Annotated in this window: 45 protein-coding genes, 1 rRNA gene and 1 riboswitch (2 of these 47 cut by a window edge); of the genes, 8 read left to right on the top strand and 38 right to left on the bottom strand. The window is 45.6% G+C overall.

Translation table 11 applies throughout. The annotated features are described in order from the left end of the window. A 16S ribosomal RNA gene (locus tag KCTCHS21_RS27195) occupies nt 1–916 on the bottom strand; it reaches 638 nt to the left of the window's first position. A 649-nt stretch (nt 917–1,565) separates the two neighbouring features. Here KCTCHS21_RS27195 and KCTCHS21_RS27200 point away from each other — a divergent pair. Both KCTCHS21_RS27200 and KCTCHS21_RS27205 read left to right on the top strand, forming a co-directional pair. Then, nucleotides 1,566–1,967: a DUF4395 domain-containing protein gene (locus tag KCTCHS21_RS27200; RefSeq protein WP_232057977.1), complete on the top strand. Its 402-nt coding sequence runs from the start codon at nt 1,566–1,568 to the stop codon at nt 1,965–1,967. Between the two features lie 236 nt (nt 1,968–2,203). After that, entirely contained in the window at nt 2,204–2,623 is a 420-nt protein-coding gene (locus KCTCHS21_RS27205; protein ID WP_130615287.1) for a hypothetical protein, read from the top strand. 902 nt (nt 2,624–3,525) lie between these two features. Here the strand turns inward: KCTCHS21_RS27205 and ligA are convergent. After that, nucleotides 3,526–5,550 (bottom strand): NAD-dependent DNA ligase LigA, encoded by a 2,025-nt coding sequence (gene ligA / locus KCTCHS21_RS27210; RefSeq protein WP_130615289.1) that lies wholly within the window; start codon nt 5,548–5,550, stop codon nt 3,526–3,528. Between the two features lie 267 nt (nt 5,551–5,817). On the opposite strand from ligA, the gene KCTCHS21_RS27215 reads away from it, so the two are divergent. Continuing rightward, entirely contained in the window at nt 5,818–6,189 is a 372-nt protein-coding gene (locus tag KCTCHS21_RS27215) for a hypothetical protein (RefSeq protein ID WP_130615292.1), read from the top strand. Nucleotides 6,190–6,248: 59 nt separating this feature from the next. On the opposite strand, the gene pcrA is transcribed toward KCTCHS21_RS27215, so the two are convergent. The 9 genes from pcrA to KCTCHS21_RS27260 all read right to left on the bottom strand — a co-directional run bounded on the left by pcrA (nt 6,249) and on the right by KCTCHS21_RS27260 (nt 18,439). Then, nucleotides 6,249–8,600, bottom strand: a complete 2,352-nt coding sequence (gene pcrA / locus KCTCHS21_RS27220) for a DNA helicase PcrA (RefSeq protein ID WP_130615294.1) — start codon at nt 8,598–8,600, stop codon at nt 6,249–6,251. After that, nucleotides 8,590–9,309: a heptaprenylglyceryl phosphate synthase gene (gene pcrB / locus KCTCHS21_RS27225; RefSeq protein WP_130615296.1), complete on the bottom strand. Its 720-nt coding sequence runs from the start codon at nt 9,307–9,309 to the stop codon at nt 8,590–8,592. The genes pcrA and pcrB overlap by 11 nt, the downstream gene beginning before the upstream one ends. Before the next feature lie 18 nt (nt 9,310–9,327). Beyond that, on the bottom strand, nt 9,328–9,621 hold the full coding sequence (locus KCTCHS21_RS27230; RefSeq protein ID WP_162309392.1) for a hypothetical protein: 294 nt from the start codon (nt 9,619–9,621) through the stop codon (nt 9,328–9,330). A gap of 99 nt (nt 9,622–9,720) precedes the next feature. Beyond that, complete coding sequence (gene galU / locus KCTCHS21_RS27235) at nt 9,721–10,605, bottom strand: UTP--glucose-1-phosphate uridylyltransferase GalU (protein ID WP_130615300.1); 885 nt, start codon at nt 10,603–10,605, stop codon at nt 9,721–9,723. A gap of 32 nt (nt 10,606–10,637) precedes the next feature. Beyond that, nucleotides 10,638–11,984: a UDP-glucose dehydrogenase family protein gene (locus tag KCTCHS21_RS27240; RefSeq protein ID WP_130615302.1), complete on the bottom strand. Its 1,347-nt coding sequence runs from the start codon at nt 11,982–11,984 to the stop codon at nt 10,638–10,640. Nucleotides 11,985–12,199: 215 nt separating this feature from the next. Continuing rightward, on the bottom strand, nt 12,200–14,722 hold the full coding sequence (locus tag KCTCHS21_RS27245; protein ID WP_130616727.1) for a U32 family peptidase: 2,523 nt from the start codon (nt 14,720–14,722) through the stop codon (nt 12,200–12,202). Between the two features lie 217 nt (nt 14,723–14,939). Continuing rightward, complete coding sequence (locus KCTCHS21_RS27250) at nt 14,940–16,850, bottom strand: copper amine oxidase N-terminal domain-containing protein (RefSeq protein WP_130615304.1); 1,911 nt, start codon at nt 16,848–16,850, stop codon at nt 14,940–14,942. A 40-nt stretch (nt 16,851–16,890) separates the two neighbouring features. Then, complete coding sequence (locus tag KCTCHS21_RS27255; protein WP_232057978.1) at nt 16,891–18,018, bottom strand: S1C family serine protease; 1,128 nt, start codon at nt 18,016–18,018, stop codon at nt 16,891–16,893. Nucleotides 18,019–18,232: 214 nt separating this feature from the next. Beyond that, nucleotides 18,233–18,439, bottom strand: coding sequence for a hypothetical protein (locus KCTCHS21_RS27260; RefSeq protein ID WP_130615308.1), 207 nt, complete (start codon nt 18,437–18,439; stop codon nt 18,233–18,235). A gap of 305 nt (nt 18,440–18,744) precedes the next feature. Here KCTCHS21_RS27260 and KCTCHS21_RS30980 point away from each other — a divergent pair, with 305 nt between their 5' ends. Next, nucleotides 18,745–18,894 (top strand): hypothetical protein, encoded by a 150-nt coding sequence (locus tag KCTCHS21_RS30980; protein ID WP_157994133.1) that lies wholly within the window; start codon nt 18,745–18,747, stop codon nt 18,892–18,894. Nucleotides 18,895–18,967: 73 nt separating this feature from the next. Beyond that, nucleotides 18,968–19,504 carry a hypothetical protein gene (locus KCTCHS21_RS27265; RefSeq protein ID WP_130615310.1) on the top strand — a complete coding sequence of 179 codons (537 nt, stop codon included), beginning with the start codon at nt 18,968–18,970 and terminating at the stop codon, nt 19,502–19,504. Between the two features lie 162 nt (nt 19,505–19,666). Here the strand turns inward: KCTCHS21_RS27265 and uvrA are convergent, their stop codons facing one another. The 3 genes from uvrA to uvrB all read right to left on the bottom strand — a co-directional run bounded on the left by uvrA (nt 19,667) and on the right by uvrB (nt 25,894). Further along, nucleotides 19,667–22,525, bottom strand: coding sequence for an excinuclease ABC subunit UvrA (uvrA, locus tag KCTCHS21_RS27270; RefSeq protein ID WP_130615312.1), 2,859 nt, complete (start codon nt 22,523–22,525; stop codon nt 19,667–19,669). A 138-nt stretch (nt 22,526–22,663) separates the two neighbouring features. Beyond that, on the bottom strand, nt 22,664–23,647 hold the full coding sequence (locus KCTCHS21_RS27275; RefSeq protein WP_130615314.1) for a diaminopimelate dehydrogenase: 984 nt from the start codon (nt 23,645–23,647) through the stop codon (nt 22,664–22,666). A 246-nt stretch (nt 23,648–23,893) separates the two neighbouring features. Beyond that, complete coding sequence (gene uvrB, locus KCTCHS21_RS27280) at nt 23,894–25,894, bottom strand: excinuclease ABC subunit UvrB (protein ID WP_130615316.1); 2,001 nt, start codon at nt 25,892–25,894, stop codon at nt 23,894–23,896. Nucleotides 25,895–26,219: 325 nt separating this feature from the next. Here uvrB and KCTCHS21_RS27285 point away from each other — a divergent pair, with 325 nt between their 5' ends. Continuing rightward, complete coding sequence (locus KCTCHS21_RS27285; protein WP_130615318.1) at nt 26,220–27,227, top strand: SPFH domain-containing protein; 1,008 nt, start codon at nt 26,220–26,222, stop codon at nt 27,225–27,227. 11 nt (nt 27,228–27,238) lie between these two features. Beyond that, nucleotides 27,239–28,351, top strand: a complete 1,113-nt coding sequence (locus KCTCHS21_RS27290; protein WP_130615320.1) for a TFIIB-type zinc ribbon-containing protein — start codon at nt 27,239–27,241, stop codon at nt 28,349–28,351. A 526-nt stretch (nt 28,352–28,877) separates the two neighbouring features. Here KCTCHS21_RS27290 and KCTCHS21_RS27295 read toward each other — a convergent pair. The 8 genes from KCTCHS21_RS27295 to ftsE all read right to left on the bottom strand — a co-directional run bounded on the left by KCTCHS21_RS27295 (nt 28,878) and on the right by ftsE (nt 37,048). After that, nucleotides 28,878–29,195 (bottom strand): DMT family transporter, encoded by a 318-nt coding sequence (locus KCTCHS21_RS27295; RefSeq protein ID WP_130615322.1) that lies wholly within the window; start codon nt 29,193–29,195, stop codon nt 28,878–28,880. Next, nucleotides 29,195–29,533, bottom strand: coding sequence for a DMT family transporter (locus tag KCTCHS21_RS27300; protein ID WP_130615324.1), 339 nt, complete (start codon nt 29,531–29,533; stop codon nt 29,195–29,197). Before KCTCHS21_RS27300 ends, KCTCHS21_RS27295 begins: the two co-directional genes overlap by 1 nt. 145 nt (nt 29,534–29,678) lie before the next feature. Next, nucleotides 29,679–29,791: riboswitch (guanidine-I (ykkC/yxkD leader) on the bottom strand. A 43-nt stretch (nt 29,792–29,834) separates the two neighbouring features. Beyond that, nucleotides 29,835–31,250, bottom strand: coding sequence for a PDZ domain-containing protein (locus tag KCTCHS21_RS27305; RefSeq protein WP_130615326.1), 1,416 nt, complete (start codon nt 31,248–31,250; stop codon nt 29,835–29,837). A 93-nt stretch (nt 31,251–31,343) separates the two neighbouring features. Beyond that, nucleotides 31,344–32,819, bottom strand: coding sequence for a S41 family peptidase (locus KCTCHS21_RS27310; RefSeq protein ID WP_130615328.1), 1,476 nt, complete (start codon nt 32,817–32,819; stop codon nt 31,344–31,346). Nucleotides 32,820–32,921: 102 nt separating this feature from the next. Then, nucleotides 32,922–34,091 carry a murein hydrolase activator EnvC family protein gene (locus tag KCTCHS21_RS27315; protein ID WP_130615330.1) on the bottom strand — a complete coding sequence of 390 codons (1,170 nt, stop codon included), beginning with the start codon at nt 34,089–34,091 and terminating at the stop codon, nt 32,922–32,924. A 132-nt stretch (nt 34,092–34,223) separates the two neighbouring features. Beyond that, entirely contained in the window at nt 34,224–35,393 is a 1,170-nt protein-coding gene (locus KCTCHS21_RS27320) for a murein hydrolase activator EnvC family protein (RefSeq protein WP_130615332.1), read from the bottom strand. Between the two features lie 61 nt (nt 35,394–35,454). Continuing rightward, nucleotides 35,455–36,372 (bottom strand): permease-like cell division protein FtsX, encoded by a 918-nt coding sequence (ftsX, locus tag KCTCHS21_RS27325; protein ID WP_130615334.1) that lies wholly within the window; start codon nt 36,370–36,372, stop codon nt 35,455–35,457. Continuing rightward, nucleotides 36,362–37,048, bottom strand: coding sequence for a cell division ATP-binding protein FtsE (ftsE, locus tag KCTCHS21_RS27330; RefSeq protein ID WP_130615336.1), 687 nt, complete (start codon nt 37,046–37,048; stop codon nt 36,362–36,364). Before ftsE ends, ftsX begins: the two co-directional genes overlap by 11 nt. A 245-nt stretch (nt 37,049–37,293) precedes the next feature. On the opposite strand from ftsE, the gene KCTCHS21_RS27335 reads away from it, so the two are divergent. Beyond that, a complete protein-coding gene (locus KCTCHS21_RS27335) occupies nt 37,294–38,769 on the top strand; it encodes a VanW family protein (protein WP_130615338.1) in 1,476 nt (491 codons plus the stop codon). Between the two features lie 1,207 nt (nt 38,770–39,976). Here KCTCHS21_RS27335 and argH read toward each other — a convergent pair. From argH to KCTCHS21_RS27415, 16 genes are all read right to left on the bottom strand, one after another. Beyond that, nucleotides 39,977–41,404, bottom strand: a complete 1,428-nt coding sequence (gene argH / locus KCTCHS21_RS27340) for an argininosuccinate lyase (RefSeq protein WP_130615340.1) — start codon at nt 41,402–41,404, stop codon at nt 39,977–39,979. 136 nt (nt 41,405–41,540) lie between these two features. After that, nucleotides 41,541–42,782 (bottom strand): argininosuccinate synthase, encoded by a 1,242-nt coding sequence (locus tag KCTCHS21_RS27345; protein WP_130615342.1) that lies wholly within the window; start codon nt 42,780–42,782, stop codon nt 41,541–41,543. 121 nt (nt 42,783–42,903) lie between these two features. Continuing rightward, on the bottom strand, nt 42,904–43,866 hold the full coding sequence (gene argF / locus KCTCHS21_RS27350) for an ornithine carbamoyltransferase (RefSeq protein WP_130615344.1): 963 nt from the start codon (nt 43,864–43,866) through the stop codon (nt 42,904–42,906). Between the two features lie 18 nt (nt 43,867–43,884). Further along, nucleotides 43,885–45,075: an acetylornithine transaminase gene (locus KCTCHS21_RS27355; protein WP_130615346.1), complete on the bottom strand. Its 1,191-nt coding sequence runs from the start codon at nt 45,073–45,075 to the stop codon at nt 43,885–43,887. A gap of 27 nt (nt 45,076–45,102) precedes the next feature. Next, entirely contained in the window at nt 45,103–45,894 is a 792-nt protein-coding gene (gene argB / locus KCTCHS21_RS27360; protein ID WP_130615348.1) for an acetylglutamate kinase, read from the bottom strand. A gap of 15 nt (nt 45,895–45,909) precedes the next feature. After that, entirely contained in the window at nt 45,910–47,139 is a 1,230-nt protein-coding gene (argJ, locus tag KCTCHS21_RS27365; RefSeq protein WP_130615350.1) for a bifunctional glutamate N-acetyltransferase/amino-acid acetyltransferase ArgJ, read from the bottom strand. A gap of 30 nt (nt 47,140–47,169) precedes the next feature. Then, nucleotides 47,170–48,222 carry an N-acetyl-gamma-glutamyl-phosphate reductase gene (gene argC / locus KCTCHS21_RS27370; RefSeq protein WP_130615352.1) on the bottom strand — a complete coding sequence of 351 codons (1,053 nt, stop codon included), beginning with the start codon at nt 48,220–48,222 and terminating at the stop codon, nt 47,170–47,172. A gap of 228 nt (nt 48,223–48,450) precedes the next feature. Further along, nucleotides 48,451–49,374, bottom strand: coding sequence for a YitT family protein (locus KCTCHS21_RS27375; RefSeq protein ID WP_232057979.1), 924 nt, complete (start codon nt 49,372–49,374; stop codon nt 48,451–48,453). A 193-nt stretch (nt 49,375–49,567) separates the two neighbouring features. Then, a protein-coding gene (prfB, locus tag KCTCHS21_RS27380) for a peptide chain release factor 2 (RefSeq protein ID WP_232057980.1) occupies nt 49,568–50,690 on the bottom strand; the annotation gives its coding sequence in 2 pieces (ribosomal slippage) (nt 49,568–50,611 and nt 50,613–50,690; 1,122 coding nt in all). A 69-nt stretch (nt 50,691–50,759) separates the two neighbouring features. Continuing rightward, nucleotides 50,760–53,273 carry a preprotein translocase subunit SecA gene (gene secA, locus KCTCHS21_RS27385; protein WP_130615354.1) on the bottom strand — a complete coding sequence of 838 codons (2,514 nt, stop codon included), beginning with the start codon at nt 53,271–53,273 and terminating at the stop codon, nt 50,760–50,762. 238 nt (nt 53,274–53,511) lie between these two features. Then, nucleotides 53,512–54,075, bottom strand: a complete 564-nt coding sequence (gene hpf, locus KCTCHS21_RS27390) for a ribosome hibernation-promoting factor, HPF/YfiA family (protein ID WP_130615356.1) — start codon at nt 54,073–54,075, stop codon at nt 53,512–53,514. A 221-nt stretch (nt 54,076–54,296) separates the two neighbouring features. Then, the gene (locus KCTCHS21_RS27395) at nt 54,297–54,494 is read right to left on the bottom strand and encodes a cold-shock protein (RefSeq protein WP_130615358.1); all 198 of its coding nucleotides are present in this window, start codon (nt 54,492–54,494) and stop codon (nt 54,297–54,299) included. A 144-nt stretch (nt 54,495–54,638) separates the two neighbouring features. Further along, complete coding sequence (fliB, locus tag KCTCHS21_RS27400; RefSeq protein WP_179952646.1) at nt 54,639–55,868, bottom strand: flagellin lysine-N-methylase; 1,230 nt, start codon at nt 55,866–55,868, stop codon at nt 54,639–54,641. After that, nucleotides 55,865–56,623, bottom strand: coding sequence for a TylF/MycF/NovP-related O-methyltransferase (locus KCTCHS21_RS27405; RefSeq protein ID WP_130615362.1), 759 nt, complete (start codon nt 56,621–56,623; stop codon nt 55,865–55,867). Before KCTCHS21_RS27405 ends, fliB begins: the two co-directional genes overlap by 4 nt. 22 nt (nt 56,624–56,645) lie before the next feature. Then, the gene (locus tag KCTCHS21_RS27410) at nt 56,646–57,566 is read right to left on the bottom strand and encodes a transketolase family protein (RefSeq protein ID WP_130615364.1); all 921 of its coding nucleotides are present in this window, start codon (nt 57,564–57,566) and stop codon (nt 56,646–56,648) included. Continuing rightward, a protein-coding gene (locus tag KCTCHS21_RS27415; RefSeq protein ID WP_130615367.1) for a transketolase crosses the window boundary here: on the bottom strand, nt 57,563–57,671 show its final stretch. The gene runs 683 nt beyond the window's last position; the window shows 109 of its 792 coding nt (coding positions 684–792); the start codon falls outside the window, past its right edge — the gene reads right to left on this strand; it ends in the stop codon at nt 57,563–57,565. Before KCTCHS21_RS27415 ends, KCTCHS21_RS27410 begins: the two co-directional genes overlap by 4 nt.

Here is a 57,671-nt window from a genome sequence, read left to right on the forward strand (position 1 = left end):
TCAGTCTTGCGACCGTACTCCCCAGGCGGAGTGCTTAATGTGTTAACTTCGGCACCGAGGGCATGATACCCCCAACACCTAGCACTCATCGTTTACAGCGTGGACTACCAGGGTATCTAATCCTGTTTGCTCCCCACGCTTTCGCGCCTCAGCGTCAGTTACAGTCCAGAGAGCCGCCTTCGCCACTGGTGTTCCTCCACATCTCTACGCATTTCACCGCTACACGTGGAATTCCGCTCTCCTCTTCTGCACTCAAGTTCCCCAGTTTCCAGTGCATCACGGGTTGAGCCCCGCACTTAGACACCAGACTTAAAGAACCGCCTGCGCGCGCTTTACGCCCAATAAATCCGGACAACGCTTGCCCCTACGTATTACCGCGGCTGCTGGCACGTAGTTAGCCGGGGCTTTCTTCTCAGGTACCGTCATCGGATGAGCAGTTACTCTCACCCTTATTCTTCCCTGGCAACAGAGCTTTACGACCCGAAAGCCTTCCTCACTCACGCGGCGTTGCTCCATCAGGCTTTCGCCCATTGTGGAAGATTCCCTACTGCTGCCTCCCGTAGGAGTCTGGGCCGTGTCTCAGTCCCAGTGTGGCCGTTCACCCTCTCAGGTCGGCTACGCATCGTCGCCTTGGTGAGCCATTACCCCACCAACTAGCTAATGCGCCGCAGGCCCATCCACAAGCCGCAGATTGCTCCGCGTTTCCCAATTCGACCATGCGATCAAATTGTTTATCCGGTCTTAGCATTCGTTTCCGAATGTTATCCCGATCTTGTGGGCAGGTTGCCTACGTGTTACTCACCCGTCCGCCACTAACCAAGTTCAGGAGCAAGCCCCTAAACAAGATCCGTTCGACTTGCATGTATTAGGCACGCCGCCAGCGTTCGTCCTGAGCCAGGATCAAACTCTCCATAATAGTGAGACCGAAGTCTCGTATTAAAGAGCCTTTGAGGCTCAATCTTTACAACTGGTTTGTCTTCCGATAACCGAAGTTATCTTCCGACGATTTGTTCGTTTTCTTACGCTCAATGTTCAGTTTTCAAAGAACAATTCGTGTTACTGTTTTGCTTGTTTGTGCTGCGCCCTCTTGAAGCGGCTTAAATAATATATCACAGCCTACAACACGATTGCAACCCTTTTTATTCTGGGAATATAATACAATGCTTTCTTTGCCCATAACCTCTATAAAATCCTTACTAGATGCTACGTCTTACATAGTAATAATAACCCACTATTAGCCCGCGCGAATCATTCTTCCTTCATATAATGTTCTAATAATTCATCACCGACTTATGATCTACTTTCGCTTTGACGTTCTCCTGTAATACTGTCTATAGAAACTTATCCCCGCGCCAGATCAAGAGTATCTCATAACATTAATCGTTATTGATTAGTTAATTAGATACTCTATAACGAAGATCATTCATATATAGAAAGTAAGATTCAGTGGGCCAAGCACTATCAAAAATACATACTGTACCTATTGCCTTCCCTTTCCATTTGAATTACATTTAATTCAAGTAAGCTCATCGACATTGAGGTGATTATATATGCGCGAAGTTCCCATGCGTTACGTAAAAGCTAATCAGATAGGAATCGCTGTTTCAGTCGTTCTTTCCTTCCTCTTACATGAACCTTGGATACTCCTAGCTTTGTGGGTCATTCAAGTAGCCGGGTTAATAACTGAAGGACGCTTTAACCTTTTCGTAATTGTTGCCAAGCAAGTACTTAAAGATAAAGGTGAAGAAACCCAAGCGATAGAGCTTCAGCGGTTTAACAATTTATTGGCCATCCTATTTCTAAGTCTAGCCCTAATTTCTTTCGCCTTCGGTTGGCAAATTGCCGGATACGCTTTCTCTGCTATGCTTTTACTTGCTTCAAGCGCAGCTTTACTCGGGTTCTGCATAGGCTGTACAGTCTACTTCTGGATCAAGCAAATACGCGCAGGACGTCTGAGAAGAAATTAGACTATATAACCCAACCGCAAAAGGGACGTTTCCATCGGAGGCGTCCTTTTTCATATTTATTCTTTTAAGTCTCACGTGAGTCCGGTCCTAAATAACCTCCTAAATAATCGCCTTTCATTAACCCAAAGGAGGATAGCAAGAGCTGTTTAATGTTTGTGAGTGAGCAACCTAATGACTGATAAATACGTCTTTCTACATATAACGAAGAAATCCTATAGTTAAGGGAGAGAGGGTAAATGAGATCTTTGCGCACATTAATACTTATAATGATAATCGCTCTACTAACTGTTGGTTGCTCCACATCAACAAAGAAAGCTGACCTCGATAATTTTCTTCTCCTTGAAGTTAGCAAACCAGACACCGACGGAAAAACATACATTGAGTATAAAACGATTAAAGATGCCGCCACCGTAACGGAGATTAAACAAATTTTCATTCAAGCCGATGAAAGCAATGCAATGGCTTCGATGTCCCGCAATGCCGATCGTAAAATCATCCTAAAGAATACTAATCCTGTAGCCTCATCAGAGCCCCAAACCTACGGGATTTGGTATTCCCCAGACTCTAAATATGTAGAAGTTGTAAGCGAGACGTTTGGTGGAGGATATATTAAGCTTAATCTTAAGGAAAGTAAGATTGTTCTCGAAGTGCTTTAGCTTGCGATCGTCTTACGAATATAACTTCTTAATAAAGTGCTATTTGATGATCGGAAGTAGTTATAGGCTTGTGAATAATAGATAGATTCAAGCAAGGACGATCCATAGCGGATCATCCTTGCTTGTGAAATTATATAATTATATATTTATGCTCGAATGAAAGGAATGTCGAATATTGCAGATTTACTAACTGGGAGTAAGAAGGATGGATTGTGTGCAGCACTTATAATCTTGAGATTATCTCACCGGCGTCTTTAGCGTGTGGGTGAGGGAGCATAAGTGGACGTTCAAAAGCAGAGAAGTTTTGAGCAATAAGGCTGAAAAGAAAAACGCATTAAGACAGATGTAAAATTAACTGAGCTAGGGAGGTGTAAGGTCTGAAGGAGTTGTATGAAGTTTTCGAACAACTGGACCAGGAAGAGACTCATTTGATGGGTGGTGTAAGAAATTTCCGAGCAACTGGGCTAGGAAGAGGCACGTTTGATGGGTGGTGTACGATATTTTCGAGCATCTGGGTTAGGAAGAGGCACGTTTGATGAGTGGTGTACGATATTTTCGAGCAACTGGGCTAGGAAGAGGCATGTTTGATGGGTGGTGTACGATATTTTCGAGCAACTGGGCTAGGAAGAGGCATGTTTGATGGGTGGTGTACGATATTTTCGAGCAACTGAGCTAGGAAGAGGCACGTTTGATGGGGAGTGTACGATATTTTTGAACAACGAGGCTTCAGAGAGGCACGTTTGATGAGTGGTGTATGATATTTTCGAGCAACTGGGCTGAGAAGAGACACATTGCTCAAAAGGCGTTGATTCAGGTAGTTCAATACCTGCATCAACGCCTTTTGAATTTTGGTGACAAACCCGATATCGTTAACATGCTAAAGCTTTCTTACTGGTTGCCTGTTATTGGCCTCCGAGAAGTCGTAGCAATTCTTCTTGATCCTCTAGTACAGGAACGCCTAGATCACGTGCCTTTGTTAGCTTACTTCCAGCACTTTCTCCTGCAATAACTAGATCTGTTTTCTTTGATACACTACCTGACACTTTAGCTCCAAGCGCTTCTAGCTTCTGGGCAGCTTCATCTCGTGTCATAACCGACAGTGTTCCAGTCAGTACGACCGTTTTACCAAACAGAGGATGATTCGCATCTGCTGAAGCAGCCGCTGGACGAGATGCCTCAGCTTTCATGCCAAGCTCGCGCATGCGGGCGATGCTTGCTAATGCAATTGGATCGCGGAAATAGTTGAAGATACTCTCCGCAACAATGCCACCGACGTCCGGTAATCCAACAAGCTCATCAACCTCTGAAGCCATTAACCTATCCAAATCGCCAAAATGCTCTGCTAGCATTTTAGTCGTAGCTTTTCCCGTATTGGGAATACCCAAGGCATTTAGAAAAGAAGATAGCTCCCGCGATTTCGATTTCTCCAGCGCTGCCAGCAGGTTAGTCGCCTTCTTTTCTCCAAAGCGTTGGAGCTTAACCAAATCATCATAATTTAAGCTGTACAAATCAGCCGGCTCGCGAACATTTAGTTCCTCGTACAATTGCTCCGCAGTCTTCCCGCTGAATGTCTCAATGTCCATGCAATCGCGAGATGCGAAATGAGTGATCCGTCCAATGATCTGTGGCTTGCATCCTAAACGATTGTTACAGAACAGATGCGCCCCCCTCATTTCCAAAGGAGATCCACAACCGGGACAAACGATTGGAATCTCGATTGTTTGGCCTTCTTCATCATCCGCTTTACCCAGAATCTCAGGAATAACGTCGTTGGAGCGCCGAATAAATACTCTTGTCCCCAATGCATGAGAAAGATTTTTGCGTTCAATATCACCGACATTGTTGAGTGTGCAATTCTGTACGGTAACACCAGCGAGCTCAACTGCTTCTACACGAGCAAGTGGAGTTACCTTACCCGTTCTCCCTAATTCCCAGGATACAGATTCTAGTACCGTCGTCGTTTCCTCTGCCTCAAATTTAAAGGCGACAGCCCAACGAGGGAATTTGTCCGTATAACCCAAAGCATCCCTTGTTCTCATATCAGTCAGCTTAATAACCGCTCCATCAATTAAGTAATCCAAGTGTCCACGTCGCTCGACAACTGCCTCTAGCTCAACAATTACTTCTTCCATTGTCGTAAAATAGGCATTATACGGATTAACGGGGAACTTATTTTCTCGCAAGAAGCTCATCATTTCACGATGGTTGGCAAAAGAAACATTTTCAGAAAACCCGACATTATAGAAGAAAGCATCCAATTTGCGAGACGCCGTAATTCGAGGATCTAGATTCCGCAAAGCACCTGCAGCTCCATTACGAGCGTTCTTAAGGGGTTCAGCAGCTGTTTTGTTATATTCCTCAAGCACAGACAAACGCATAAAGCCTTCTCCCTGCACCTCAATCGTTCCTTCTCCAAAGCCGATTGTAAGTGGTACTGTGCGAATCGTGCGAGCTTGGGCAAGAATGCCTTCCCCTATCTCACCATTACCTCTCGTTGCGGCTTGGGCTAACTCACCGTTCTCATAGGTTAGGTTTAAGGATAGCCCATCGAACTTTAATTCCACTACGTATTCGGGAGCAGGAAGTGGATCATCCGTGTTCTTGGAATTGTAGTCCGTAATTAGTCGATTGACTCTCGCAGCCCAAGCAACTAAATCCTCAGTATTCTGCGCCTTGTCCAAGCTCCAAAGTCGGGAAAGATGGCGATGCGGTTCGAATCCCTTAAGGATATCACCACCAACTCTTCGAGTCGGAGAGTCCGGCAAAATCGATCCACTGACTGCCTCTAGCTGCGAAAGCTCATCATAAAGGACATCATATTCTTTATCGCTGATCGTTGGATTGTCTTCTGTATAGTATCGATGGCTATGCGCGTTAAGCTCAGCGACGAGCTCCTGCATCCGCTCTAGAAATCCGGTTTGTGCCATTGATTCTTGACCTCACTTTTAATAAATAATCGGGGCTTTCCCCCTAGTCTATTTCGCTCAAGAAGCATTGTCAAATTAGTCAAGCATAAACGGCTGAAGCCGTCCTTTCGCGGCGTTCAATGTTTATGTCGGAGACATATCAGAAAAGTATCAAAAATTCTATACTTGCTGATATGTTGTAATAACCTTGATCTTCGCCCTTCGTGTTTCACCCTCCCGCCCCAAGGTTTAATGATTGTTAGTCACAATTTCTAGGAGGTGAGGGAGATGGCAAAACAACGCTATTACGTCTCCGTCTCGGCAAGCATGGTAGGAACGGAGCCTTCGTTGACAGACCAGCTTACCGTTCTGGCAACGGAAGAGGAAAGGAACCATTTGCTCGCTTTATTAAATCAAGAACAGAAAAATATAGAAAAAACCTACTTAAGAGCGCAAATCCCTTATAAATCCGCTGACCATGACAAAGCTACTAATCGATATAACGACAATATGGTTGAAATCTACCGTTACCTTTATAAGATCGGTACTCTAGAAACCAAGCGTCATATCGCGTACATGGACATTTTACAGGAGCTACGAACGCCAGATTATCACCATCATGGCTACGATAATTTAGGCCACAACAATTCAAGGTCTTAAGATTGGAAAACGGGCTCATAAGAGCCCGCATTGGATCGCCGAGAAAGCTCGGCGGTTTTTTATATTTTAGTAACTGGAGCGAACGCAGCTAATAGTCTCTTAACACCTGTAGGTGCTGGAAACGCAATTTGCAGCTCTGCATCATTACCTGTACCTTTTACAGCTACAACAGTACCAATACCCCACTTCGCATGCTGAACCTTATCTCCTGCAGCTATTGCCATTCCATCTCCAACAGGCTTAGCAGCTGAAGGTGTCTGCGGTCGGGTAACTGAAGCGTTTGTCGTTGGACTAACGGTAGGGCGAGCACCGAATCCTACACTTGGAGATGATGGGGAACGTGTGCCGTACCCACTGTTTCCTCCACCACTTACCCGAGAACCATATCCTCCATACGAGCCAGAGCGGCCTCCACCTGCAGATTCTACCGCTTCCTTCAATTCAAGTGGAATTTCTCCCAAAAACCGTGAAGGAGCATTTGTACTTGTTTTACCATAGAGCAACCGCATCCGGGCACAGGTTAAATATAGCTTCTTCTCTGCCCTTGTGATTCCAACGTATGCCAATCTTCGTTCTTCTTCCATTTCCGCGTTATCCATGAAGGAACGACTGCTTGGGAACAAGCCTTCTTCCATCCCTACAATGAACACGACTGGGAATTCCAAGCCTTTGGCGCTATGCATGGTCATCAGGATTACGGCATCACCGTCACCTTCTTCATCATCCATCGAATCAATATCCGCAACAAGTGCCAGCTCTGTCAAAAATGAGATCAGTGACTTATCATCATTGCGCTTCTCGAATTCTTGCGTAACCGACAAGAACTCTTCTATATTTTCAAGACGTGACTTGGATTCAAGTGTATTCTCCCGCTGCAGCTCAAGCCGATATTCAGTGAGCTCGAGCAGCTTCTCCGTCAATTCCGTTACGGATAAATATTCGACCATCGCAGATAAATTATTAATAAGATCACGGAAGCCAGACAAAGCTACCTTTGCTCTAGATTGAATATCCAGATGATACAGCCCGTCTCCGAGCAACCCATCCCCTTCATTAAGCAGCTGCAAAATAGAGATACCCTTACGAGTCGCCTCTTCCCGCACCTTCGTCATCGTCGTATCGCCTAAGCCCCGCTTCGGCTCATTAACGACCCGATTCAAGCTATTATCATCATCCGGATTGGACACCAACCGTAAATAGGAAAGAATGTCCTTAATCTCTTTACGATCGTAGAACTTAATTCCGCCAACGATTTGGTAAGGAATTTCAGATTTAATAAGGATTTCCTCGACGACCCGTGACTGCGCATTCGTCCGGTACAGAATCGCATGATCACCGTAGCGACGGGCATTTTGACGGTTTTTGCGAATCTCACCTGCTATAAAATAACCTTCCTCGTGCTCGGAATCACCCTGGTACACCGTGATTTTGTCGCCGCCATCTTGATCTGTCCATAGGTTTTTCGCTTTGCGACCCATATTGTTCTTAATGACTGCGTTCGCCGCATCTAGAATGTTCGAGGTAGAACGATAGTTCTGCTCCAGCAAAATACTTTGCGCTTCAGGATAATCCGCCTCAAAGTTAAGGATGTTCGTAATGTCCGCTCCACGCCAACGGTAAATCGACTGATCACTATCTCCAACAACGCAGATGTTATGATGCTTTTGTGCGAGCATTTTACACAGGGTGTATTGCGCTTTATTGGTATCCTGGTATTCATCGACATGAATGTATTTGAATTTATTCTGATAAGATTCTAGAACCTCAGGAACATCTTTAAAAAGCTGGATCGTTTGGAGCAAAAGATCATCGAAGTCGAGCGAGTTGTTAGCTTTGAGTCTCCGTTGATATTGCGTGTACACCTTAGCTACGATGGATTCAAAATAATCCCCTTGCTTCTGCTCGTATTGAGCCGGAGACATGAGCTCATTCTTCGCCGCACTAATGGAGCCTTGAACTGCCTTAGGCTCGATTTTCTTCGTATCGATGTTGTTATCCTTCATGACGTTACGGATGACAGAAAGCTGATCCGTGGAATCGAGAATGCTGAAATTAGAACCGAATCCAATACGTTCGATATCTCTACGGAGAATACGCACGCACATGGAGTGGAAGGTGCTTACCCAAATATCTTTGCCGGACGGACCAATGAGCTTAGCTACCCTGTCCTGCATTTCACGAGCTGCTTTGTTTGTAAAAGTAATCGCCAAAATACTCCATGGTGCAGCTAGACGTTTGGAAATGAGATAAGCTATACGATGAGTCAGCACTCGCGTCTTACCGCTTCCTGCGCCAGCCATAATAAGGAGGGGTCCGTTAGTCGCTATGGCCGCTTCCTTCTGCTTTGGATTCAGCTTATTAATTGAGGCATCGATATCAATGGAACTTGTATTATCCCGTTCAAAAAACATGATCTTGCTCCTTTATCGCAAGGTTTACCGCGTTTACAGTTGCAAGTGCGGCATCCAGGTTTTCGTAAATGATGTTGCCAACGACAACTGTATCTGCCGAGGCAGCGGCTTGAGCCGCAAGCTCAGGACTGCTGATTCCTCCACCGTAGAAGAGATGCGCCTGTTTTAGTCCACTTTTTATACTCTTCAGTAAAGCCATATCACCGAAAACTCCGCTATATTCCACATAGAGAACCGGCACATTCCAGAGCCTGTCCGCTACTTGGCTGTAGGCTATCGCCTCTTCGTTGCTAATGTTCGTCTCTGCTCGACTTACTTTGGCAACTGTTGATTCCGGATTGAGCACCAAATAGGCTTCACCTGTGATTAAATCCCATGGAAGTAAATGTCCAAAATCACGAAGCGCCTCGACGTGGTGGCCTATCAACCATTCGGTATGTTTCGTGTTGATAACGCTAGGAATGAAATAACCATCAAATCCAGGAACTCCACAAGCCGGGTCGGATAACTCAAACGCACATGGAACCTCGTACCGACGTATCCGCGCCATGAGATCGACTGTATTATCGAACGTTACTCCGCTAGATCCACCGACAAGAATGGCATCTGTACCAGATGTACATATCGCATCCAATGTCGCATCATCTATTGGCCGCTCAGGGTCTAGCTTAAACACGTGTTTCCAATTGTCATAAAAGGAAGGGAGCATATAGCCTCCATAGCTGATCTAGTATTTACTTACTAGTCTACAGGAATTCGATGCTTCTTCCAAGAAGGAATGAGAGGGAATAGCTGAAATGTTCCGGAGGAGGTTGTGGTTATGATTGATTGGGCCTGTCAGACTAATCAACTCATATTCCATCTCAAGACCGTCAGTCGAACCAAATACCGGCCATAACACCTCCTTCAACAGCTTAATCTCTGCAGTCAAATTTCGGTTCAGCATCTCCAGTCTTCGTGGGTCAGCGCTACGCTTCTGCTCATGAAAGTACGCTTTGAATTGCTCCTCTAACATTCCCATTCCTCCCATTTAGCATCATTAACATAAAAAAGCCGCCAACTCCATATAGGAGGTAGCGGCGTGTGCTTCACGCTTTGTAATATTATCTTTGTTCCCAACCTAATACTTCCCAAGCTTCTCTTCCAAGTAGGCGCGAACTTCGTCCTTCAAGTCTGGACGCTCCAACGCGAAGTCGATAATGGTTTTGAGATAGCCGAGCTTCTCACCGGTATCGTAGCGGGTACCGTCAAATTTGTAGGCGTACACAGATTCATCCCGCATTAACCGGTAAATTGCGTCGGTTAATTGAATTTCTCCGCCCGCGCCGACATCCTGATTTTCTAATAGATTAAAGATAGCAGGTGTTAATATATAACGTCCGATAATAGCAATGTTAGAAGGAGCATGACCTGGGGAAGGCTTCTCCACAACGCCGCGCACCTTAAGAATACGATCGCCATCGCCGCCACCAGAAGGATCAGGATCCACGATTCCGTATCGGGACACCTCAGCATCAGGCACCTTTTTCACCGCTAGCACTGAGCCTTGTACCTGATCGTAGACATCCATCATTTGCTTTAAGCAAGGCACATCGTCGGATTGGACGATATCATCCCCTAATAACACTGCAAATGGTTCATCGCCAATGAACTTGCGAGCGCACCATATCGCATGACCAAGCCCACGAGGCTCCTTCTGGCGAATGTAGTGGATATCGATCAGATCGGACGGCTTCTGAACCTCTGATAGCAAATCCAGCTTCCCCTTCGATAGCAAGCTTTGCTCCAGCTCATAGGAGCTGTCGAAGTGATCCTCAATTGCCCGTTTTCCTTTACCTGTTACGATAAGAATATCTTCAATTCCAGATGCTACGGCTTCTTCGACAATATATTGAATTCCAGGCTTATCTATGATGGGAAGCATTTCCTTAGGCATTGCTTTCGTAGCCGGAAGGAACCGAGTTCCCATTCCCGCAGCGGGAATGATGGCTTTACGAATTCTCATAACTGGCATCCTCTCTAGACTTTCGGTACGAGTTAGCCGGGATTCCGAATAGGCTCCTTCGGAACGACTGGCAATCGTCCGACACCAATGCATACGACACCCTGTGCATTCAGCGCAGTGGAGTCCAGTGCATTTCTTCCATCCATAATTATAGGACGATTCATCCAGTTTTTAAAGTCTTCTGCCATGATCTGCCGAAACTCGCGCCACTCAGTCAATAAAATAGCCGCATCCGCCCCCTTCAAAGCTTCTTCAGCCGAATCACAGATTGTCACACCAGTCGGCATTAGCTTACGTGCAGCTTGATTAGCTTCAGGGTCATATGCTGTTAAAGTAATACCTGGGTGCCGGCGATTTAATTCGGCTATAACCCGCAAGGAAGGAGCTTCCCGCAAATCATCAGTCCCAGGTTTAAACGCTAGCCCCAATAATGCCACCTTACGCCGCGCAGGATCAGAAAGCGCCGCTTCTAGCTTGCGCACCATCCGGAGTGGTAGCATCGCATTCGTACGGACTGCAGCTTCCACTAATGTTTGAGGCGCGCCTGCTTCATCCCCCATCTTTACAAGTGTCCTTGCATCTTTGGGCAGGTTGGAACCACCAAATCCAAGGCCAGCACTAATAAAGTGGGGACCGATCCGCGGATCTAAGCCCATAGAATGAGCAACGGCAGGATAGTCAGCGCCTGTTTGTTCTGCTAAGGCAGCCATATCATTGGCAAAGGATATTTTAACAGCGAGGAAAGCGTTGGCAGCAAGCTTAGCTAACTCTGCACTTCGGGGATCTGTCGACATAATGGGACCGGGGAGCCTCTGATGAAGCTCTGTCAATCGTTCGGCAACATGAGTCGATGAGCTTCCAATGACTATACGGGAAGGCTCGAAAAAATCCCGAACAGAGCTGCCCTCCCGCAAAAATTGCGGTATCGAGACAACCTCAACTTGGCAATGTGCGGGTAGACGACCTCTTAATCTATTTTCTGCCCGTTCTGTCGTGCCGACAGGCACAGTGCTTCTAATCGCGATCATTTTTCTTCTATCATCAGTTGGTGACCATGCCTCCAGTTGATCAATGATCGCCCAAAGAGCGGCTAGTGACATTTCACCGTCCTCCCCCGTTGGGGTTTCTACTGCGAGAAAGACCAGTTCTGCTTCATTTAGCACTATGCTAGGATCATGACCGAAGCTTAGCCTTCCGGCAGCAGTATTACGTAACACTAGCGCTTCAAGTCCCGGCTCATAATTAGGAATAATTCCTCGCGCAAGCTGCGCAATCTTCCGTGTATCATTGTCGACGCAATGAACCGTATGCCCTAAATCAGCAAACCCTGCGCCCGTTGTAAGACCAACAATCCCAGCACCGATAACGGCCATTTTCATGGTCTGCGCCCTCCTCTATATTAAATGTTTCTAGTTGTGAATTTGCTTTGCTCTGATTGTAGCATCAGTTTGAAAACAAACCTCCATGTTTGTGTTAATGGAACGTAAATTATGGAGTTAGATATCACTTCTGGTCGTAAAAAAAGATACCCTCCTGGAATATGACCAGAAAGGTATCCTTCAGCTACATTTTCGCTATGTCATTAATCATTTACTCACCTAACCAATTGCCCGCGGGTAACTCCAAGCTGGTTAGTCGCCTTCAGCTTCCTCCAAACCTCAGGTCCGCCAATCCGTCCATCAATAGCGGCACGATAAAGGGATAGCACCTCGAGCACCTTATCGCCAGTTTCTTCAAGAAACTCGACACGGTAAGAGCGTACACCAAGCTCCATGAACAGACTCAAGTATTCGGCACCCGATTGCTCTATTGCATTGTATACCGTATTCCGGCAGCCTTCATCAACGCGTACAGGGTGAGACATGCCGATACGATCCTGCAGCGATGCCCGCTTCTCTTCACATGGCCGTCCGCAATTAGTGAAATCCGTCCCTTCACTCATGAAGGTGCAGTATACACAATGCTCAGTATGGAACATCGGCATATGCTGATGAATAACCATCTCCAGCCGTGAGGTATCGGAGCGACGAAGCATATCAACCATCTGTTGAATATTCAAATCGTAGGAAGGAGTCACCCAGTCGCAGCCCGCTTCGCGGAAAAGGTTGACGGTTTTATGGTTCGCTACGTTTAATGAAAAATCTCCTATGAGGAGAGGATGATCCGCTTCAGGCTTCTCCATCCGTTCCTTCAAATAGTAGTAAAGCGCACCTGTATTGCGAACAAGCACAGCATCAGGCTTCAAATTCAGGATGTTACGGTGGTACCCATTCTCGCCAGGCATATGAATGCGCGGAGTAACGAGTGCAATTCTCTTGCCCGCTTCACGGCAAACAGCAATGGCTTCTGGGAACTGCTTAATAAATTCAAAATCCGCGTAAATAAGCGATACATCTGTCTTAACGACAGCTTTAACCTGCTCAAGCGTACGGCAAAGCGCAGTCAATTCAACCTCGCTAGGCTGCACCGAGACGTCACGATCGGTCATATAAGAATCTGCCAGCTCATCTACGCTATTTTTAATATACTTAGGCGGTTGCTCCCTAAGTTGCTCTAGCTGTTCAGCAGCTTCCCGGCGCATCCGGTTCAATTCGCGCATCGGTACGATTACTTCGCCTTTAAGCGCAACCTCTAACTGATCCAAGTAATACAGCGTTCCACCAAGTCGTCCAAGCTGTTCCTGTAGAACCTCTTGCCCAAGCGGACGCTTCTCAGCACGCTCTAACGGAATTTCTGATTCGATGGCTACGGTCGTACCCTTGCCGATATCCGTCCAGATAGTTCTCATAGGAGCGCCTTCTTGTCCGAACACGGATACCGCTAGTGGAAATGTCCGGTATGGCTTCTCTGTCTCAAAGCTGCTACGAAGACGCCTGTCCAATGCAGGATCGCTTGTTTTCCATATCCGATCACCTTCATGCACTCGGTTTAAGTCCACGTCATTGCGGCCAGGTACGATTTCAATCAAGTCACCCTCAGGAGCCTCGCCTTCCAGCTTTAGGCCGGAGCTACGCACATCATATACACGTCCGCCTTCTTCTTTCTTCGTCGGATCTCCAGCATCGAAGACGATCCCATCGCCCCGCTTAAGAGGAGCTTCAAGCCTACAAATAACGGCATCTCGAAGAATCTTCTCCACTTTGCCTAGATACACGCCGCGGCTCTTAGGGAAAGTACCCTCTACGAGCTGCTTGTTGTTCGTGCCATCTAAGAAGCCATGTGTAAAGCCCCGTGAGAAGCTTTGCTGTAGCTCGCGAACCTCTTCCTTGGAAGGCCCAGTTTCATCCCCGCCGAAATATTTATCAATCTCCATGCCATACTTGCTCACAACATTCGCAACATACTCTGGGCTCTTTAAGCGGCCTTCTATCTTAAAGGAAGTTACTCCCGCATTGATTAATTCAGGCACGATATCAATAGCAGCTAAATCCTTCGGTGAAAGCAGGTAGGCGATATCGCCCATAGGCTGTTGTACGCCATCCACCATCAAATCATATGGCAAACGGCAAGCTTGCGCGCATTCACCACGATTAGCCGAACGGCCTCCCCATACTTCAGAGGTCAAGCACTGCCCAGAGTAGGAAACGCAAAGCGCACCATGCACGAATACTTCCATTGGAAGCTTTGCTTGATCTCCGATTTTCTGAATCTGCTTAAGATTATTTTCCCGTCCGAGAACTACCCTCTCTAATGCAAACGGCTTTGTAAATTCAACGGCTTCCGGAGAAGTAATCGTCATCTGCGTTGAACCGTGGATCGGGAAGTCAGGTGAAATCTCCCGAATCATCTTCACAAGTCCCAAATCCTGAACGATCACCGCATCTACACCAGCATCAATACATGCCTCTATGAGCTTACGAGCTTCTGCCAGCTCATCTTCAAAAACAAGAATATTAAAGGTTAGAAAACCTTTAACTCCATACTTATGCAGAAACGCCATAATTTCAGAGAGCTCATTCGTCTGAAAATTATGTGCACGAGCGCGAGCATTAAACTTCTCTACCCCGAAGAAAACCGCGTTCGCTCCATTCGCTACAGCAGCCCGCATACATTCCCAATCACCTGCAGGTGCTAACAACTCAATATCTTCACGCCGCATAACGGCCTTTTCTTTCATCTTCATATTCCCTCCAAGCCGTGTCCTACACGGCATTCGCTGTTCTCATTATTACGTTTACAGCAAGAGAGGTCAACTATTTTTGTCCGACAGGCCATTGATACAAGCATAAACAACTTTCACTCGTCCCTCTTGTAGTAAAATAAACAGAGGCTATCCCTTAGATCTTTTCAGATCGTTTAGGAAGCCTCCGTTAATTAATAGCTGTAAATATATATTATTTAGTTAATTGAAATGAATTCAGGGCCTCATCTAGCCTCTTCAGGTTTGATTCGGTTGCGTAAGTGATATTCATCGTTCCTTGAACAGCATACAAATTCCCATTACTTTCAAAGATGTAAACCGTTAGCTTAAGACCATATTGTGCTAAATTATTAGTTGAGAATTCATATTTAACAGCATTTACACCAGCAAAGGTTACATTTGTTTTAGAGTCCATATTAAATATGCCACTATTCTGATTAGCTTTCTCAAAATAATCTTGATATTCTTTCAATCCACTACCCTGATTGACCGCAATGGCTAGATCTGTGGCTAAATGACTGAAGTTAACACTATTTTTATCCATATCTATTGTTCCGCTAATCCAGTACTTCGGCACTGTAACACTATAATTAAACTTTTTACTCTTCTTAGTTGTAGTTGATGTGAGATCTAAGGAATCCATAGGATCCGGTACTTCACCGAATGATTTCTCCACTTTGGCAAAATCAATTTTCATTCCATTTAATACCTCATTAATTACATCCTCTACTCCATCCCTGCTTCCTTCTTTATAGGTGAAGTTTACAGCGTATTTATACTGTCCCTTTATTGCATAAATCTGATACTCATTTAGCCACTGCTTTGTATTATCCGAATAGGAAAGCTTAACTACTGTTGCAGGGATACCATTCCATGTAACAGAGCTTATCTCAGGCTCTTTGCGATAAGCCTCTGCTTTTAACTCTTTGAAAAACTGCGTATAACTTCCTACCCATTTACTCAGATTATCATCCGAATTAAGAGAATAAACATCTAGAGATAGACTCGAATCATCCGGACCATAATAATAGGGATTGGCACTTCGTGAATCCTCACTCCATTGCTTAGACAATTGAAGCTTGAGCCCATAATCGCTATTCTCAAAGGAAATTTTACCGTCTTTAATTCGCGCTAAATCTTTAAGTGACTTGTTGGCAGCATTGTATACTGGCTGGAAGCTGTCTAGCAATGCCGCATTAGCATCTAACTCGGACGCTTTGCTAGCTTTTTTACCGAAGATCAGAGTGTAAAAGTAACCATTTGCCTGAATTCCCCGGTATTCGTAGTAAAAACCGCCTTGATCCTTCGTTACTATTCTTTCGAATTTGCCTGTTGGTCTAGTAATGGTCTTTACGTCCACTACGGTTTCATCCTCAATATTTTCCTTTATCCAATCCCGTTTTTCATTCGAATCAAGAGCTTCCTCAGCTTCTTCAATGGATATGGCTAAATAATAATTGCCCTTAACATCGCTAAAGGATAAAAAATTACCATTAGACCACTGCTTCTGTTGAACGAGCCCTGTCGGATAATTCATTGACCAAGTATAATAGCTATCACCAATCTTGGACTTGCCAGAATCGGTATCAATACCCGGTCCTTTGCTACCAGAGCCTGCTGAGGTTATCGTCGCTTTAAGGACGATTTCTTTAGTTGCAGCATCATTAGATTGGGTTGCACCGAAGGTTTTGGCGATAATTGCAAGTGGAACCATAGTTACACCTGACTTATTAACAGGAGCCTCTGACAAGGTTACTTTCTTGCCATCAATTGTAGCGGCCTTACTGCCAATGGTCATAACAATAACATGCTTAAGGTAAGTTAACGTAATGATCTTGTTGTCTTTTAATTGTACTTTTGCTGCGAAGCTTTTGGCATTCGTGAATACACTTAGAGGCACCATAACCTCATTAGAGGATTTATATGGAGGTTGGATTTTGGTCGCTTCCCCATTGATTTTCATTTGGTTACTTGCGAGCTTCAAACGAATTTCTAGCTTAGTGCTGCTATCCGCTGCATAAACTGGAAGCGCGGCAGTTAGGACGAACATGACGAGGGCCAGCATCATTACAAGCCGGCTTTTGGAACGATTAATGAATAACATGAATTAGTATACCCCTCTCAACAGCTAAAAAATGACTTTCTTAATGAGCAAGACTTTCTGACAATTTTATTTTCCGATTAACCAAATCTCCATTAGACAACAGAGTTACACTAACCGTCTGGCCTGGTAAATACCCCTTCAACAGCTCATTAAGCTCCACTGAGGTGGATACCTGCTTGCCATTGACAGAATATAATTGGTCGCCCACCTTAACCCCTGCTGTGTCCGCGTTATCTGAGGAAATTGCGATTACCGTCATTGGCTCTTCAGTAGGTAGACCCACGATTGCTGACCAGCTCTCCTCTAGATCCAGACCAAGGGAAGGACGCTTTACTTTGCCATATTTATTGAAATGATCTAATACGTATTGTACGGTGTCAGAAGGTATGGCAAATCCCATGCTATCAATATCAACATCTACGAATTTCATAGAGTTGATGCCAACAACCTCCCCTTGGAGATTGACCAGCGGACCACCACTGTTACCTGGATTAATCGCTGCATCTGTTTGCAACAAATTGTAATCAGAGGATACGGAACGATTCATTCCGCTGATGACTCCTACCGTTGCAGTATTACGTAAAGAAAAGGAAACCGGCGTACCTATAGCAATGACCGTCTCCCCTACTTGCACTTTCAGAGGAGATGGAGCGAATGTCGCTTTCTTTAGCCCTGTTGCATTAATCTTCACTAAAGCCAGATCGCTAGTCACATCGATTTGCTTGCGGGTGCCCGAATATTCCTTGCCATCCGCTGTTACAACAACGATTCGGTCCATGCCTTTAACAACGTGAGCATTCGTAACAATCCAGCCGTCACTCTTTACAATTACTCCTGTACCATGAGCGAGCGAGAACCGATTGCTGGAGCGCTCGTCCGCTGGTTTGCCTATAATAGCAACAACGGATGGAGATACTTTCTTAATAACATCCGGAATAATTGATTTGATAGAGTAGTCATATTTTTTAGTGGCTGTATTATAGGAGCCCGTGCCTCCTATTTGCTTCATCAGGGTGGAAGCTTTGACATAAACCTCACCGTTAATGACTTTTGCATCAAGCTCTAATTTGTTATCGTTAGCCGCCACTGCTCCAGTCGCCCCAATTACTGCCACTAATACCGTTATAACAATAGCTAAAACGATTTGGCGACGTTTGTTCCTGATCAAAGTTATCTCTCCTAACATTTTCTAGTAAACAGCATAACTCTATCACAATTACTGCCTCGTGAACATGAAAATGTTTGGGGATTTTTTCCTTTTATTATTTAGGAATAGATATGCGCTAAAATTATACTTGTGACATGCAAAATGGCATGCAAAAAAATGGACTCGGAAGACAACGCTCCCAAGTCCATTTATGTACCCCTATTTGCTCAACCATTTACCAGCCGCTAATCATTTTCACATCTGCTGCAATAAACACAACTAACGCTACAGCTGTAAAACCGATTGCAAACATGTTTTTACGAGGCCGCGTCAACAAAAGACGTACTAGCCCTACGGCGATAAGAACCGTAATTATGATCATGAAGATATCGAAGTGCTCATAAGCACTTGCTGATTCAGCTGCATTTTCCACTAGAAACATAAGGGAGACCTCCTTTATCTGACCTAATAAACCCATCTTTATCTATGTTAGCTTCTGGACGCCTGGCTTGCAAGTCCGAAGTTAATGCCGTAACAACTTTGTCACACATGCCAAAGAAATTACCCTGCTAATAGGGGTTATTAGAAGCTGCTTACTTGACAGAGCTTCAATAATAAAGTGTCCATCTCCTGCATTCTCTATAACAGTACAGCAACTGAGCCCGATTTTCTATGCAGAGCAGGTGTTAAATCACAAATAATTTCCCATACTACGCTAGAATGCTAAACCATAGGGAGGCGCTTACCATGCATGAAGATGCTTACTCGCTTGCTATTTTAAACCCTGATGATCTAGAAGAAATTAAGGAATTGGAGCAACGTTTCTCGGATAGAATTGGACATCCCATCAGTCTGATTGCCTATCAAGCGAATACTGAGAACGACAAATCTGACTAACACGCCGCCCCCAGAATGGAAAATGTTTTTTCGTCCATACTAGAGGGGAATCCAACAATTGGGAGGCCCCTCTATGAATAAGCGACTGTTAGCATTGCTCGCGCTTTCCTTGCTACTGATATCTGTCCCAGCGCTTGTTGCTGCTGCACCAAGCGAACATCATCATTATGAGCAGAAGAATACACCGGATTGGAAATCGTATCCTGCTGATATTCAGGCTCTCAAGCTGCAGTTAGATAAAATCCGCACGGAGCAGAAAAGTCTGTTTGTGAAAATGAAATCGCAGCATGATCTGATTACGGAAGCTCGTAAGACACTTACAACAGATCAACGTACTACGCTCAAGGAGCCTGCAAAGCTAATTATAGAACAGATGAAAACGACACGAGACAGCATTCATGCGTTAAGAAAACAGAAGCATGAAGCTTGGGATAGCTTCTATGCGCATGCTGAAAGTAAGAAGTGGAGCGTAGCTAAAAGTGAATTGCAGGCGATCATTAAACAAAAAGAGCAAATTGTCCAGAAGCAGCAAAACATCCTCAAGCTTCAAAAACAACTAATTGCTCTTGTAAGTCCCACACATGAATCGCATGTTCACTCTGGAGAATAATCGTTAAAGCAATAAGGGCAGCCCTCATGGTCTGAAGAGACCATGAGGGCTGCCCTATTTATGCGATCATATACTCATCTGATCGCTCGATACAAACGTGTACCGCCGTCCTGAGGACGGCGAAGCCGTTGTACTTGTTAGCAAGCTAGTAGCTCACAAACATCAAGCTTTCGCTAAAGCTGCTTCCGTCCGCGCACGATCTCTTTCTAGCACCGGTCCTAGGTACTTGCCTGTATAAGAGCCCTCAACCTTCGCCACGTCCTCTGGCGTTCCAGTAGCCACAATCATACCGCCGCCGTTGCCGCCTTCGGGACCTAGATCAACGAGGTAATCGGCGGTCTTGATGACATCTAGGTTGTGCTCGATTACGAGCACGCTCTCCCCAGAGTCAACGAGACGGTGAAGCACCTGAAGTAAGCGATCTATATCATCTACGTGAAGTCCAGTTGTAGGCTCATCTAGAATGTAGAGCATCTTCCCCGTACTCCGACGATACAGCTCCGCAGCTAGCTTAACGCGCTGGGCTTCTCCACCCGAGAGCGTAGTCGCTGGCTGGCCAAGATCCATATATCCAAGACCCACATCCATGAGCGTCTGCATCTTGCGATGTATTCGAGGAATATTAACGAAAAACTCTGTTGCATCCTCTATCGTCATTGCAAGCACTTCAGCAATACTTTTGCCTTTGTATTTGACTTCAAGCGTCTCCCGATTGTACCGTTTGCCTTTGCAAATTTCGCACGGAACATAAACATCAGGCAGGAAATGCATCTCGATTTTGATAATGCCATCGCCCTTGCACGCTTCACAACGTCCGCCTTTGACATTAAAGCTGAAGCGTCCTTTCTTGTACCCCCGTACCTTGGATTCGTTGGTCATCGCATATACATCACGAATGTCATCGAATACCCCAGTATAGGTTGCAGGATTGGAACGCGGCGTTCGACCGATTGGAGATTGATCAATATCAATAACTTTTTCCAAATGCTCGATTCCGTTGATTTCTTTGTAAACGCCTGGGCGAGTTTTGGCTCTGTTCAAATCCCTTGCCAGTGTCTTATAGAGAATTTCGTTTACAAGCGTCGATTTGCCTGATCCAGAAACACCCGTAACTGCCGTAAACACACCTAGTGGAAATTTAGCATTAAGGTTTCTAAGATTGTTTTCCTTGGCACCTTTAATTTCGATCCAATTTCCGTTAGGCTTACGCCGTTGCTGTGGCACTGGAATGAACTTCCGACCGCTTAAATACGCACCCGTAAGCGACTTCTCGTCATCCATTACTTGCTGTGGCGTACCTTGTGAGATAACAGTTCCACCGTGAATTCCCGCTCCTGGACCTATATCAATAATCCAGTCAGCAGCCATCATCGTGTCCTCATCATGCTCGACAACAATAAGTGTATTCCCGATATCCCTCATATGATTCAACGTTTGGATAAGACGATCATTATCACGCTGATGCAGCCCAATACTCGGCTCATCTAGAATATAAAGAACACCCATAAGGCTAGAACCAATCTGAGTGGCTAAACGAATTCGCTGCGCCTCTCCACCGGATAACGTGCCAGCTGCGCGAGACAAGGTCAAATAATCTAAGCCAACATTCACAAGGAAGCCGAGACGATTATTAATTTCCTTCAGAATCAGGTTCGCGATCGCCATTTCCTTCTCATTCAGCGCAAGCCCCGAGAAAAAGCTCTGAGCTTCGCCAATGGATAGCGAGGTTACATGAGCAATATTCTCTTTGCCAATTGTAACAGCCAGTGATTCTTTCTTCAGCCGCTGTCCACGGCACTTGCCACAAGGCTTAGCGCTCATATACGACTCAATAAACTCACGAATACCCTCAGAGCCGGTTTCCCGATAACGGCGCTCTAAGTTATGCACAACTCCTTCAAAAGGAACTTGAGCATCACGAGTATGTCCAAACTCGTTCTCGTAACGGAACCGAATCTTCTCACCAGCTGTACCATACAAAATAATTTGCATTTGCTTATCACTTAACTCGCTAACGGGAATATCCGTTGCAATGTCATAATGAGCACATACGGCAGAGAGAAACTGCGGGTAATAGTTGGACGTACTGCCTGCCCATGCTTCAAATGCACCTTCTTCAATGCTTTTACTGCGATCTGGGATGAGCAATTCAGGATCGACTACCATCTTCACGCCTAAGCCGTCACATTCCGGGCATGCCCCATAAGGTGAATTAAATGAGAACATACGCGGCGCCAGCTCATCAATCGAGAAGCCGCATTCCGGGCAGGCCAGGTTAGAGTTAAACATAAGTTCTTCTTTTTCAATAATATCAACGATAATTTGACCGCCAGATAGCTTTAATCCGGTTTCTAATGAATCCGCCAGCCGAGAAGCCACATCTTCCTTCACTACGATACGGTCTACGACGACTTCTATAGAATGCTTCTTATTCTTCTCAAGCTCGATTTTCTCTGATAGATCACGAAGCTCACCATTAACACGAACGCGAACAAAGCCCTGCTTCTGTATATCAGTAAGCAGCTTAGTATGCTCGCCTTTGCGTCCAGATACGACTGGAGCCAGAATTTGCAAACGGGTCCGTTCCGGATATTCCATAATACGGTCAACCATCTGCTCAACCGTCTGTGATGTAATTTCAAGTCCGTGGTCAGGACAATGCGGCTTGCCTACCCGTGCGAACATCAAACGCAGGTAATCATATATTTCCGTTACTGTCCCGACTGTAGAACGTGGGTTCCGACTTGTCGTCTTCTGATCGATAGAAATAGCAGGAGACAGTCCTTCAATGGAATCTACGTCGGGTTTGTCCATCTGACCAAGGAACTGCCGAGCATACGCGGATAAGGATTCCACATAGCGGCGCTGACCTTCAGCATAGATGGTATCAAAAGCAAGTGAAGACTTACCCGAACCAGATAATCCCGTAAGCACAACAAACTTGTCACGGGGTATCGTTACGTCGATATTTTTCAAATTATGAGCGCGAGCGCCCTTGATTACTATATTCTCGTTGGCCAAGCGAAAAAGCCCCTTTCGCGACAACGCGGGGCTTTCATTATGCCAGCCGCAGTCGCACACCAATAGGAATGTGTGTTCCCGTTCATTATACCGAACTGCGGCTGGTCATGCAAATGATTTGTACAATATGCAATAAATTTACAGAAGCTCTTTCCGAAGCTGCTCAGGCGACTTAGGAGACAGAAGACCATAAGGAACATCGAATACAGTTTTCGCGCCTGTTTGTCCAGCATTAGCCAGACGATATGCAGCACGAGCATAGGCAACTAGAACGCTAGCTGTGAACTCTGGATTGCTATCTAGCTTAAGGCTGAACTCGATGAGCTGAGTATTACTGTTGCCTTCTCCTGTTTGTCCACTGCGAAGGACATTACCACCATGCGGCATCTTGGAATGCTCAGCTTGAAGAACTTCCTCGGATACGAAGTGAACTACTGTCTCGTAATCTGCGAAATAGTTCGGCATGTTCTTGATTTCATTAGCGATCGCTTCCGCATCCGCTCCATCCTTAAGTACAACAAAACATTCACGAAGGTGCTTTTCGCGAGTAGTTAATTGTGGGTTGCTGCCGCTACGAACGCGCTCTACAGCAGCTTCATGAGGAATGGTGTATTGAATTCCGTTACTTACACCTTCAACGCGACGAATGGCATCAGAATGACCTTGGCTTACCCCTTTGCCCCAGAATGTATATTCTTTCCCTTCTGGAAGAACAGCTTCTGCTAACAAACGGTTCAAGGAGAACAAGCCTGGATCCCAGCCTGTAGAAATGACGCTAACGTTGCCGCCCGATTGAGCCGCGTCATCTACCTGATTGAAATATTCAGGGATAAGAGCATGTGTATCAAAGCTGTCCACTGTATTGAAATCCTTAGCCAATGCAGGGCCTTGCTCAGGCAAGTCCTTAGCGGAACCGCCACATAGAATCAATACGTCGATTTTACCTTTATATTGCTCAATGTTCGAAATTGAAACCATAGGAGTTCCTGCATTGATCGACTCCGGATTACGACGAGTAAAGATCGCCTCTAGCTGAAAATCAGGATTTTGGCGAATTGCTGCCTCTACCCCACGACCTAAATTTCCGTAGCCTACAATTCCTACCGTTATCTTTTTGCTCAACTTCATCTTCCTCCTAAATATACTTTAATGAATTTAGCCCACTTAATCACAACCATAGATTGTGAAGGTAAGCTCTCAAATACTCATATCCACTTTTTATTGCAACACTCCAACTATTTTACATGAATCGACGTCAGCACAAAAGCGGAATTTGTTAAAGAATAATAAATTATAGGCATGTTTTTGCATAAAATGGCACTTAAAAGAGCACATGAACGGTTCCATGCGCTCTTCACTAGAGTATTACTACAATCCTGCCTTCAGTTCCAGTAAAGCATCCCTAAGCTCTGCTGCTCGCTCGAACTGGAGACTCTTGGCAGCTTCCTTCATCTCGAATTCCAAACGCTCAACAATCGACGCACGATCCTTCTTCGATAGCTTACTAAGATTCTCGGCTCCAGTAAGATAAGTGCTCTTCGACTCTGCCGCCTTAGTCGCTTCAATCAAATCGCGAACCTTCTTAACAATCGTCTGCGGAGTAATGCCGTGCTTCTCATTGTAAGCCAATTGAATCGTGCGACGACGATCCGTTTCGCTAATTGCCTTGGCCATAGAATCCGTTATTTTGTCCCCGTACATAATAACGCGGCCACCGGCGTTTCTCGCAGCACGTCCAATGGTTTGGATCAGCGATCGTTCTGAACGCAAGAAGCCTTCCTTGTCTGCATCCAGAATCGTAACCAATGAAACCTCCGGTAAATCGAGACCTTCCCTTAGAAGGTTAATCCCAATGAGCACGTCAAACACACCAAGTCGTAAATCTCGCAAAATCGCCATCCGCTCCAATGTTTTAATATCGGAGTGGAGATATCGAACCTTAATGCCGACTTCCTTCATATAATCGGTCAAATCTTCAGACATCTTTTTCGTTAGTGTAGTGACAAGAACCCTCTCGTCCTTGGCTATACGATCACGAATTTCCCCAAGTAAATCGTCTATCTGGCCCTTCGTGGGACGAATTTCGATAATTGGATCTATCAGTCCAGTAGGGCGGATGATCTGCTCAACTACCGTCGGACAGTGTTCAAGCTCATAGGGACCTGGTGTCGCAGATACGAAGACTAGCTGCCTCGCCTTCTCCTCGAACTCTTCAAACTTCAAAGGCCGGTTGTCCTTAGCAGACGGCAAGCGGAAGCCATGATCAACAAGCACAGATTTACGGGCCTGGTCACCATTGTACATGGCGCGTACTTGAGGAAGCGTAACGTGAGATTCATCTATGACGATCATATAATCTTCTGGAAAGAAATCCATAAGCGTATACGGAGTTGCCCCACGCTCTCGGAAGGTCATCGGACCAGAATAATTCTCGATTCCAGAGCAGAAGCCCATCTCTGCCATCATTTCCAGATCATAACGGGTCCGTTGCTCTAATCGTTGAGCCTCCAACAGCTTTCCTGCATCTCTAAGCTCAACAAGCCTTTCTTCTAGCTCTCGTTCAATATTAACCATCGCGCGTTTCATCTTCTCTTCACCGGTTACGAAGTGAGAACCTGGAAAGATAATAACATGCTCACGCTGACCAGTAATTTCACCAGTCAGAACATCGATTTCCGTAATGCGCTCAATCTCGTCCCCGAACATCTCAACCCGAATCGCTGAATCCGCTCTGGATACCGGAAATATCTCGATGACATCGCCGCGTACTCGAAACGTTCCCCGCACAAAATTCAAGTCATTGCGGTCATATTGTATATCAATGAGCTTATGCAAAATATCATTCCTTGATCGCTCCATCCCAACTCTTAAGCTGAGACGCAAATCCCGGTATTCCTCTGGCGAGCCCAAGCCGTAAATACAAGAGACGCTGGCTACGATAATAACATCTCGTCTTTCAAACAGAGACGCAGTCGAGGAATGTCGCATCTTATCAATCTCATCATTAATACTTGAATCCTTCTCAATGTAAGTATCCGTAGATGGAATGTAAGCCTCTGGCTGATAGTAATCATAGTAGCTGACGAAGTATTCTACCGCATTGTCCGGAAAGAACTCCTTAAACTCGCTACATAGCTGCATAGCCAACGTCTTGTTATGTGCAATAACAAGTGTTGGCTTATTAACCTTGGCGATAGTCTGTGCAATCGTAAATGTCTTACCCGTGCCCGTTGCCCCAAGTAAGGTTTGATGCTTCTTCCCTTCTAGAATACCCTCTGCCAATTGCTTGATTGCCCCAGGCTGATCCCCATCCGGTGAATATTCAGATACCAGTCTAAAGGGCTTATGCTCCACGTCCGAAATGGCCATAACCGACCTCCCATATCGCTTAATCGTATACACAAACAAAAAAAACAATATAATAACAAAGTCATTTTTAACAGAATGTGTGTTCCCATATATTATATCGTTTTACCCCTACCTCGTCAAAAGGAGTTAGCATCCATTTCTGCACGACAAAGGACTTTTATTTACAAAAATGCTCATGCAGAAATTGTTGTTTTACGGCAACAATTACCCACTTTGTGATACGATAGGGGAAAAGGCATCTCCGTCCTTCCAACAACAGGCATGTGCGCGAAATCGTCGCATTGTGTGTTGTACATAGAACGGAGGCAGACAGGGAGAGTTAAATATGGGGTTATTTGATTTCATTAAAGGCCAATTTATAGAGGTCATAGAGTGGCTGGACGATAAAGGGGTTCTCGTTCACCGTTTTCCTGCTTACGACAATGCGATTAAGATGGGTGCAAAGCTCATCGTGCGCGAATCCCAAGCTGCTATCTTCGTTAACGAAGGTCAGATTGCCGATGTATTCGGACCAGGCACCCACACTTTAAGCACTCAGAACTTACCTGTTCTTACCGCTTTGAAATCGTGGAAATACGCCTTCAATTCTCCATTTAAATCGGACGTCTATTTCCTAAACCTAGCTACCTTTACCGACTTGAAATGGGGAACGACAAATCCAGTCATTATGCGTGATCCCGAATTTGGTATTATTCGTATTCGCGGATTCGGGAATTATTCAATTAAGATAAATGACCCTACCCTATTTCTTACAGAAATATTCGGTACTAAGCAGGAATTTACGACTTCAAGCATTACTGGATTTCTGAAATCCATTATCGTTTCCGGCATTAGCGATCTGCTAGGAGAATCAAAAATTCCCGTCGCCGACTTAGCAAGCTCATATAATGAATTGAGTCAATTGGCGACTACTCGTCTACAGCAGCATTTCACAGCAATAGGTCTCGCACTCACAAGTCTGACGATTGAGAACGTATCATTGCCAGAAGAAGTAGAAAAAATGATCGATCGGAAATCTTCAATGAATATCGCTGGAAATCTTGATAACTACATGAAATATCAAACTGCTGAGGCGATTCGTGAAGCTGCCAATAACGATAGCGGAGGCGTTGCTGGTGCTGGAGCAGGACTTGGAGCCGGGATGGCAATGGGACAAATGATGAGCCAGATGATTAACAATAGACCCGCTGAGTCGCAACCAAATCCAACACCGCCGGTGCAATCCGATTCCCATCCGCAGCAACAGCCAAGCGGCAAAAAGTTTTGTTCCGAGTGCGGAAGTAAGCTCTCCGAGAATGCCAAATTCTGCTCCGATTGTGGGAGCAAAACATAGCGGAGGCGCTTATGAGCACCCAATCGACAGCAATAAGATTTCCATGCGCAGGCTGTGCAGGACCCATGGTATTCGACACCGAAAGCCAGAACCTGAAATGCCAATACTGCGGATCAGAGCAAACAATCGATAGTATTCAGGAGCAGCCCAAAGAGCACCCTTTCGACAGTGAGAATGAAGATATTAATGAACTGCATAATTGGGGCACTGAGCAACAGGTTATTCACTGCGAGAGCTGTGGCGGGGAAACCTTGATCCCTATCGGTCAGACAACATCGCAATGTGTTTTCTGCGGGTCTCCCAAGGTTCTCGCGCAGGACAATACGGGTAGCATAAGGCCTGAATCGATTATTCCGTTTCAGCTGTCACGAGACGATGCTCTAGCTTCCTTCGCGGCATGGAAACGAAAAAAATGGTTTCTTCCTAATTTATTTAAGCAGCAGAATGTTAGTTCACAGTTAAACAGTATCTACATTCCCTATTGGACGTACGATACCGATACGTATTCCGTCTACTCAGCTGAAGTTGGCATCTATCATTACCGCACGGTCACGCGAACGCGGATGGTCAATGGTAAATCGGAAACCTACACAACTACAGAACGATATACAGTGTGGCATTCCACCCACGGGGATTATGATAAATGGTTTGATGATATCCTAATCCCCGCATCCGGCCACTATGATAAAAATTTGCTTCACAAGCTGGGCGATTTCAACCTTAGCGCTCTTCACAATTACAAACCTGAATATTTAAGCGGCTATATATCTGAGCGTTATTCCATCTCCCGTGAGCAAGGCTGGAAGGAAGCGCAAAGTGTGGCAGATGAGCAGCTGGAGTCCGCCATTAAAGCTCAAATCGGCGGCGATGAAATTCGTAGATTGAACATTCGGACCTCCTACAGTGATATCACGTTTAAGCACTTATTGCTCCCGGTTTGGAATGCTAATTATACTTACAAATCGCGTCCCTATTATTATATGGTCAATGGACAGACCGGAACGGTATCTGGTCATGTCCCTCGCAGTGCTTTTAAGATCACCATGTTTGTACTACTATGTCTTGGTATTGCCGGAGTAATCCTACTTTTTATTATGAATCAACAAGTCAGCATACCAGAGTAGAAATAAGGGCTGTCCCAAAAGTGAATTTTAAGATCACCTAAGGAATAGTTCACTTTCATTAAAAATGACGTTCAAACGAAAAGGTGTTGGTACAGGAGGTGATTCCTGTGCCAACACCTTTCGTTTTTGATTAATTGCTGCTTGCTTTAGCAGATTATGCGCAAGCGAAAGCCAACCACCCTCTAGGCTAACCTGTGGAAGGCGGTACTAGCTGGTTTTTGTATTTTCACTATCTTTAATCGATGAGAAAAAGAGGGGAAGTATCTCCTGTAGGAGCGGAGCGTGTGCCTTTGGAATCGTGAAATCTCCTTGTTACGAGTTTACCCATTCAGATTTCACGATTCCAACCCGGGGTCCCCGTAAAGTATTCGGAAATGACTACTAAGCTTATCTTCACTTTACGGGGTGGAGCAAGCACCCGGAAGGAGATATTTCCCCGCAAAAAACTATAATCGATAGACATAGCAAGAGGCTGCCCCATAAGTTATCTTATAAGACAGCCCCTTATTAAAACTTTCGTACCCTGCTAGTGTCCAAGAACCTTTAATCCAATAACAGCACTCACGACAAGACCGAGGAAAAAGATTCTACGGATTTGGCGGGATTCTCCATAGAACAGCATTCCAACGACTGTCCCGCCTACCGTACCAATCGCCGTCCATATCGCATATGCTGTGCCCATAGAGATGGAGTTCATAGCAAAGGACAATAATATAAAACTTATAGCGAATCCCCCAAGAAGCAGAAGTATACTTAATGCATCTTTCTTATCTTTCAAACGATTTATCCCAAGCACGCCTACAACCTCGAACAATCCTGCGAATACAAGTAAAATCCATGCCATTACTTCTCCACCTCCTGCACGGTAGCTGTGGTAGACATCTTAAGTCCTGCTATCCCAATAATCATGATAACAATCAGAACTAATTTACTTACATCAAAGGGAACATTATAGAAAATAGATTCTGCCAATACCGTTCCCGCTGCACCAATACCTGTGAATACAGCATAAGTCGTTCCTACGGGTAGTGTACGGGTAGAATAAATCAAGCCCAAGAAGCTCAATATGACTCCAATGATAGTTAATGTCCATTCCCATACTGTAGTAGAATTTTTCAGACCTGATACCCATCCTATCTCACACAAACCTGCAATTCCGAGCAGTAACCAATAACGATTCATGCTGCACACCTCCGGCTTCTATTTTGTCCAATCAACATACCAAACTCTCTTCCTATAAGGGATATAGGAACATTAAGACAGCAAAAAAACCCGAGAGCATCGCAGACCCCACACAACGTTGTACGCTGCATAGAGCCTTCATCGATACTCCCGGGTTTTTATCCCGCCGTGTACATCCTTGCCTAAGCAAAGGGATGCGCTCTCTCTCGGACCGATCCGGTACAAATGATGTACCGTGGAACCCTAGAAAGCCTTTTTCCTGATGATGTCATTCCAAAATACTGTATATCGTATGTGAAAGTCAAGGTTTTTTTTGATAATGAATGCTGCGTGGAGGAAGCCCTGGGTCCTCTTCTGGCTCCTCCAATTCGGCTGCTGCTAATACGGATTCTTCCGCCGCTGCAAGCTCTTCTGCTGCTTGAGCAGCTTGTCTGCGAGCGAGCATCGTCGGTGAATTTCCAAGCCTTCTGGCTCCTGCCTCTCTCAAGCCTTGCCAGATAGAAGCAGAACGAGGAGCAGCCACAAATTCCACATCCTCGTCCGGTGCCATAATCAATCCTAGCTGATAATGTTCACCTTCATAGCGTGCGCGTTGTAGAAACTTAATGTGCCCGTCTCGGTTTACAACCTCTAGCTTACAGAAGGCTGCTTGTCTTTGCATAGCCGCATGCAATTGCTCCTTGTTCCTGACAACCGCTCCATTGACCTTCTTGATTAACTCACCGGGTTGAAACCCGAGCTCAGATGCAGGTGTATTCGGCAGCACTGCTAGCACTTTCACGCCTTTCCCATCTTGAGAGTATAGTTGAACCCGACCATTCTCCCTCGAACGGCTAAACCACAACAACCCTTCATGCAGCACAAATGCCGCAATAGCAGTAACCACAACAAGCGGTGACCAGTATTTAGTCCCAACTGCCAACGCCGCAATAACAGCCCCATAAATCATGAGTGTATTTCCAGAAGCACGTGCTTTTTCCTCCGGCCAGAAAGCAGAAGTCCGATCACTGAAGCCGATCAACACCGGAAAAGCCAACAGGCTCCATGCTACACCCTCGCCCCCTCCACCAAATAGAGGTATCCAAGGCAAAGTAAAGCCGTCAGATGCCGCAGGGATGAGCCAGAGAAGTGGAATCGGCCATACTCCAGTTAGCGCATAAGCTCCCATCGGCTTGCCCCTCTTCCCTAAGAGGAACAAAGGAATCGCTTGCTTAGAACCCTGCAAACGTACAAGGAAGCCTTCAGCAATGTGCAGAATACCAGCAAGAAAAAGCAAACCTGGAACATCGATCGCAGAAAGTATTCGCAGCGACTCTGCTAACACACCTTCCGTTCCCTCTATACCTGTCCAGCTAGACAAAGCTTGAAGCAAGCCCAAAGCACCCGCCGCATACGCAAGGCATATATATCGCAAGCGGAATAGAGCCAATATCCCCATTGCTATCCATATAAACATTAAAGTCTCAGAAGTAAACCCGGAGCCCGCACCAAGCCCAACGAGAGATAACACAATACCGACAATAACACCGGCTATTAATCTTGTCAGTGTTAAGTATGCTGCTCCGTACAATCGGACATGGAACAATTTACGCTGTAACGTAACACCCATGCGTGCATGCAACCATACTAGAGCGATCGCAATATAGAAATACGGGAACGTGAATAAGGCCAATGAGGCTTGTCCTGCCTCCCGCAATACATTCAACAGAGGATCCACTCGCCCCTCCCCTTTCGATAAAAAGGAAGTTGACCTAAGGTCAACCTCCTAAGTATTCGACAGTGGACAGAAAATTCCTTCAAGCAGTAACTGCTAAGATAAGGCAGCAATCATATCCCTCGCCTTAGCAAGTGCTGCTTGCCACTGCTTATCGAATTCGGGATTATCATGCAAGTTCTTATTGAGGAGCTCTTCTAAACGTTGCGCCGTTGAACCATCTACTTCTCCGCTAACAACTAGCTTCTCACGCTTCTGAAATGCTTCCAATGCCGCTTTCGTCGCCTGGCTGAAATAGCCATCCTTGCGGTCTGCTGGAAACCCTACACCTTCCATAATGTTCTGAAGGTTCCTAATGGCATCCCCAGTCATATCAAATTTGAGTACAATATCCCGAGGCAATTTTGAGGAAAAGAAATATCCCGGCTGTGAGACCGTTATATCTGGATTTATCCCTTTTTCATGAATCCATGTCCCATCAGGTAATAACCATTTATTAACCGTTAGCTTAACCATGCTACCATCGCCAAGCTCATCCCTAAACAGCATCTGAACCGTTCCTTTGCCATAAGTAGTTTCACCTACTAGAAGGGCATTAGCTGATTGTTGCAACGCTCCTGCAAGTATTTCAGCTGCACTGGCGCTACCTTTATTTATAAGGACAACCAGTGGCCATTTTTTACCGTTCTTAGCCCCGTTGGGAGCATAATCTACTTTATGCTTGCCATCCTTATATTCGTACTGAACGATTGACTGACCTTTCTCCACGAACTGATCAGCAACATCGATTACCGATTCTAGCAAGCCCCCAGGATTATTACGCACATCAATAACAAGCGCCTTCAAGCCTTTGCTCTCCATGAGTTTAAGCTCATTTTGCACTTGTGTGGCGGTGTCCCCATTGAATTGGTTAATCCATAAGCGCCCAACACCGTCAGACCCTAATTCGGAATTCACGATCTGTAAATCTATCCGGTCTCGAACCAGCTCCAGATCTAATGGTGTCGTTGTTCCTTCTCGTCGAACCTTAAGCTTTGCCTTCGTTCCCTTAGGACCACGAATTTTGTTCTTCGCCTCGCTCAAAGCTACATTTTCTAAGCTCTCTCCATTTACAGAAAGCAGAATATCCATTGGCTGTAATCCCGCTTTTTCCGCCGGAGACCCTCTAATCGTTGTTTCTACAACTATCATTCCGTTATCCGTTCTGAGCGTCACACCAATTCCCATGAACACGCCTTGAAGCGCCTCATTAAACTGTTCCGATTCCTCTCGGGATTTGTAAACAGAAAAAGGATCATGCAGCGATTCAACCATCCCATGAATGAGACCATCAAGCAGCTCTTTACGATCCATCTTGAAAATAAACCGATGCTCAATTAAATTTAATGCCTTATTTACTTTATCTATTTCATCCTGCCGCAATCCTCCGGCAATAGGGGAATTTACGCCCTCTTGTCGGTTTGAGGATTTAAAGTCCCAGTCTGGCAGCTCAATAAAGGCATAAGTCGCTATACTCGCTGCTATTGTTGTTAGCAATGTTATCGCCAACACAGTGCGACCTCTAAACCACACGTAAGCCACACTCCTATAATAATATAATGATGACTAACCACTTTATGTAAAAACAGCTGTCTCCCGACAATGCATCGGGGGGAGCAGCTGTCCCTCTTGATGTTATTTCAAATAGGGCGCAGGATTAACCTGTTCGAAATTTTTGCGAACTTCGAAATGCAGATGATTACCGGTAGATTGGCCTGTTGAGCCTACTAAGCCGATCTTCTCACCTCTTTTGACCGTCTCGCCCTCTTTTACAAGTATACTGCTCAGATGTCCGTAAAGTGTCAATAAGTCGCCGCCATGATCAATTACGATGCAGTTGCCGTACCCGCTGTAAGTTCGAGCGATAGTTACAACCCCTGTCTCAGCAGCATACACTGGCGTTCCTTTCGGTGCAGCCATATCCAAACCAGCGTGAAACGCCTTCTTGTGCGTAATTGGATGATTGCGGTAACCAAATTCTGACGAAAGCTGATATTCTGATTTCAAAGGCACACCTAGCTTGCCGCCCTTATAGTAGTTCTTAATCCGGTTTTTCTTCGCTTCTAGAGCAGAAGCTTGCTTCGCAAGCTCTGTAAGCTGCTTCTCTGATTCTTCACTGATTTCTTCCAAACTCTCAATTTCCTTGGAAAGCTTGGAGATCATCACTTCTTTATCCCGCTCATCCTGCTCCAGCTGTGCCTTCTGGACTTCCATCTCAGCATAAAGCGCCTTAACTTCCTCCAGATCTTTCTCTAGCTGGACTTTCTTCTCGGCGACTTCCTCTGAATATCTCTTCTTCGCATCTGCAATGGTGCGGTCCTGCGATGCAATAGACTCCACAGCGTCGAAACGGTTCAAGAAATCAGAAAAGCTGGCCGAGCTAAGCAAAACGTCCAAATAGGAGACAGGGCCTTCTACATAAGCCATACGAACCCGTGAATCCATCAGCTCTTTTCGATTATCCCGTTGCTTAATGGAATCCTCAAGCACTTTACCAGTCTCATATAGCTTCTTCTCAGCAGTTTCAATTTTTCCTTGTGTTGATTCTAGTTTTTTATGAACCCCATCAATTCTGCCGAGCAAAGCTTCAATATCTTCCTTCGTCGCTTCCTTTTTCCCAGCCAGCTCTTTGACGTTCTTCTCTGCATATTTCTGGTTCTTTTGCGCCCGATCCATATCATCCTTGAGCTTCTTAAGATCTTTATCAATTTTCTCGATTTCGGATAAAGCTTGTCCGTTATAGGGCTGTGTAATTAGACCGACTGCCAATAACATCGCTATGAGCAGTAATAATTTGTTTCTCACAAATATCCTCCTTCGGAAAAGTGTTCAACTTATCCAAATATAGGTTAATGGAAATACAAAATGACTAACCACTTCATGTAAAAACAGCCGTCTCCCGACAATGTGTCGGGGGAGCAGCTGTCCCTCTTGATGTTATTTCAAATAGGGCGCGGGATTAACCGGTTCGGAATTTTTACGGACTTCAAAATGCAGATGATTACCGGTAGATTGGCCTGTTGAGCCTACTAAGCCGATCTTCTCGCCTCTTTTGACTGTCTCGCCCTTCTTTACAAGTATACTGCTCAGATGCCCGTAAAGTGTCCATAAGCCACCGCCATGATCAATAATGATGCAGTTGCCATACCCACTCCAAGATTGAGCGATAGTTACAACCCCTGTCTCAGCCGCGTACACTGGCGTTCCTTTCGGCGCAGCCATATCCATACCCGTGTGAAGCTTCTTCGTGTGTGTAATTGGATGAATGCGGTAACCGAATTCTGACGAGAGTCGATATTCTGATTTCAAAGGCATTCCTAGCTTACCGCCCTTGTAATAGTTCTTAATCCTGTTTTTCTTCGCTTCTAAAGCTGAAGCTTGCTTCGCGAGCTCTGTAAGCTGCCTCGCTGATTCCTCACTGATTTCTTCCTTCTCCTCAATTTCCTTGGAAAGCTTGGAGATCATCACTTCTTTATCCTTCTCATCCTGCTCCAGCTGCGCCTTCTGGGTTTCCATCTCGGCATAAAGCGCCTTAACTTCTTCCAAGTCCTTCTCCCGCTGGATTTTCTTCTCGGCGACTTCCTCAGAATATCTCTTCTTCGCATCTGCAATGTTGCGGTCCTGTGATGCAATAGACTCCACTGCGTCGAAGCGATTCAAGAAATCAGAAAAGCTTGCTGAGCTAAGCAAAACGTCCAAATAGGAGACAGGTCCTTCTACATAAGCCATACGAACCCGTGAATCCATCAGCTCTTTTCGATTGTCCCGTTGCTTAATGGAATCCTCAAGAACTTTGCCAGTCTTATATAGCTTCTTTTCAGCAGTTTCAATTTTCCCTTGTGTTGATTCGAGTTTTTTCTGAACCCCATCAATTCTGCCAAGCAACTTTTCAATATCTTCCTTCGTCGCTTCCTTTTTCCCAGTCAGCTCTATAACGCTCTTCTCTGCATACTTCTGGTTCTTTTGCGCCCGATCCATATCATCCTTGAGCTTTTTAAGATCTTTATCAATTTTCTCAACTTCGGATAAAGCTTGTCCGTTATAAGGCTGTGTAATTAGACCGACTGCCAATAACATCGCTATGAGCAGTAATAGTTTGTTTCTCACAAATATCCTCCTTCGGAAAAGCGTTTAACTTATCCAAATATAGGTTAATGGAATTAATAGGTTATACCTTTAAGTATCTCCGAACAGAGATTGTACTGCCCCAGACTCCGAGGAGCGTGCCTAGTATGATAATCGTTCCACCTACCAGCAGTCGAACCTCAGATAACGTTGAGAATTCAATCATATACAAGCCAATGGTGGCACTTGCTGTATTTACTAGCTGTGAGTATCCATATAACAAAATTGCAGCGCTTATAAAAGACCCGCTAAAGCCGATGATCGCACCTTCGATAAAAAATGGCCAACGTATGAAGTTGTTTGTAGCTCCGACAAGCTTCATGATGGAAATCTCACGGCGACGGGCTATGATGGTCATTTTAATCGTAGTTGATATGAGGAACATGGCCATGATTGCTAATCCTAGTACGATCAAAAATCCGATATTACGGACTGCGTTTGTAATACTAAACAGCTTCTGGATCGTGTCTTTACCGTATTTAACCTTAGTAATCGATTTATCGGGATCTGTTAAATTAATGGCCTCAACCTGTTTAGCAATAAAGGCGATTTTTTGTGGATCGAAAGCTTCAATCTCGAAGCTATCTGGCAACGGATTGTTCTCATTCTCATAGCCTTCTAACGCTGCCTTGCCGTCTTCTCCCATACTTTCACGAAACCGCTTCAAGCCTTCCGCTTTAGGTACGAAGGTGACTGCCTTAACTTCTGGTATTCGCTTAATTGTTCGCTCAATTTCTTCTGCCTTTTGTTGGGTAGTTTCTAACTGAAGGTAGACATTGATTTGAACTTGGTTGTCCAATTGGTCAGCAAGCTTATTCACATTCATAACTAATAACATAAAGATTCCGAGGATAAACAAGGAAACGGCAATTGAACTCACAGAGGCAAATGTCATCCAGCCATTGCGGCCCACGTTTTTGAAGCCTTCGCGAATATGCCGGGAAAGGGTGCTAAATTTCATAGCCGTATTCCCCTCTCTGCTGATCACGAACGATGCTTCCCTGTTCTATCGCTATGACACGTTTACGAAGTGTATTTACAATCTCTTTGTTGTGAGTGGCCATAACAATTGTCGTACCGCGGAAATTGATTTCTTCGAGTAAATTCATAATGCCCCATGATGTCTCGGGATCCAGGTTCCCTGTTGGCTCATCCGCTACAATTACAGCAGGACTGTTGACGATAGCCCGGGCAATCGCTACACGCTGCTGTTCTCCCCCTGAGAGCTGGGCAGGCAGGCTGTTTATTTTATGTTTAAGGCCTACAAGCTCCAAAACTTCCAATGTACGACGACGGATTTGCTTCCGCGGCGCTTCAATAACTTCCATTGCAAAGGCCACATTATCAAACGCCGTCAATTTAGGTAGCAGCTTATAATCTTGAAAAATAACCCCAATGTTACGACGGACGTACGGAATTTTACGATGCTTAAGCTTACCTATATTAAAACCATTTACGGAAATTTGTCCTTTGGTCGGCACTTCTTCCCGGTAGATCAACTTCATGAAGGTTGACTTCCCTGCACCAGAAGGTCCAACTATGTACACGAATTCGTTGCGATCAATGAGAACGTTTACGCCCTGAAGCGCCGTTGTTCCATCGGCATAGGTCTTCCAGATATCCTGTAATTCGATCACGGTATCACTTCCTGTTAAGATTCAGACTTTAGTTACTTCGACATCATGCCTGATATTCCTCTCTTTGTCGATCTTTTTCCGAGGAAATATGTCGGCTTATAAACTGCGAGCCTATAATGGGCTTGGGCTGCAGGTAAATTTTAAGAATTTTTTAATCTTCGAGCAAAACGAACTGAGAGAAATGTTGTATATATAGTTAGAAACATTTGTAAAAGGATTTGTGCAAGCCAGAAAGGGGATTCGATATGAAAAAGGGATTATTACTTACATTCTTTCTCGTACTTGTTGTTGCTGGGGCAGGGGTTGGAGGAACAATCTACTATGGGAGTGACACGACGCTTCCTGACCGCTTTATTGTTTCCGACCTTGAGCTAGGAGGTCAGTCACCGGATGCGGCGTTGAGAGCAATTCAGACTGAGTTAACGGAAGCGGAAAATACCACGATTACTTTTATCCCACCTGATAAGGAAGGCTCGTTCTCGAGCACCTCTATTCCGGAAACAACCTGGACTCTTAAGCAGCTTGGGATGACAATAGAAGCTACAGATGCTGTAAAGGCAGTGCAAGAATATCGAGACGCGTCTTTGTGGGATCGTGCAGTCATGCGCTATCGTAAAAACACAAAAACGGATTTCGAAATTAATGTCTCATGGGATGATGAGATATTGCGTAAAAAAGTAGCTTCCTCATGGGGCAATGTAGCTGGAACTCCTTCTAAGGAGGCAACTCGAATAATTAATGACCAAGACGAGGTCGTCTATACTCCCGAAGTCATTGGAACAAAGCTGGATATCCCTTCACTGCTAGCTACGATAAAAACTTTCAAGCCTAAGAGCTTGTCTATTCAATCCGATGTTGGGAACGTGCGGAATCACACTGTGACACTGCCCATTCTGGAATCTATTCCTGAGGTTACTGTAGCCTCCTTGAAGGAAGAAGGCATCAGCCGTAAGCTGATCGAGTTCACTACGGCCTTTACGACAAGCGGTGAAGGTCGCTCTCACAACGTGACGGTAGCCGCAAAAGCCTTGAATGAGACACTGCTCATGCCGGGCGAGATTTTCGAATATGGCAAAATTGTTGATAAGGCAGATAAGGAATTCGGCTACAAAGAAGCTCCTGTTATTCTTAAAGGCAAGCTGACTCCTGGCATCGGTGGAGGGATTTGCCAAGTATCGAGCACATTGTATAATGCGGCTTTGCTCACCGGATTGGATATTGTTGAACGCCGCAATCATTCTCTTGTCGTACACTATTTGCCTAAAGGACTCGATGCGACCTTTGCTGATGGCTTTGTTAATTTTAAGTTCCGTAATTCAACGGGTAAGCAATTATTGATACGTACTGTCGTTAAGGACAAAACCGTTACAGTTAAGCTTTTCGGAACAATGCCGGACAACGTCTCCTATCGGACGGAAACGGAGGAAGTAAAGGTTAATCAGCCGAAAATTGTTTATGTGGCCAACGATAAGCTGACTATAGGCAAGCAAGAAGTGCTACAGAAGGGCGAGCCTGGCTACGTCATCGAATCTTACCGGATCAAGCTAGTTAACGGCGAGGTTAAGGAACGCAAGAAGCTATCCAAGGACACTTACAGGACACAGGACTCTCTAATCGCTGTTAATCCGAACGATCCAAGGCTCAACCCTGAGGGAAGTACACCCTCTCCCGGTGCTACCCCTTCGCCTGGCTCGACCGAAGGTCCAGTAGAGCCGGTTTGAGGCTGAAGGGGGCGGACTTCCGATCGGGGCTGGGGCGCGAGCATCCGGTTACCAGGTTCCAATTCCCTCCCCCCCTTTTTTTCCCCACGGGGAATGGGGAGGGTCTGCGTGATTCTCAATACGATACGAAACATCGCTAATGTGCGCTTAGGACAATTACAATGTGCTGATAACAATGAAAAACATTCTACTTGGCGGTTGAATGAAGCTGTAGACGCCAAAAGTGCATTAAGTACGGTCATAAACATCGTTAACTCCACAAACTAACAACGCATTTAGTCCAATAGAGATGAAATACATCGTACTTCCGTTTACGCGCCATGAAAGGTTGTTGGAGATGGTCGAAGTAATCCATTGCTAGCCGCAAAACCAAGTAACTCTGTCTCAAAACTACACAAGTGGTGGAAATTAATCTGGCGGAACTCTCTACTCGGTACTTAAACACACCAATGATATGGAATTAGTCGAGATGACAGCTCAACTCCGCTACAAACCACACCAATGACGGGGATTTAGTCGGGCTCACCGCTCTATTCTGCACCAAAACACACTAATGTCGGAGAGTTAGTCGGACTCACCGCTCTACTCTGCACCATAACACACCCATGACGGGGATTTAGTCGGGCTCACCGCTCTATTCTGCACCAAACACACCAATGACGGGGATTTAGTCGGGCTCACCGCTCTATTCTGCACCAAACACACTAATGTCGGAGAGTTAGTCGGACTCACCGCTCTATTGCACACTTGCACATACTAATGAAGAGGAGTTAGTCGGTTTGACACCAACGTGGGCTTATTATCGGTTTGGCAGCTCTATTCTGCACCAGACGTGCCACCTAGGGAGCTACAGCGACTTTAAGCTGGAGTTTTTTTGTAAGAGCTAAGAGTATGTTACTGGGTAAAGCTATAGGGAACCATCATGCGTGCCACTGGGGGGACTATAGTAATCGAGAGCGCTTAAGTTTGTAGGATCCGTGAGAATGTACCGCGCCGAGGAACAAAGAGGCTTGGGTTCCACCATCCAACAATATCTTACTAGATCGAGTGCTTAGGGAGAAAAACGAACATTAAGCATGAAGCGCTTAGGTCTTACCCTACCAGCACTGAACGCAGCAAGCTATGGTTAGCACAAATAACGCCCCGACATCCTTGAAGGATGTATCGGGGCGTTATTCGTCACTACTATTTAGGGAGGAGGCTTAGTCTAGCCCCGCTCCAATCCTGATTTCGCCTCGTACTCGGCTATCCATTGTGCGGTGTGCACTAGCTCGGCTTCAGCGCGAGCGATAGCTGCCGTTACTTGCGGCGTTGCCGTGCCACCGTAAACATTACGGGCATTAACGACCGCTTCTGGCTGCAGAACATCATAGATACGATCATCGAACAACTGAGAGAACTGCTTGAATTCTTCCAATGTCAGATCAAGCAGGAACTTGTTCTGCTGAATGCAATACAGAACAGTCTTGCCGATAACCTCATGAGCTTGGCGGAACGGTAAGCCTTTGTTAACGAGGAAATCTGCAATATCGGTAGCGTTCGAGAAGTCTTGGTCGACAGCGCGACGCATTTTGTCTTTGCGCACCTTCATCGTCTCTATCATTGAAGCAAACAGCTGAAGCGCTCCCTGCAACGTTTTAACGGTGTCGAACATGCCTTCCTTGTCTTCCTGCATATCCTTGTTGTAAGCCAGTGGCAGCGACTTAAGCACGGTCAGAAGACCTACTAGATTGCCATAGACACGTCCCGTTTTCCCGCGAACGAGCTCCGGTACGTCTGGGTTTTTCTTCTGAGGCATAATACTGGAGCCTGTGCAGAATGCATCATCTAGTTCAACGAATTGAAATTCAGTGCTTGACCATAGAATTAACTCCTCGCTTAGACGCGATAAGTGCATCATGATCAAGGAAGCGCCGCTTAGGAATTCCACGATAAAATCGCGGTCACTAACAGCATCTAGACTGTTTTCATAAACACGGCCGAAATTAAGCTGCTGAGCCGTAAACTGACGGTCGATTGCGAAGGTTGTACCCGCAAGCGCCCCTGCACCTAAAGGCAGCATGTCGATACGCTTGTAGCTGTCTTGCAGACGTTCAATGTCACGGCCAAACATGGACACGTAAGCCATTAAATGATGCGCGAACAGAATCGGCTGCGCACGTTGGAGATGCGTATAACCCGGAACGATAGTATCCAGGTTCTGCTTAGCTTGTCCAATAAGTGCGGCTTGCAGCTTATGTAGCTGATCCACAAACTCGACTACCCGCTTGCGCAGATACAAATGCATGTCCGTCGCCACTTGGTCGTTACGGCTACGGCCTGTGTGAAGCTTGCCGCCTACTGGTCCAATCTCATCGATCAATGCTTTCTCGATATTCATATGAATATCTTCATCAGCGATGAGGAATTCCTGTTCTCCGTTAACGATACGCAGGCGAACCTTTAACAATCCTTCCTTGATCTTCTCAACATCCTCGGAAGGAATAATGCCACATTGTCCTAGCATTGTTACGTGCGCTAAGCTGCCTTGGATATCTTCCTCAGCCAGCTCCTTATCGAACGTTATTGAAGCTGTATATTCTTCCACTAGCTGGTCGGTCTTCTTCGTGAACCGTCCGCCCCATAGCTTACTCATGTTTGGAATACCCCTCTCTGTTCGTGCTTATAACGGCAAAAGGGGAGCGCCGGTTAGCGAAGGTGCCTCCCGCATTGCCCCGCTAAGCGGGGGATGGTTTGGCAGGCTTCGCGCCCGGTTCTCCCTTTTGTCTGTATCAGTTAATGCCGGAGGCGCCAGTGACACCAGAAGAAACCTTCAGGCGCAGCGCGTTCAGGCGGATAAAGCCAGTAGCATCGCCTTGATCGTAAGCTTGCGTAGGGTCCGCTTCCATCGTTGCGATGTGCGGGTTGTAAAGACTAACTGGGCTTTTCAGTCCAGCGGCCATAATGTTACCCTTGTACAGCTTCAGACGAACGGTCCCTGTAACATTCTTCTGGCTCTCATTAACGAGAGCTTGAATAGCAATACGCTCAGGAGCAAACCAGAAGCCGTTGTAAACCAATGTACTATATTTAGAGATCAAGGAGTCGCGCAAATGCATGACATCGCGATCCATTGTCAGTGATTCCATTTTGCGATGAGCGGTGAAAAGAAGGCTGCCGCCCGGAGTCTCGTACACGCCACGGCTCTTCATACCGACGAAACGGTTCTCCACCATATCAACGCGTCCGACACCATGTTTGCCGCCGATTTCATTCAGCTTTTCCATTACTTCTAGTGGGCTCAAGCTTTCTCCGTTAATTGCTACGCAGTTTCCACCCTCAAATTCCAGCTCGATATATTCAGCTTCATCTGGAGCCTTCTCAGGAGAGACGCTAAGCACGTACATGTCTTCAACATCAGCAGCGCTGGAATCGAACCAAGGGTCCTCTAGCATGCCGCTCTCGAAGCTAATGTGCAACAAATTACGATCCGTGGAATACGGCTTGGAAGCAGAAGCTTGAACTGGAATGCCATGCTTCTCTGCATAAGCAATCATCTCTGCACGGCCTGGGAAAGCTTCGCGGAATGCTTCATCACGCCATGGCGCAATAACCTCAATGTTCGGAGTCAAAGCAGCAGCCGTTAGTTCGAAGCGAACCTGATCGTTTCCTTTGCCCGTAGCACCATGAGCGATAGCTGTTGCACCTTCTGCAAGAGCAATTTCCACCATGCGCTTCGCAATTAGAGGACGAGCAATACTGGTTCCTAGCAGATACTGACCTTCATACAGCGCGCCCGATTGAAACATCGGGTAGATGAAGTCTTTAGCAAACTCAGCACGAAGATCATCGATGTACACTTTAGAGGCGCCTGTCTTAAGCGCTTTTTCCTCCAAGCCATCTAATTCATCCTTCTGTCCGATGTCAGCAGTGAAGGTAATAATTTCCGCATCGTATGTTTCTTTGAGCCACGTCAGAATGACCGAGGTATCTAGTCCGCCAGAGTAGGCTAGAACGATTTTATTTTTTGCCATGATGGGGTGAAAGCTCCTTTAGAATAAATTGTGCAGCTAGTTATGTCACGTCTATATTACAGCTGTCGATCCGCTGCGAGATTACTTCCCTATTCCATAGTAGCTGCATTAGATGTTGCTCCTACATTATCGCTGCCATGACGGCTTTCTGCGCATGTAGGCGGTTCTCGGCCTCATCGAAAATAACAGAATGCTTACCGTCAATTACGCCTTCGGATACTTCTTCCCCGCGATGAGCAGGCAAGCAGTGCATGAACAGGTAATCAGACTTGGCATATTCAGCTAGTTTCTCATTAACTTGATAGTCCTTAAACGCCTTCTCGCGTTCCTGCTGCTCTTCCTCAAAGCCCATGCTCGCCCATACATCTGTATAGATGATATCGGCGCCTTCAACAGCTTCACGAGGGTCTCGTAAAATATCTACACGACCGCCCGTTTGATCAGCAGCTTCTTTAGCCAACTGAATGATGTCTGTTGCAGGCTCATATCCAGCTGGAGATGCGCTAGTGAAGTGCATTCCGAGCTTAGCCGCGCCCATCATCAAGGAATGAGTCATATTATTGCCATCACCAATGTAGGCGATCTTAAGGCCTTCCAGCTTCCCCTTCATCTCGAGCACTGTCTGATAGTCAGCCAATGCTTGGCAAGGGTGTGACTGGTCGGACAAGGCGTTAATAACAGGGATCGTTGCACCCCGCGCTAACTCAACCACGTTACGGTGACCGAAAGTACGGATAATAATACCATCTAAGTAGCGAGACATCGTTTGAGCTGTATCGCGAATGGTTTCTCCGCGGCCCATCTGAATATCATTTTTGCTAAGAAATAGTGCCTGACCGCCTAATTGATACATTCCAACCTCGAAGGAAACCCGAGTACGTGTCGACGATTTCTCAAAAATCATACCCAGTGATTTACCTTTGAGCGGCTGGTAAACTTCTCCGGATTTGTGTTTACGTTTAATCTCAACGGCTAAATCCAATAGATAACGAATTTCTTCCGGTGAATAATCGATAAGGCCAAGAAAATCCCGCCCCTTCAATTGCAAAGCCATTTCTTCCAGGTTAGCTGCTGTTGTTGTCATAGCAACTCCTCCTTTTCCTTAAGGGCTAACGGACTTAACCGCCGCCTGTTCCGTTAACACGGCTGCAATCAAGCTGACCGCAGTATCGATTTCCTCATGAGTGACAAGTAAATTCGGGAGCAAACGGATTACGTTCGGACCAGCGGGTACAACAAGCAATCCACGATTATGCAGTTCTGCTATTAGCTCGGCAACAGGTCCATTGCACAATATACCAATTAATAACCCTTTGCCGCGAATTTGATCTACATTTGGCAAAGCGCTTAGCTTCTCTTCAAGCTGCGCGATAAGGTAAGTTGAAGCTTCTGCTGCCCGCTCTACCGCTTTTTCCTTCAGCATTGTTTCGATCGTTGCGACCACAGTAGCCATTGCGATCGGCGTGCCTCCAAAAGTAGTCGCATGCGCTCCAGGAACAAAAGCTGGCTTAAGATGTTCTTTAGCTAGCATAGCACCGACTGGGAACCCACTTGCAATTCCTTTGGCCAGTGTAAATACATCCGGTTCAACATCGTAATGCTCGTATGCGAAAAGCTTACCCGTACGTCCCATACCTGTCTGGATTTCATCCAAAATAAGAAGGATGCCATGACGATCACACAACGCGCGTACTTCCCTTAGGAAGTCTGGATCGACGGGAATAACGCCGCCTTCAGCTTGCACAAGCTCTAGCATGACAGCTGCTGTCTTGTCGTTCACTGCTGCTTCAAGAGCCGCAATGTCGTGAAGAGGTACGTGGCGGAAGCCCTCAGGCAACGGAAGAAAGCCCTCTTTTACTTTATCTTGACCAGTCGCAGTTAGCGTCGCTAGCGTACGACCATGGAAGGACTGATTAAAGGTAATGATTTCGTAACGATTCTCGCCCTTTACCTTCTGGAAATACCGGCGTGCGATCTTAATCGCCGCTTCATTCGCTTCCGCACCACTGTTACAGAAAAACACAGCGTCAGCGCAGCTATTGTCAACCAGCAAACGAGCCGCTTTTTCCTGATTCGGGTTGCTGAACAGGTTGGATACGTGCCACAGCTGATCTAGCTGCTGAACAAGAGCATCCTTGACCGCATCCGGAGCATGCCCTAGATTCGTTACAGCTAAGCCGCTCATGAAATCAAGATATTCCTTCCCTTGATCGTCCCAGAGGCGGCTTCCTTTTCCCTTCACTAATGTGATTGGAAATCTGGCATACGTTGCAAACAGTGCGCTGTCACTCATCCCGATCTCTCCTTTGTTAAAAAAATTCTATTCTCTTACGATCCGGGTACCGATATTGCCTTCCGTTACAGCACGGCTTAGCACACGGGGAATCGAACCATCCACAATGAGCACTTCCTTAACATTGCCATGCAGGCAGCTCATCGCCGCTCGCACTTTAGGAATCATGCCGCCATATATTTCTTCACTTTGAATCATTTCTTCTATATCTGCAAAAGTAACCTGCTTAAGTACGACCTTCTCCCCGTTCACTGTTCGCATAATGCCGGGAACGTCTGTAACGACGATCATCGTATCTACACCAAGCTGGGAGGCAACTGCACCCGCGGCTGTATCCGCATTAATGTTGTAGCGCTGCCCTGCTTCATCGATACCGATTGGCGCTATAACGGGAAGATACCCCAATTCAATAATGCCTTTAATCAATGAAGCGTTCACTCCAGTAACCTCACCAACGAGCCCCACGTCATGAGCATTAGCGACTGGCTTCACCATAATGAGACTACCGTCAGTACCCGAAAGTCCAATCGACTTAGCCCCATTCTTTTGTAGCTTCCGCACGATCTCTTTGTTGATACGGCCTGCCAATACCATCTCCACGACGTCCAGCGTCGCTTCGTCCGTGACACGGAGCCCACCGACGAAACGGCTCTCGATTCCAAGCTTACCGAGTGTTTCGTTAATGGCAGGTCCTCCGCCATGAACAATTACAGGCTGGATTCCGTTCTCCTGCATCTCACGTAATTCCTCGAAAAAGGCATCGGGCAAAGCGGCTAACGTGCTTCCGCCGCATTTCATTACAAAATGTTGCTTGCTCATCAGTATCCGCTCTCCTTAAGTCCGATAGGCGGCGTTGATGCGCACGTAATCGTACGTTAGATCGCAGCCCCATGCCGTCGCTTGCCCGTTACCCATGTTCAGGTTGACGTTAATACCGACGGTATCGCCTTTTAAGTATTCCAATGCTATCTCCTCATCGAAGGGAATTGGCCGCGATTGCTCCAGCACCACAATGTCCCCGAGACGAATGTCTACTGTTCCTACGTTAACCGGCTGTCCTGCTCGGCCAATTGCTGCGATAATCCGTCCCCAGTTGGCATCAGCACCGAACACAGCCGATTTAACTAAGCTAGAGCCGATAATCGTCTTCGCGATCGCTTGCGCCGCATCGTCGCTATTTGCGCCGATTACTGTCGTCTCGATCAGCTTAGTTGCTCCTTCACCATCGCGCGCTATTGCTTTAGCAAGCTCCTCGCACACATGTCGCAAGCCGTCTACGAACGCTTCGAAGTCAGGATGGCTACGAGTAAGCTCATCATTTTCCGCTAATCCGCTTGCCATAGCCACTAACATATCGTTCGTACTCGTATCACCGTCTACCGTAATCATGTTAAAGCTAACATTCGTCACCTCACGCAATACCTCTTGCAGAAGAGGTGCCCCAATGAGGGCATCCGTTGTAACGAAGCCGAGCATTGTTGCCATATTCGGATGGATCATTCCCGAGCCTTTAGCTGCCCCAGCGATCGTAATCTGCCGTCCATTCGCAGTCAGCGAAACGCAGCTTACTTTCTTAACTAGATCTGTCGTCAGAATCGCTTGACAGAAATCGTCAGATCCTTGAATGTCAGCTCTCAGCTTAGCTGGAAGCTTCTCAATACCCGAGTTCACGCGATCCATCTTAAGTAATTCACCTATGACTCCCGTAGAAGCAACGGCCACCTGATTTTTACTTACACCCAGTGCTTCAGCCGCATTCGCTTGCATGGCTTGCGCATCCGCATCACCTTGAGCACCCGTACATGCATTCGCATTGCCACTATTAACAATTACAGCGCGAAGAATGCCATCTACACCCAATGCTTCTCGTGTCACCTGAAGAGGCGCTGCCTGAAACAAATTAGTTGTGTATACAGCAGCCGCAGTAGCCGGAACATCGCACACAATAACTCCAAGATCATGACGATCTGTTTTTTTCAAGCCGCAATGCAGGCCTCCAGCCTTAAAGCCTTTAGGCGTTGTAATGCCTCCGCCTTCTACGATCTCATAACGCTTATTTCCCATGATAGTCGGTCCGTTCCTCTCATCCGTGTATTAAGGGTACACCGGCGTGAACTGGAGTCCGAGAGATTCGTCCCAATTCATCATCAGATTCAAATTCTGAATCGCTTGACCAGCCGCGCCTTTAACTAAATTATCGATAACCGAAATGAATGTAATACGACCGGTTCTCTCATCGACAGAGAAGCCAATGTCGCAATAGTTCGTGCCGAACACTTCCTTCGTCGCCGGCCAACGCCCTTCAGGACGAATACGAACGAATTTGCGGCCTTCGTAAAACTGTCGATACAGCTCCACGAATTCAGCACTGGTACGCTTTTCAGTCAAGGTAGCGTACATCGTTGTCATAATCCCTCGAGTCATCGGTACCAGGTGTGTCGTGAACGTCGTAATAACCGGACGCCCCGCCGCCTCAGAGAGAACCTGCTCGATTTCGGGAGTATGCTGATGCTTATTTATTTTGTAAGCCTTGAAATTCTCATTGATTTCGGAATAGTGCGCAGTAAGGTTTAACCCTCTACCCGCCCCGGATACGCCAGACTTCGCATCGATGATGATGCTGTCAGCATTAATCCATCCCGCCTTCACTGCAGGGTATAAGCCCAGTAATGCAGAAGTCGTAAAGCAGCCTGGATTCGAAATAAAATCAGTTGTCGCCACTTCTCGTCCATACACTTCAGCCAAGCCATAAACTGCACGTTCCACAAGAGCTTGATCGGCAGGCTCATGTTTGTACCATTCCCGATAAACGTCACCTGACTTCAATCTGAAGTCACCGGATAAATCAATTACTTTAAGCCCTGCTTCCAAGAATTCGGGAGCCAGCTTCATACTAATGCCGTGAGGTGTAGCAAGAAAAACGACATCTGCTTTAGAACGAATGTTATCAACATCTATACCGTCCAGCAGGTCGGTACGGATTTCTGTTAAATGAGGAAAACCTTCAGCAATCGGGGTTCCTGCGTTAGAGGAGGAAATTACCGATGTGACGGTCACATTAGGATGTGATTGCAATAAACGAATGAGTTCGACGCCGCCATAACCGGTTGAACCGACGATAGCCGCGCGGATTTGATTTGATTTCATAAGAACTCCCCCAGACCTATAAAAGAAGTACAATCAATAATGAATAATCAAAAAATGAATGAAAGCTTCAATTCTTCTTTGGTCAAACCATCCTTATTGTACATAATAACGTGTCCGAATGAAAGCCAATAAATTGGCCTAGGAATGACTGCTTCTATGCAAGTCATAAGCTTAACCCGAAATAAGAATATGTATTATTATACATCGTATGTATTAATTATTCAATCCCTACATGACATCATGACGATGATCGTAAAAACCTTCCCCTAATACTTCAGCAGCATTAGTAATAATGACGAAAGCATCTGGATCAGCGTCGCGGACAAGCAGTTTAAGCCGCACAACTTCATTCTGGCCCACAACGGCCAGTAACACTGGACGGTCATCCCCAGTGTAGCCTCCAACACCCTGAAGCTTGGTTAATCCCCTATCCAGCTCGTGCAGAATCGCATTCGCCACCTTATCCGGATGCTTGGATATAATAAAGGCCGCTTTAGAGGTCTGAAAGCCTGTCTGAATAATATCTATCGTTTTGCTTGTTGCGAATAAGCCGATTAGCGCATACAGCGCATTTTCCAGCGAGATGAATATTCCTGCCGCAAAAATAACGAGTCCATCAAGCATCGCTATTGCAAGACCTAATCTTATTCCCATGACTCTATGCATAATTTGTGCGGCTAAATCAAGGCCTCCCGTTGAACCCCTTCCTCGGAACACGAGTCCAAGACCCAGACCAACTCCAAGCCCCCCATAAAGAGAGGCTAGAAGAGGATCATGGGTCGGAGGTGTCCAATGGGCAGTTAGAAGAACGAACAGCGGCATAACAACAGAGCCTATAGCTGTTTTGATCCCAAACCGTTTGCCGAGCACCAGAAAACCAGCAATAAATAGCGGGATGTTAAGTGCCCACTGCGTGTAAGCAGGCGGAATTCGAGTAAAAGTGTTCAGAATAACGGAGATCCCTGAGACACCACCCGAGGCTATACGATTTGGCAGTAAGAACAGGTTAAAGCTCGCTGCTATTACAAATGCTCCGACCAGCATTGCCGAGTAGCTGAACAAAGCCCTCACCCAAGGCGCATACTGGGGAATGACACGTTTGTTAATCGTTGTCGTTGGCATCATCGGTGGTTTCTTGCCGCTGGCCGTCATGAGCATTCCTCTTCCCTATTCATTCTGAATAGCAAGCATAAACAATTTTCGCTGTCTCAGAGTTAGCGAATGATTGTTTATGTCGGAGGCTATTCAGAAGTGGATAAGCGTGCAACTTAGACATTCTGAATAGCCAAGAAAAACTTCTCACACTAAATCAGTGCAAGAAGTTTAAGGTTATACTGTATGCATTTTATTGCCCTTCAGGCTGCTTGATCTGGTTACGGAGGTATCCATCGATAAAGGAATCAAGATCGCCGTCCATAACAGCGCCGACGTTCCCTGTTTCCACCGATGTCCGGTGATCCTTGATCATGCTATACGGATGGAAAACATAGGAGCGAATTTGGCTGCCCCATGCGATATCCATGTGCTCACCGCGAACCTCGGCCAATTCCTTCTGCTGCTCTTGGATCTTCAGCTCATAGAGCTTGGACATAAGCATCTTCATCGCCTTTTCTCGGTTCTGAATCTGGGAGCGCTGAGTCTGACAGGCTACAACTACGCCCGTTGGAATATGAGTGAGTCGGATAGCAGAATCCGTCTTGTTGATGTGCTGGCCTCCGGCCCCACTGGCACGATAGGTATCAACCCGTAAATCCTCAGGACGGATTTCAATCTGGATCGTATCATCGATCTCGGGGACTACATCACAGGAAACGAAGGACGTATGACGTCTTCCAGAAGCATCGAAAGGTGAAATACGCACGAGCCTATGAACGCCTTTCTCTGCTTTCAGGTAACCATAAGCATTATGGCCCTTAACGAGAATAGTTACACTCTTGATTCCCGCTTCCTCTCCCGGAAGATAGTCCAGCAATTCCACTTTGAAACCGCGCTTCTCTGCCCATCGCGTATACATCCGGTACAGCATTTGAGCCCAATCCTGTGATTCGGTACCACCAGCCCCAGGGTGAAGCTCGAGAATCGCATCGAGTTTGTCATACGGCTGATTCAGCAGCAGCTGGAGCTCGAAGGAATCGACCTTGGCGGTGAGTACTTTAACACTATCCGTCCACTCTACCGCCATCGATTCATCTAATTCTTCTTCAAGAATCTCAAGCATATCTACGAGATCCTGACACTCGGTCTCCAAGCCTTCGAATTGCTCCACTACCGTCTTGATCGAGTTCATCTCAGAAATGACAACCTGGGCCTTCTCATTGTCATCCCAGAAGTTCGGATCGCTCATTTTTACTTCATAGTTCTCGATTTGTTCCTTCTTCAGATCTAAGTCAAAGAGACCCCCTGAGTTGCTGAAGTCGCTTCGCATTTCCACGAAGATCTTGCTTAATGGACACATCAAGCTCAAACATGTTGAAATCACCTCGTAAAGTCTTAAGTAGGGAGCTCGACTGATACAACGTCGGCTCCCTTACTTTTCTCTATCCTATGCGCCCGTGGCACAATTTGTATTTCTTTCCGCTACCACAAGGGCAAGGATCGTTACGGCCAACCTCGTTACCACTGCGGGTTTTAGGCTTCTTCGGACCTTCCTCCGCTTTCGAGTCAACCGCTTGGCCCTCAGCAACCGCTTCGCGCTTCGGAGCAGTCTGCACTTGTGCTCTCATAATATACATCGTGATTTCTTCTTCGATCCGTTCAATCATGGAGAGGAACATATTATGTCCTTCAAATTGATATTCCCGAAGAGGATCATTACCACCGTAGGCACGTAAGTGAATCCCTTGACGCAGATGATCCATGGAATCGATATGATCCATCCATTTGCTATCTACTGCACGGAGCACAACTACCTTCTCGAACTCGCGCATCGTTTCGGCACCAATGGATTCTTCACGCTCATCGTACAATTTTTCAACCTTCGCTATGAGGAATTCAATAATCTCCTCTTTTTCCTTGCCCCACAAATCATCCTTGCTCAGGCTATCATCCGGCAGGAATTGAGTGTGAGCGTAGGTGATAAGGCTATCTAAATCCCAGTCTTCCGGCACGTCATTGTCTGAGCAATGGCTTTCGACTGCACGGGTGACTACTGATTTAGTCATTCCAGTAATAATCTCACGGATATTGTCCGAGCTTAGAATCGCGCGGCGGTCTCCGTAAATTTTTTCCCGCTGTAGATTAATAACATCATCGTACTGAAGAACGATACGACGAGTGTCAAAGTTACTTCCCTCAACACGTTTTTGAGCTGACTCAATAGCACGTGAGATCAGTTTGCTCTCAATTGGAGAATCCTCGTCAAAGCCAAGGCGCTCCATCATGCCCATGATGTTATCCGCACCGAACCGGCGCATGAGCTCATCCTGCATAGAGAGATAGAATTGCGAAGATCCCGGATCCCCTTGGCGACCTGCACGACCTCTTAGCTGGTTATCAATCCGACGCGATTCGTGGCGTTCGGTACCCATAATATGAAGCCCGCCGATCTCAATGACACCAGCACCAAGTAGAATGTCCGTCCCACGGCCTGCCATGTTAGTCGCAATCGTAACGGTACCATGCTGTCCAGCGCTCGAGATAATCTCAGCTTCCTCGGCATGGTATTTGGCGTTAAGCACTTGGTGCTTGATGCCCTTCTTCTTAAGCATTTCCGATATACGCTCGGAGTTCTCAATAGATACCGTACCCACAAGCACAGGTTGTCCCGTTGCATGACGTGAAACGATTTCTTCGACCACGGCACGGTACTTACCATTTTCCGACTTGTAGACGACATCCGGAATATCTACACGAATCATCTGACGGTTCGTCGGCACTTGAATGACATCAAGACCATAAATCCGTTTGAACTCTTCTTCTTCCGTCTTAGCTGTACCCGTCATCCCAGCTAGCTTACGATACATCCGGAAATAGTTCTGGAACGTAATTGTAGCTAGTGTCATGCTTTCGTTCTGAACGGTAAGCTGTTCCTTCGCCTCAATCGCTTGGTGGAGACCCTCGCTATAGCGACGACCAGCCATCAGACGACCTGTAAATTCATCAACGATAACGACTTCGTCTTCTTGTACGACGTAGTCGACATCCCGTTTCATAATATATCGTGCGCGAAGCGCTTGATTGATATGGTGGTTCAACGTCACGTTGTCGTGAGCGAACAAGTTCTCGATGTTAAAGGCTTTCTCGACCTTAGTAACCCCAGATTCTGTTAAAGCGATGCTACGCAATTTAATATCGACTGTAAAATCTTCAACATCAGTAAGTCGAACAATCATACGATCAGCTGCATAATAAAGCTCTGTCGATTTCTGTGCTTGCCCGGAAATAATCAAAGGAGTCCGCGCTTCATCAACGAGAATGGAATCAACTTCATCTATAATGGCATAGTGCAAAGGGCGCTGAACCATCTGTTCCTTATAAAGGACCATATTATCGCGCAGGTAATCGAAACCAAACTCATTATTCGTTCCATAAGTAATATCACAGGCATATGCTTCCTGCTTCTCCTCATGGGTAAGACCATGCAGATTACAACCTACAGTCATACCAAGGAAGGAATAAATTTGTCCCATAAGTGCGCTATCCCGTTGAGCTAAGTAATCATTAACGGTAATAACGTGAACACCTTCGCCTTTCAAAGCGTTCAAGTAAACAGCAAGGGTACCGACTAAGGTTTTCCCTTCGCCAGTTCTCATCTCTGCGATCTTTCCATGGTGTAGAACCATACCACCGATTAATTGTACGTCGAAATGACGCATGGCCAGCACACGCTTGGACGCTTCCCTCACAACAGCGAACGCCTCTGGAAGAATATCATCCAAGGACTCGCCTTTGGTGATGCGATCGCGGAATTCATCCGTCTTGATGCGAAGCTGCTCATCGCTTAAATGGGCGACAGTAGACTCGAGACCATTAATTTGTTCAACAGTCTTAAGGAGTCGTTTCACCTCACGTTCATTGGCATCTCCGAATATTTTTTTGACAAGTCCCAGCATTAGGATGTACCCCTCTCTCTCACGGGTCTAACAACATCTTCTCATTTTAGCAGTTTGGCGAAAATGGGGCAAGGAACGAGTCTTGGAAAATGTCTGGAAAAGCAATAATCGTAAGCATAAATTTGCTTTTACAGTCCTTTGAGAGACGAAATTGGGTTAATAATGGGGATTAACTGTGTATTCCCTTCGAAAACGTCAAAAAAAGCCTCGGCGCTTTTGGCCGAGGCTTACTTATATTTTATTCAGCAGATTCAATTAAACCATATTTCCCATCATTCCGACGATAGACGACACTTACTTCCTTTGAACTCGCGTCTGCGAAGACATAGAAACTGTGTCCTACTAAGTTCATTTGAAGAATAGCTTCCTCCACGTCCATAGGCTTTAAGTTAAACCGTTTCGTACGTACAAGCTCCAAATCGTCCTCTTCATCTCTAGCAAGTGTGGTCACACCTTGCCCATTCCCAGCGTCTTCCTTAAACAATGCTCTAGCTGAACCAGGTTCACGGAAATTGCGATTAATTTTAGTTTTGTGTTTGCGGATCTGGCGTTCCAGTTTGTCCACTACAAAGTCAATCGATGCGTACATATCCTCTCTTTTCTCCTCTGCACGCAATAGCGCTCCTGGGAGAGGTATCGTCACCTCAATGGCCTGCTGGCCTTTAGTAACACTCAAGGTAACTGTTACATCTGATTGGGGAGGGGCTTCAAAATACCGCTCAAGACGACTCAGCTTCTTCTCCACATACTCCCGAAGAGCATCCGTCACTTCCATACGCTGACCACGAATGTTGTATTTCATGGGCATTCCTCCTTTGCATGGCTCTATCATACCACACCCTAGGCAGCCGTTTCAAAACATTCCGATAATAAATTTGAATTTTTAGATAACTTGGCTAATATAGTACAAATTTGAAGATTTCCAATAAAAAAACCTCGGATTTCTCCGAGGCAGTGTGGCAAATACTCCATACATGCAATCCACATCTTGTATGATTGTTCGACGCAATAGCGCCGGGATAATTACACTCTAGTTACGTTAGATGCTTGAGGTCCTCTTGCGCCTTGAACGATGTCAAACTCAACAGTTTGGCCTTCTTCAAGAGCTTTGTAGCCATCCATTTGAATTGCGGAGAAGTGAACGAACACGTCGCCACCTTGCTCTGTTTCAATGAATCCATAACCTTTTTCCGCGTTGAACCATTTAACTTTACCTTGCATGTGTTAAACATTCCCTTCATATTCAAATGACGTTAGACTTAGGAAATAATGCCCAGCCCACATTTCGAATATAACATCAGGTAAAGATTGGTGTCAATGATTTTTTGTAAGCGGATACACTGAGTTCACATAAGTTTATCTGACTCATCTTTTAATCAGCGGAGCAAGGGCACTTACATTATTAAGCCCCTTATCTTTCAATAGCTTTAGCATTTGTTGTATAAAATTTTTGTTACGATCGTTATTTCTAATATAGCTATAGATTAGCTTCACACATAATTCTTCAGTGAGCTTCCCATGATAGGCCCCTAGACCAGCTAATTGGATATTAATTATGCTGTACTGAAAAACAAGAAGGAAGTACTCTTCCATCAACTTATGCTTTCCTGATAGGGGGAATAGCTTACTATAAACATTATGAACAGCAAGGTTCTCAAAAATGTAATCATAGGTTGACATGAAGGGTACGACAATCTCATCTGAAGCCGTCTTCAAACGTTCCATAACCTTATCAGGTGTTGCATTAGCAGTGAAGCCTACTCCCTCCATGACCTGATTCAAACATTCAAGATAAGCTTTAAGAGCAATACCACTAGTAGATTTCTCTTTTACAAACTCGTTAAACAAATCTAGCTTAACTATCCAGTTTCCTTGAATTCCTTTTAGCTGATCCTCTATTTGCTCGTGTTTTCCAAACTCAATCTTACACGACTCAATAAGAATCGGGATTTTGTGGAACTCATTCTGTTCAACGATAAAGTTTAAGTTCTCAAAAAATAACCCTAACATGATTAATCGGTTCTCAAATGAAAATGCTCTATTTTGTAACGTTTGAATGATAAAAAATCTAAGGGGCCAAAAGTATGCCTCGAATTGATTCTCATGGGCAGCTGACGGTTTTATAGACTGGAATGTCATGCGATTCTCTACAGCTTCCTTCTCATAAAACTGTATGCCCTGCTCGTTAAATAAAGCTTTCCGAACAGCTTCGGGGCATGCGAGATCTGTAGATAACTCCTGCACTCCATCAACTTCATTAAATATCCTTGGAAATGTACTACAAACTGCTGGAAGATAATCTTCCCCTATCTTGGCGTGAATACTACAAAGGTCTGTTTCTGTTAACATAGGGCAGCTTCCACTATCCGACAACTTTATTGATGCATATATATTCTCATTACCACCAGATTCAATAATGTCCATACTGCTTATGATTTTTTCAGAGAATGATTTATCGGGGAGTGATTTATACAGCTGATAAATATCCTTTTCCACATAAATACTCCACGTTTTACAGCAGCTATCCTCACAATCGGGTCCAATACAAGAGAAACTTTTAATATATTCTGGAATTAGTGCAAATGAATTTTTCATAATTCGATATATGAGATCCAAGGGTCTGTCGGGAATCTTTTTATCTTATAACGTTGTAGGTCCAAGGTTTCCAACAAAGCCAATGTTTCGCCTGGATAGCTTGGACAGTTCACCTCATCGAAACAAACAATTGAACCTTTGCCCATTCGTGGCAGGAAAACTTCCAAGGCCTTTTTCGTAGGCTCGTATAAATCAAAGTCTAAATAAAGCAAGGACACTAGTAGATGTTTGTTATCCTCTACGTACTTCTCTGCCGTGGTCATAAAATCACCTTGTACTAGCTCAATATTGGGAATATGAGATAGATGCCGCTCATTATTATACTTCTCGATAGATTGCTTCAAGCTATCCAATGTATCTCCATGTAAATCCCCAACACTTGGAGTACTATCAGCACTATTATCTAAAGAAGAAGTGCTGGGAAATCCCTCAAAAGTATCAAAGCCGATTATTTTTCTCGTATAATTGGTCGGCTCATAAATATTTGAAAGCTGTGCCCAGGTAAATAAACCTGAACCGTTAAATACCCCGCACTCAACGATAGAGCCGTTAATATCCAAAATATTTTTGAAAATTTCAGACTTGCACAAAAAACGGGCCAAGCTCCTTTTGGATGAAAACCGAGAAAAAGCTTCCAGCTTATCAAACAATCGAACAGTTGAAGATTCGAATGCGGATTCTGCAAGCTTATATCCAGTCCTGTCCTTATCATTATGGTTACTGGCGTTTGTTCCGATAGGTATGAAATTTTCCAACTATATAACCTCCGACCAAATTTTATTTATCTATTGAAGTTTCTATGAACTGTTCAAATGACTCAAAAGTCAAACCTAACTTATCACGAAGATAATGTTGGTCCCCCACAAAGTGGCAATACTCATCAGGTAGAGCGAATCTCTTAAACTTCACCGCTTGACCGCTTTCTGCAATCACTTCTGCCACTGCCGTTCCTAATCCACCCGAAATGCTATGTTCCTCCAACGTCGAAACAGGTTTACCTTTTAATAGGATTCTTACAATCTTTTCTCTGTCCAGCGGCTTTACTGTTGGTACGCTAATCAATCCCACTGAAACACCTTGGTTTGCCATTCTCTTTACCCAGCTATCCGCAAGTTCTAAAGTATTACTTGTCGATATAAGGTAAGCATCGTTACCTTGAGTCACTTCAATGGCTTGACCGATTCGAAAGGTCGTACCCTCATCATGGATAACCGGCTCACCATTCTTCCCAAGTCTGATATACATGGGTCCTTCGTAATCAAGACTTTGAGTTACAATCTCTTTTACTTCTATAGGATCTCCCGGACAACATACCGTCATATTAGGAAGTGCACGCATGATAGCTATATCTTCTAAGGAATGATGAGTTGCTCCTTGCGGACCATAAGAAAGACCAGCACCTACTCCAACCAACCTTACATTCGTGTTCATATAAGCAACATCCACCCTGATTTGTTCAAAGCAACGCATTGTAACAAATGGAATGATGCTGTACACATAAACAACCTTGCCCGACATAGCCAACCCCGCTGCTACTCCAACGGCATTCTGCTCGGCAATCCCAACATTAAGAAACCGATTCGGGAACTCTTCTCTGAATTTCTCCAACACCGAAAATCCTAAGTCTGGCGTAATGACAAATACTCTATCATCCATCCTCGCCAACTCTAATAGAGTATTGATGAACGTTGTTCTCATAATAAGCCATCCAATTCCGCAATAGCCTGCTTATATTGTTCCTCATTAGGTGATTTGTAATGCCACTCTAACCTGTTTTCCATATAAGAAACTCCCTTACCTTTA

The sequence above is a fragment of the Cohnella abietis genome (genome assembly GCF_004295585.1).
GTDB lineage: Bacteria > Bacillota > Bacilli > Paenibacillales > Paenibacillaceae > Cohnella > Cohnella abietis.

Excerpts from the sequence above, each read along its gene's own strand:
- KCTCHS21_RS27200 (WP_232057977.1), top strand. The coding sequence starts at position 1,566 with ATGCGTTACGTAAAAGCTAATCAGATAGGAATCGCTGTTTCAGTCGTT.
- KCTCHS21_RS27205 (WP_130615287.1), top strand. The coding sequence starts at position 2,204 with ATGAGATCTTTGCGCACATTAATACTTATAATGATAATCGCTCTACTA.
- ligA (WP_130615289.1), bottom strand. The coding sequence starts at position 5,550 with ATGGCACAAACCGGATTTCTAGAGCGGATGCAGGAGCTCGTCGCTGAG.
- KCTCHS21_RS27215 (WP_130615292.1), top strand. The coding sequence starts at position 5,818 with ATGGCAAAACAACGCTATTACGTCTCCGTCTCGGCAAGCATGGTAGGA.
- pcrA (WP_130615294.1), bottom strand. The coding sequence starts at position 8,600 with ATGTTTTTTGAACGGGATAATACAAGTTCCATTGATATCGATGCCTCA.
- pcrB (WP_130615296.1), bottom strand. The coding sequence starts at position 9,309 with ATGCTCCCTTCCTTTTATGACAATTGGAAACACGTGTTTAAGCTAGAC.
- KCTCHS21_RS27230 (WP_162309392.1), bottom strand. The coding sequence starts at position 9,621 with ATGGGAATGTTAGAGGAGCAATTCAAAGCGTACTTTCATGAGCAGAAG.
- galU (WP_130615300.1), bottom strand. The coding sequence starts at position 10,605 with ATGAGAATTCGTAAAGCCATCATTCCCGCTGCGGGAATGGGAACTCGG.
- KCTCHS21_RS27240 (WP_130615302.1), bottom strand. The coding sequence starts at position 11,984 with ATGAAAATGGCCGTTATCGGTGCTGGGATTGTTGGTCTTACAACGGGC.
- KCTCHS21_RS27245 (WP_130616727.1), bottom strand. The coding sequence starts at position 14,722 with ATGAAAGAAAAGGCCGTTATGCGGCGTGAAGATATTGAGTTGTTAGCA.
- KCTCHS21_RS27250 (WP_130615304.1), bottom strand. The coding sequence starts at position 16,850 with ATGTTATTCATTAATCGTTCCAAAAGCCGGCTTGTAATGATGCTGGCC.
- KCTCHS21_RS27260 (WP_130615308.1), bottom strand. The coding sequence starts at position 18,439 with ATGTTTCTAGTGGAAAATGCAGCTGAATCAGCAAGTGCTTATGAGCAC.
- KCTCHS21_RS30980 (WP_157994133.1), top strand. The coding sequence starts at position 18,745 with ATGCATGAAGATGCTTACTCGCTTGCTATTTTAAACCCTGATGATCTA.
- KCTCHS21_RS27265 (WP_130615310.1), top strand. The coding sequence starts at position 18,968 with ATGAATAAGCGACTGTTAGCATTGCTCGCGCTTTCCTTGCTACTGATA.
- uvrB (WP_130615316.1), bottom strand. The coding sequence starts at position 25,894 with ATGGCCATTTCGGACGTGGAGCATAAGCCCTTTAGACTGGTATCTGAA.
- KCTCHS21_RS27285 (WP_130615318.1), top strand. The coding sequence starts at position 26,220 with ATGGGGTTATTTGATTTCATTAAAGGCCAATTTATAGAGGTCATAGAG.
- KCTCHS21_RS27290 (WP_130615320.1), top strand. The coding sequence starts at position 27,239 with ATGAGCACCCAATCGACAGCAATAAGATTTCCATGCGCAGGCTGTGCA.
- KCTCHS21_RS27295 (WP_130615322.1), bottom strand. The coding sequence starts at position 29,195 with ATGGCATGGATTTTACTTGTATTCGCAGGATTGTTCGAGGTTGTAGGC.
- KCTCHS21_RS27300 (WP_130615324.1), bottom strand. The coding sequence starts at position 29,533 with ATGAATCGTTATTGGTTACTGCTCGGAATTGCAGGTTTGTGTGAGATA.
- ftsX (WP_130615334.1), bottom strand. The coding sequence starts at position 36,372 with ATGAAATTTAGCACCCTTTCCCGGCATATTCGCGAAGGCTTCAAAAAC.
- KCTCHS21_RS27335 (WP_130615338.1), top strand. The coding sequence starts at position 37,294 with ATGAAAAAGGGATTATTACTTACATTCTTTCTCGTACTTGTTGTTGCT.
- argH (WP_130615340.1), bottom strand. The coding sequence starts at position 41,404 with ATGAGTAAGCTATGGGGCGGACGGTTCACGAAGAAGACCGACCAGCTA.
- KCTCHS21_RS27345 (WP_130615342.1), bottom strand. The coding sequence starts at position 42,782 with ATGGCAAAAAATAAAATCGTTCTAGCCTACTCTGGCGGACTAGATACC.
- argF (WP_130615344.1), bottom strand. The coding sequence starts at position 43,866 with ATGACAACAACAGCAGCTAACCTGGAAGAAATGGCTTTGCAATTGAAG.
- KCTCHS21_RS27355 (WP_130615346.1), bottom strand. The coding sequence starts at position 45,075 with ATGAGTGACAGCGCACTGTTTGCAACGTATGCCAGATTTCCAATCACA.
- argB (WP_130615348.1), bottom strand. The coding sequence starts at position 45,894 with ATGAGCAAGCAACATTTTGTAATGAAATGCGGCGGAAGCACGTTAGCC.
- argJ (WP_130615350.1), bottom strand. The coding sequence starts at position 47,139 with ATGGGAAATAAGCGTTATGAGATCGTAGAAGGCGGAGGCATTACAACG.
- argC (WP_130615352.1), bottom strand. The coding sequence starts at position 48,222 with ATGAAATCAAATCAAATCCGCGCGGCTATCGTCGGTTCAACCGGTTAT.
- KCTCHS21_RS27375 (WP_232057979.1), bottom strand. The coding sequence starts at position 49,374 with ATGACGGCCAGCGGCAAGAAACCACCGATGATGCCAACGACAACGATT.
- secA (WP_130615354.1), bottom strand. The coding sequence starts at position 53,273 with ATGCTGGGACTTGTCAAAAAAATATTCGGAGATGCCAATGAACGTGAG.
- hpf (WP_130615356.1), bottom strand. The coding sequence starts at position 54,075 with ATGAAATACAACATTCGTGGTCAGCGTATGGAAGTGACGGATGCTCTT.
- KCTCHS21_RS27395 (WP_130615358.1), bottom strand. The coding sequence starts at position 54,494 with ATGCAAGGTAAAGTTAAATGGTTCAACGCGGAAAAAGGTTATGGATTC.
- fliB (WP_179952646.1), bottom strand. The coding sequence starts at position 55,868 with ATGAAAAATTCATTTGCACTAATTCCAGAATATATTAAAAGTTTCTCT.
- KCTCHS21_RS27410 (WP_130615364.1), bottom strand. The coding sequence starts at position 57,566 with ATGAGAACAACGTTCATCAATACTCTATTAGAGTTGGCGAGGATGGAT.